We start from the raw sequence: 57671 nt of genomic DNA, 5'->3' as shown, positions 1-57671 counted from the left end.
CCCGGCCGCTTCCTCGACGCGAGGACCCCCTCACCGACCTCCAAGTTCGAACCGTTCCTGGAGAGCTCACGGCTTGAAGTGGTGGGTACCACCAAGCGCGGCGTGACCGGGACCCGGATCCGGTATTGGGCCGACCGCCAGATCTTCACCCCCGACGCGAAATTCTCCTACGAAGAGCTCCAGGCGCGCGCACGGCAAACCTCCTTCCTGGTCCCCGGACTGCGGATCACTTTGCGCGACGAACGTCGACTGGCCGGCACCGCAGCCGAGGCCGGACCGTTGGAGGAGCTTTTCCAGCACGACGGCGGGATCTCCGAATTCACCACCTTCCTCGCCGCGGACAGCGCGGTCACCGACGTCTGGCGCCTGCACGGCTCCGGACGGTTCAAGGAATCGGTCCCAGTAATCGGCGAGAACGGGCACAGCGAGATCGCCGAGGTGGAACGCGACTGCGAGGTGGACATCGCCCTGCGCTGGGGGATCGGCTACGACACCACGGTGAAGAGCTTCGTGAACATCATTGCCACCCCCAAGGGCGGTACCCATCAAAGCGGCTTCGAACAGTCTCTTCTGAAGTCCTTCCGCAAGGTGATCGAGGCGAACTCCCGGAAACTGAAGGCGGGAAGCGACAAGATCGAGAAGGACGACGTGTTCGCTGGCCTCACCGCGGTCCTGACGGTGCGGCTCGCCGAACCGCAGTTCGAGGGCCAGACCAAGGAAATCCTCGGCACCTCAGCGGTGCGGGCCATCGTGGCCAAGGTGGTGGAGAAGGAAATTCTCGCGAAGCTGAACTCGACGGCGCGGGGAGACAAAGCGCAAAGTGCCCTGCTGCTCGAGAAGGTAGTTGCCGAAATGAAGTCGCGAATTTCGGCTCGGGTGCATAAGGAGACCCAGCGCCGCAAGAACGCCCTGGAGACCTCGTCAATGCCGTCCAAGCTGGCCGACTGCCGGATTGACGACGTCGAGCGCTCCGAGCTGTTCATCGTTGAGGGTGACAGCGCGCTCGGCACCGCCAAACTTGCCCGCTCCTCCGACTATCAGGCGTTACTGCCTATCCGCGGGAAAATCCTCAACGTGCAGAAGGCATCGGTGGGCGATATGCTCGCCAACGTCGAGTGCGGCGCATTGATCCAGGTGGTGGGTGCCGGCTCCGGCCGCAGCTTTCAACTGGACGCGGCCCGCTACGGGAAGGTAATCCTGATGACCGACGCCGACGTCGACGGCGCCCACATCCGCACCCTCCTCCTCACCCTGTTTTTCCGGTACATGCGCCCGCTGGTGGACGCCGGCCGAGTGTACGCCGCTGTGCCGCCGCTGCACCGGGTGGAAGTGGTCAATCACGGGTCGAAAGCCAACGACACCATCTACACCTACTCTGAACAGGAACTGACCCGGCTGCTCGCCGAGCTGGAAAAGCAGGGCAAGCACTACAAGGAACCCATCCAGCGGTACAAGGGGCTGGGGGAGATGGACGCCGAACAATTGGCTGAGACCACGATGGATCCACGGCACCGCACGCTCCGGCGGGTGAGGATCCAGGAAGCCGAATCCGCCGAGCGGGTCTTCGACCTCCTGATGGGCAGCGATGTGGCTCCCCGCAAGGACTTCATTGTTGCCGGGGCCGCGTCACTGGACCGGGAGCGGATCGACGCCTGAATCGGCGATGGGTTACTTACTTCTCTCCTCCGTGAGAGCCGCTCAGGCGAAGTAGCAATCTATCGGCGACAGGTCAGGGGATCTATCATCACGATCGGACAAGGGCTGCAACGAGGTTCCGGTCGCCAGCCGGCGGTTATACGAACACGTGAATTCCGAAGGCCGAGTTTACGCCTGCTGTGGCGGGGCACCCGGTAGCGGTTGGGCTACCTTCACCGAGGGTCCAGGACCCAATCATCCGCCCTATGTCGGAACTGTTAGAAGGTGGTCCCCGTCGGCAGAGACTCCTTATGCAGGCCCGCTTTACGGACGGAGTCTGTGAGTTTCCAAGATTTCTCAAAGGCCCCGATACCACTGTGTCTGTAAGGAACGCAGAGTCGATGAATGGTGATGCTCCGTGGTAATTCGGTGAGGGGAGGCCAGCAGTGTTTGAATTGTTCCCGGCGACGGGTCTTGCGCATCGAGGAGTGCAGAATTATCCGAGGCTGTTTGTTCTGATTGCCAGGTATCGGGATCTGGACATTGACTCCGCAGCGCAGCTTCATCTCGTTTCGGCTCAGATAACCGCGCAGCTCTCGACGAACAGTGACGCTGTGTCCGGTTCGGTCATTCTGTCCACTTGCAACCGCTTTGAGATTTACTGTGAAGTCGGAGACGCCAGGAACGTAGAGAGCGCATACCTTGATGCCCTCGCAGCTGTTAGCCACTGCTCCGGATTATCGACAGTCAGATTAGCTGCATTGTTTGTGCCGCGTTGGGGGCCGTCCGTCGTGGAGCACCTGTTCGGGGTTGCCGCAGGATTGCAGTCGATTGTTGCGGGCGAGCATGAAATTGCTGGTCAAGTTCGTCGCGCGCTGTTCACTGCGCAGCGAGCAGGTGCAACGAGCGGGCTTTTGATTCGCCTTTTCGAGGCGGCTTCCAGGATTGCGAAGGAAGTAGGCGCGCGGACCACCCTTAGCGACTCCAGCAGATCCATTGCCGCTGTCGCCTTGGACTTGGTCACCGCAGGCCCCTACTTTCCTATGCTGGCCGATGCGTCAGTCATTGTCTTCGGCACCGGCGCCTACGCAAGTAAAGTCTTGACTATCCTTCAGAACAGAGGATGTTCGGACGTCTCGGTGTTTTCGCGGTCAGGTCGAGCGGAGACTTTCGTTGCCAACAGGGGCGCTGATGCCACGGTAGTCACCTCGAACGATTTGGCTGTGGCCGTCGCTAGATCGGACCTCCTCATCGGGTGCAGTGGCATCGGAACGCGTTTCATCCAATCGGAGCTGGCATGTGATGCGCGTCCGACGCACCGTCCTCTCACGATCATCGATCTTGTCCCCAGCCGTGACTTTGAGCTGTTAGTGGCGGAACAGCCGGGCGTTACATTCATCAGTCTTGAGTCAGTCCGCAGGGCTGCTCCTACGGCGGATGCGGAGGCGTTGGTCCAGGCTCGGGGTCTTGTTCAACAGGCTGTACAGCGCTTCGAGGAGCAAGAGCGGAGTCGGGTCGCGGATGTGGCCATCATTGCTCTGCGCCAGCATGTCCAGGGGATTCTCGACCAGGAAATGGAACGCGTGACGCGCCAGCACAGTTCTGTCGCGACGGCTGAGCAGACCAACGCCGCGTTGCGGCGGATGGTCCGGCAGTTCCTCCATGTGCCGACCCTTCGCGCCCGGGAACTTGCGGCAGCTGGCCGCGAGGACGAATTTCGGATGGCACTAGATGTTCTTTTCGCAATCAGGGGCACAGGGGTGAACGGCGAGGGACATCTTGGTAGCGGACGGACTACTACTGAGCCATATGCGTTGAAGGAACGCAAGCCAGTGAAAGGAACCTGCGGTCGTGTGGCCGGTGCATGCCCCCGGTTCTGTGTACTCGACCTTAATGAGGCGGTCGGTCAAAACCGCAGCGAGAAAGACTTGGAAGGGCTGGCAACAGAGCTCGCCGCAGACTGTCGCATGCCAAGTTCATAAGGGCGCAGATGCGGGATGGTCTGGCCGGTAATATCCGCGGGCGATCACTGATGCGTTCTGGTTAGTCTCCAGGTTGTTGTTGGCGCGGTCCTACCCAGCGGGTCCTTTGAGAACATGATCGGGTTGCTGGTCAGTATTTCCCGAAAGGTACAGACCTGTCCGAGGATGTCGTTGACGATGTGTGACTAAACGTCGAGGGAGATTCACCACTTCTCCACTGCAGATCACCACCATAGATCAGTCAACGACCGGCATCCGACCCCACTGCGAGGGTAGGTGTTTCCGAGCGGCCACATCAGGTGGGTTGACGAGACTAGTTTCGTCTTACCGGGTAGCATGTGCTGATGCCTTCGCCTAAAACTGCATTGAGTAAATCACGCCAAACTGCGGTTGCCGTCGCGTACCGCACCGAGACCGGCATTCGGGACCAGCTGGCGCGTCGGGCGACCCGCGGAGGTTGGACACCTGCGATCATTCCGTATTCCGGCTACGCCAGTGGGGGATATGCCCGGGTGCTGGGTCGGGTGGTTCTCGCACCAGCATCGGTCAACCCCGCTCAGCGCCGTGGCATTTCGGGATGGCGGCGCCTCCTCACCTTGGAAAGCCCCGGAACCAAGGTGTCGATTGAACTCGGCGGCACCACAACGGTGGTCACCAGCGACGAAGCCGGCATCATCGACGCGCGGTTGAAGTTAGATACCCCACTCGAGCCCGGTACTGCCACCGCTCTGCTCTCCTCGGAAGGACGCGACCAGGTCCCGGCGGACGTCCACGTCGTGACCCCGGAACCATCCCGAGGGGTCGTCTGCGACATCGATGACACCGCATGGGTGACCGGGATATCCCATCCAGCTCGAGCTGCCTGGCGAACCCTACGCGGGTCAAGCTCCACCCGGCAGATGGTGCCCGGCATGGCTCGTCTACTTCAAACCGCCGTGGAGGATCAGAACGGTCCGGGGGTCGTGTATTTGAGCAACGGTCCGTGGAATTTCGTAGGCCCGGTAACGCGGTTTCTGAATAAAAACCACTTCCCGGCTGGTGCTGTCTTGATGACCGATTGGGGGATTACCCCACACCGGTGGTTCCGGGACGGCCAGGAACACAAGTCGTCATCCCTTGCCCGTTTGCTGGAAGACCTACCAAACATCACATGGGTACTCGTGGGCGACGACGGCGAACACGACCCGAACCTCTACCAGGACCTCGCCAGAAAGCATCCCGATCGCATCGCCGCGATCGCCCTACGCAAGGTCCAGCCATCAGGGCAAACGGGGCAGGACGGAAAGTCAGAGACCGTAAACGGAGTACCCGTTCTCCGGGGCGCAGACGGCGACATCTTACTACCGCTCCTCCGCGATGCACTCAGCAATCACCCGATCAGCGACTGATCAATGGAAGAATACTCGCTGAACGTCCAACCAGCACCAGACAGGACGACCACCCCGACGCGCGCGGGAGTAGAGTCTACTTTTGCGAAGCTACCTGAACTGTTAGTTCCGTTCGATAATGTCCAGCAAGGTGCGGATACTTTTGAACCTGTCGGCCGTAAACAGCCGATCAGCTTCAGAGTGGATGCTGTCGGGTCTGGGCCTGCGGCAGGCCGTTTTGCTGCGCATGAGCGGTCATGCTCAGTGAGGCCGCGCTGCAGGTGGGCAGCTGTGTAGGGCGAGATGAGTGCGACCCTGGCAGGTCCCTAACCCAGCACCCAGGGTGCGATCAGCAGCAGCGTGGGAGCCCCCAGGAGCAGGCCCGAGGTGCCAAGAGCCGTAGCCTGCTGCAGCATCGACAGCGAGGGCTGCGGGGCGAGCAGCCGCTGGACCCGGATGACTGTTGCCCCGGTGTCCTGGCCGCCTGGCGCGCCGGGGTTCAGAGCGACGGCCGCTACCGAGTCCTCGGGCGGGCAGGCGGCGTACGGATCGGGCAGGGACGCTGACGCAACAATGGCGATGGCGCGGGCCAGCACGGGTTCGCTGACCCGCTTCACCGCTTCATCATCGGCGAGCATCTCAATCAGCTCGTTGACCGCACGCTGCGCTAACTGGGAGGTGGGTAGCCACGGCAGCGCGGCACGCCAGGCGGCGAACGCCCAGAGGAGCAAATGATGCCGCTGATGCAGGTGGGCCCGCTCATGCACGAGGACCGCGTCGAGTTCGGCGGCCGTCAGCAGATCTAGCAGCCCGTCGGAGAGGACCGTCACCGAGCGGGCACCCCCGGGGAGGCAATATGCCACCGGGGTGGGGTGGCTGATCACCAGCGTTGCTGGTCGGTTCGCTGCGGGTGAGCTGAGCAGGTTCAGCATGTCGCGGTGCCGTTTACGCTGCCCCCGGATTTTGGCGTAGGTGAGCAGGAGAGTGAAGATCAGGTGCGCGCCCAACAGGCCGGCAGCACTCAGGGCGAAAACATGCAGCAGACCGAGGGAGGCGGCCGACTGGTTCGCGAACACCATGTCGGCGAGCTGGCCGAGTGCCTCCACCAGACTGTCCCCGAGGGGGTCGAGCCCCCACACGAGCATCGCGCCGATCATGGACAGGCCACCGGCCAATGCGATCGCCTGCCACAGGATCATGGCAGTGAACGGTGACCGGGAGGGCCACTTGGCCCGCGACAATGCAACAGGCGCAGGCCAGGCGAGGACGATGGCGAGCCCGGCCAAAAAATGGGCGGCCCAAAACATCCGCTTAGCTGCCGAGCAGTCTACGCAGAGCCTGTGCCTCGCTGTCGGAAACGCTGCCAATAAACCGTGCCAGCACGGCTTCCCGGTCTGGAGCGGTGACGAGGACTTCGTGCATCAGTTCGGCCGTGTGCTCCTCACGGCTGGTAATCGCGCGGTAACGGTGCGGGCGGGTTTCCCGTTCACGCTCCACGAGCCCCTTCTTCTCCAGCCTGGACAGCACAGTGAGCACTGTTGTCACGGCAAGTTCCTTGCCCGCTGCCTCATCGGTGGCCAGCGCCAACAGATCGCGTAAGGCGTTGGCGGTCAGAGCCCCGGGGGTGCCCCACAGCAAATCCATAACTGTGCGTTCAAGTTCTCCGAGGGTGGCCATGCACGTCCTTCATTGCGGGTGTGGATTACAACTCCAAATCTACTCCTTTTCCCGGCAAGGTTCTACATGCGGTAGAACAGGTGGCCGGGTTCTGTGCGGGTGGTTCAGCGCCCGGCAGTGCTTTACGCTTTTGCCATGACCACGTCAGTGTCGGAGTTCTTTCCCATCGGAACGCCGCTCCAGTGGCGTCCCATCACACTGGACGACATCGGTGCGTGGCAGGACTTGCTCCTCCGCATGGCCGAGGAGGACATGCCGGACTGGGTGGAAGAGCGAGCCGACCTCGAACAGATCCTTGAGTCGTCGAAGACAGACCCGGTGAAGGACACGCTCCTGGGGGTCGACGAGGGCGGGGTGCCCCGAGCCGTGGGTGCGATTCAGCTGAACCCTGGCTCCACCGTGATCCACAGCATGGGTGGGGTGGATCCCGCCTGGCGGGGCAAAGGCATCGGTGCGGCCCTCTACGGCTGGCAGGTCGGCCGGGCCCGGCGTCGTCTAGACGACGCCGACGACGGCAACGTGGCAGGCGTTCTCCGCACCTACGCTGCCGAGAGGGTGCCGTCGCAGCTCGCGCTGCTGGAGGCAACTGGGAACACGGTGGTCAGGTACTTCACGGAAATGACCCGGTCGTTGCAGACCGACATCCCGGACGTCGGGATCGCCCCGGGTCTAAAAATCGTGACCTTCACCGACCGACTCTCCGACGCCGTCCGGCTGGCCCACAACGAGGCGTTCCAGGACCACTGGGGGAGCGAGCCGCGCGACCAGGAGTCGTGGCAGTTCACCGTGACCCACCCCGAGTTCAGGCCCGAGTGGAGCCTGGTCGTGGTGGACGAGCCCACGGGTGAGGTCGCCGCGTACCAGCTGGCCAGCTTCGATCCGGCGTCCAGGGAACTGCTAGGCCACACTGAGGGCTACACCGATCTGCTGGGTGTGCGGCGGAACTGGCGGGGCCTCCGCCTCGCCCCGGCCCTGCTGGCCGAGGCAATGCGACGGTTCAAGGCCGACGGGATCGAGCACGCCGGGCTAGGCGTGGACACCGAAAACCCGTCGGGCGCCCTCGGCCTGTACGAGCGGCTCGGCTACGAGCCGACCCACCGCGTGAGGGTTTACGAACTGCCCATCAAGGTTTGACTCCCCGCCGAAGGGTCACACTGGGCTGGGTCCAATGGCGTCCACCGACTGGCTCAGGGTCACCCCGGATCCGTCCCGCCGCCCATGCTCGGTGGGCAGCGCCCGGGAAACGCCGGTCGCCGATGCTGCCTTCGCGGGGCCGTGACCGGCCCAGGCGAGCAGCAATCCGTCTTCATCCTTGAGGAACCGGTGCGCACGGACCCCAGCGGTGGCCCTGCCCTTGACGGGATACTCGGCGAAGTCGGTCACCTTCACCGACCCGGGCGAGGTGCCCGGTAGCGCGCCACTCGCTGCGGCGATCGTGACGACGACGGCGGCCGCATCTTCGGCGCTGACGGCACCGAAGTGGATGACCGTGTCGGCTGAGCCGAGCTTGATCCCCGCCATACCCCCTGCGGTGCGCCCCTGTGGCCGGACCGCCGAGGCAGGAAACCGGAGCAGCTGGGCCTGGGCGGTGATGAAGACCAGTTCGTCCTGGTCACCAGCCACCGCCAGACCCACCACCTTGTCTTTCGGTTTCAGGGAAATGATCTCCCATTCGTCCCGGTTGAGCGGGTACTCGGGGGCAACCCGCTTGACGACCCCCTGCGCGCTGCCCAGGGCGACCACCGCATCGAGTGGGGCCAACCCCACCAAAGTTTCGCCGGGAACCAGGGTCATGAACTCCTGTGCCGGCACACCGCCGGCCAGATTGGGGATCCCCGCGGTCGGCGCCAGGGCGGGCATGTCCATCACCTGAAGGCGCAGCATCCGCCCGGCCGATGTGACAGCCCCCACCTCGGCCCGGGCTGTCGAGCGGATCACGGAGCGGAAGACGTCATGCTTGACGCGCTGCCCGCCCTCGCCGAACTCCTCCTGGGAGGACGTGCGGGCCAGCTGACCCGAGGTCGAGAGGATTACCCAGCAGGGGTCATCGGCGATCTCCAGGGGCAGCGGCGCAACCTTCCCTCCGGGGGTGACTGCGGCTGGCATGACGGTGCCCTTCAGCGGAGCGCTGGATTCGGACGCCAGCAGCACAGTGCGTCGCGGGGTAGCGAACTTTGCCCCCACCTCCGCAAGTTCCTCGGACAGGAGGGCTCGCAGGCGCTCCTCGGACCCGAGCAGCTCCTCGAGGAGGGCAATCTCCCGGCGCAGCTCCTCCTGCTCCTTTTCCAATTCGATCCGCGAATATTTGGTCAGCTGACGCAGGCGCAGCTCGAGAATGTAGTTGGCCTGCAGCTCGCTCAGATCATAGATCGACATCAACCGTTCCCGGGCCTGCGCCGACTCGTCCGAGGAGCGGATGATCTGAATGACCTCATCGATATCCACTATCGCGATCAGGAGGCCCTCGACCAGGTGCAACCGGTCCTTCTTCCGGCCCAGCCGGTAGCCGGTGCGCCGGCGGACCACCGAAAGCCGGTGCTTGATGTACACCTGGAGCAACTCCACCAGACCGAGTGTCCGCGGCTGCCCGTCAACGAGCGTCACATTGTTGATCCCGAAGGAGTCCTCCATCGGGGTGTACCGGTACAGCTGGGCAAGGACGGCGTTGGGATTGAACCCATTCTTTAACTCGATCACCAGGCGCAGCCCGTGACGGCGATCCGTCAGGTCGACAATGTCGGAGATGCCCTGCAGCTTCTTGGACGTGACCGCGTCCTTGATTTTCTCGATGATCTTTTCCGGCCCCACCGTGTAGGGCAGCTCGGTCACCACCAGCCCGGTGCGCCGGGCGGAAAGCTGCTCGATCCCCACCGTGGCGCGGGTCTTGAAGGACCCCCTGCCGGTGGCGTAGGCGTCGCGGACCCCCTCGAGCCCCACAATCTTGCCCCCACTGGGAAGATCGGGCCCGGGGATGAAGCGCATCACGTCATCCAGCCCGGCGTCGGGATTGGCGATCAGGTGCCTGGCCGCCGCGATCACTTCGCCAAGATTGTGGGGGGCCATGTTGGTGGCCATCCCGACGGCGATGCCGGTCGCGCCGTTGACCAACAGGTTCGGGAAGGCTGCCGGGAGCACTTCCGGCTGCATGAGCTGGTTGTCATAGTTGGGGACGAAGTCCACCACGTCTTCGTCGAGGTGATCAGTCATCGTGAGGGCAGCAGCGGCGAGGCGTGCCTCGGTGTAGCGGGGGGCTGCCGGGCCGTCGTCGAGCGACCCGAAGTTACCATGGCCGTCGATCAGGGGGAGGCGCAGGGAGAAGTCCTGCGCCATGCGGACCATTGCATCGTAGATTGCTGCATCACCGTGCGGGTGGAGCTTGCCCATCACTTCGCCCACGACGCGGGCGGACTTCACATGGCCCCGGTCGGGACGCAAGCCCATATCGGTCATCATGTACAGGATGCGCCGTTGCACGGGCTTGAGCCCATCCCGCGCGTCCGGTAGGGCCCGGGAGTAGATCACCGAATAGGCGTACTCCAGGAAAGAGCCTTCCATTTCGGAAGTGACGTCAATGTCGATGATGTTCTCGGTGTAGTCCACCGGGGCTGCTGTGCTGTGGCGCCTGGCCATGATCGGGTGGTCCTCGGGTTGTGAAAGGGGTCTGCTGCCAAGGGTAATGACGCGGGCGCCGAACGCCCACTAGGCTGAGTCTATGGCGGCTGGCGGACATTACCCGGAATATTGGGAGGCCGACGTCGTGTTGCGGGACGGTGCCACGGCGCATTTGAGGCCCATATCACCGGATGATGCGGCGGCTGTGCAGCACTTTCACATGCAACAGTCCGAAAACTCCATCTATCTGCGGTTCTTTACCTACAAGTCGTCGCTGAGCAGCAAAGAACTCAAACGGTTCACCGAGGTGGATCACCAGGACCGGGTAGCGTTCGTCATCACCCGTGGGTCCGACATTCTGGGCATCGGGCGGTACGACCGCCTCGATGACCCTGCCGAGGCCGAGGTAGCCTTCAACGTTTCCGACGCGCACCAGGGCAGGGGGCTCGGCTCCATCCTGCTTGAGCACCTCGCCGCAGCCGCGCGGGAGAACGGCATCAGCAGGTTCTCTGCCGAGGTGCTGCCGGAGAACCGGAAGATGATCACCGTCTTCGCCGAGGCTGGCTACGAAGTCCAGCGACGGTTCGACGACGGCGTGGTGATGCTCCAATTCAACATCGACCCCACCGACAAGTCCCGCGCCGTGATGGAATCCCGCGAACACCGCGCCGAGGCACGCAGCGTCGCCGACCTGCTCTCGCCGTCGTCGGTGGCGGTCATCGGAGCCAGCCGCGAGTGGGGGACCGTGGGGTACTCCTTTCTCGAACACATCATCGACGCTGGCTATACCGGCGACGTCTATGCGGTGAACCCCGAAGCTTTCGAACTGGCCGGGATGATCTCCTTCGCCTCCATCGCCGAGGTGCCCGGGCCCGTCGACCTGGCCGTGATCGCCGTCCCCTACGATCAGGTAGCCGCAGTGGTTGACCAGTGCGGGGCGGCCGGCGTGAAGGGCCTGCTGGTGGCCACCGCCGGTTTCGCCGACGACGGCGCTGACGGGTTGGCGCGCCAGCGGACCCTGGTGCACCGGGCCAGGGCCTACGGCATGCGGGTGGTGGGACCGGCGTCGCTGGGCCTGGTCAACACGCACCCCGACGTCCGCCTCAATGCGTCGATGGCCCCCGCTCTGCCCGCAGCCGGCACCCTGGGCCTGTTCAGCCAGTCCGCGGCCATCGGTGTCCTCCTCTACGCCGCAGCCGGGCGGAGAGGACTGGGGCTCAGTTCCTTTGTCTCGGCCGGCAACCGGGCAGATATCTCGGGCAACGACGCCATGCAGTACTGGGAGGACGACCCGTCTACCCGGGCCGTCGGGCTGTACCTGGAGTCGGTCGGTAACCCACGCAAGTTCTCCCGGATTGCCCGCCGGCTCTCCAAAACCAAACCGGTGATCGTGGCGAAGTCCGACGTGATGGGCCTTCAGTTGCCGCCCGGCCACGCGGTACGCACCACCCAGGCGCCCGCCGGCGCCCTCGACGCGATGCTCCGGCAATCGGGGGTGATCCGGGTGGAGACCACCGCGCAGCTCGTTGACATCGCCCAGATTCTGGTCAGCCAGCCGCTCCCGGCCGGCCCGGGTCTCGCGGTCTTCAGCAACTCGCTCGCCCTCGGCAAGGTGGTGGCCGACGCCGCCGCAGCCCAGGCGCTGGACGTGCAGCGGTTGGTCACCGACCTTGACCTGGACACCGGCCAATCCATCGCCCTGCCCGCCCTGCATCACGCTGTCCTGGAGGCGTTGGCTGACGACGAGGTGCACTCGGCCGTCGTCGCACTGCTTCCCGCGCCGGGGCTGACCGTCGATGCGATTGCCGACTGTCTCAGGGAGTGCGCCGAGACGGCGCATAAGCCTGTGGTGGCGTCCTTCGCCGGCATCCTTGACCCGGCCGTGCAATCCGACGGCCTGCTGGCCGCCCCCACCGGCCCACCAGTGGCTCGGGCCGACCAGGAATCGCTGCCGAGCCAGCGGGGGTTGCCGTGTTACGCCGGACCCGGGGCAGCAGTCGCCGCCCTGGGCGCGGTGGTAACCTATGCCCGCTGGCGTTCCCGGGACAACGGCGGGTTCCATGAACCGTTGGACATCGACCCGGACGCGGCGGCGGCGGTGCTGCATCGGGCCCTGGCCCGGGTCGACGGCGACGGTCTTACCCGGCTGGATCCTACCGAAGCTGCTGCCCTGTTGGGCCACTATGGTGTCGGGCTCCTGCCAGCCGTCCGGTTCACCACCGCTGACGAGGCGGTGGCAGCGGCGGACCAGCTCGGTTGGCCGGTGGTCATCAAAACCGTCGACGAACACCTCAGGCACCGCCTCGATCTGGGCGGGGTCAGGCTGAACATCGAGGACGCCGGGTCGCTCCGCCAGAATATAGCCCAGATGGAGAAAGTGCTGGCGCCCTTCGGCGTCAGGGGCATGGAAGTGCAGTCCATGGCGCCCTCCGGCCAGGCCTGCACACTCCGCGCTATCGAGGATCCGCTGCTGGGGCCGGTGCTCTCGTTCGGGCTGGCGGGCGACGCCGTCGACCTCCTCGACGACTGGGCCCACAGCATCCCCCCGCTGTCGACCGTGGACATTGCCGACCTGGTGCGGGCCCCGCGGGCCGCACGCAAGCTGTTCGGGTATCACGGACTGCCTGCCACGAACATTGCGGCGATCGAAAACCTGATCGGCAGGGTCGCAGCGCTAAAGGACAGGCACCCGGAAATTGCCTTGCTCGAATTCAATCCGGTGCTGGTCTCGGCAGCCGGGCTAGTCATCCTCAGCACGAACATTCTGGTGGGTAACCCGCAGCGGCGCACCGATAGTGCCCGCCGCGCCATGCGGGATTGACCGCTGGGAGGGCGACGGTGCCGGTGACCAGCGGCGCGCCTCGCACCTCCCCGGGTTAGGCAGTGGGTGCCCGGGTGGGGGAAACTGAAGGTATGACATCGCTTTCCGCTGAACGCCGCAGCCTCGACGCCTCCCTGGAACGGGCCGGTTTCTACCCGCGCCTGGTCGCGGACACGGTGCACGACGCCCTGGACGGTCGGGAACCGCTCTCCCATGTGGTGCACCTGGAAACCCACTTCGAACGCAACGAAGTGCACCGTCACATCACGGTCCTGGTTCTCACCGAGGACATGCTGGTGATCACCCACGTCGACGACCAGCAGTTGGATGAGGACGGGCAGCAGATGATGGCCCAGGTCTCCACCGAATCGGTGCCGGTCAGCCAGATCCGCTCAGTGGTGCTCAGCTACCTTTACGCCCAGCCACAGGACTACAAGCCCTCCGACCAGGCACGCGAGCTCACCCTTGCCATCGCCTGGTCCGGCGGCCAGCGCCTTGACATGGGCCCAGCAGGGTGTAGCGACCCACAGTGTGACGCCGACCACGGGTATACCGGCTCCATTTCCCAGGAGGACATTGTGCTACGCGTCAGCGCGGAGGCCGACGGCATGCAGGCAGTCCAGAACGCCAAATCCTTCGCCCGGGCCCTCCGGAAGGTCAACACCGCCAACCCGGTCACCCCGGCAGCCGCCAGCACTGCCCCCCCTGCGCCCCGCAGGCAGCCAGGCCTTGGCGCCCGCTTCAGCCGCACCCACCACCAGAGCTAGCCGTTGGTGGAACACGCTACCGGACACCGGGACGCCCTCCCGGCGGCGCCCGCCTATGGCCGCAGCACCATCGCAGAGGTCTTTACCAGCGCGGCAGCCGCGCTGGGGCTCAACTCGGCGGCGGGGCCCTTCAGTAACGCGCTGGGCCTCCCCGCAGCAGCACGGGTCTGCGTGGTCGTAGTCGACGGACTCGGCTCTACCCTGTTGAAAAAACGCGGCGGGCACGCCCCGTTCCTGCGCCAGCACCTGGACAGTTCGCGGACCCTCGGATCCGCCTTCCCCTCGACTACCGCCGCGTCCCTGGGAAGCCTCGGGACGGGGCTCGCGCCGGGCAAGCACGGACTGGTTGGCTACGACGTCCTGGACCCCGACCAGAACAAGGTGGTCAACATGCTGGGCGGCTGGGACGCGGGGGTAGACCCGCTGCGGTGGCAACCATACCCCTCGGTCTTTGAACAGGCCGCCGGTCAGGTCCCGGTGGTCACCGTGTCCCTGCCCAAATTCGCCAATTCGGCAATGACCAGGGCAGCGCTGAGGGGCAGCAGCTACGTCGCCGCGGGCACCCTTCAGGCCCGGGTCCGCGCCGCCTACGAACAACTCGCCGCATCCGAGCGATCTTTGGTGTACCTCTACCTGAACGAGATGGATAAGGCGGGTCACCGGTATGGCTGCGGTTCGGCCGAGTGGGGAAACCAGCTGGAGGACGTCGACGCGGCCGTCAAAACGCTGGCCTCCCGCGTACCCTCCGACACCCTGCTCATCCTCACCGCCGACCACGGAATGGTCGACGTCGACGAGGCGCACCGCTACGACTTCTCCACCGAACCGGCGCTGATCGACGGTGTGGCGCACACCGCCGGCGAACCTCGGATGCTGCACCTGTACCTTGAACCTGACTTCTCCGTCCAAGGCCGTGAGCGGCTCCTCAAAGCCTGGCAGGGCGCTTACGGCCAGTTCGCCTGGATCTTCACCCGCGATCAGGCGGTCGCCGCTGGCTTGTTCGGTCAGGTCGATCAGCGGGTCCTGCCTCGCATCGGTGACCTGATGGTCGCGGCGCGGGAACCTATCGCGCTCTACGACCGGCGCCGTACCTCCGCATCGGCGATGGAGGTGATCGGCCAACATGGCTCGCTCACACGCGCCGAACGGGACGTGCCGCTGCTAACCCTGAACCGTCCCGGTGGGAAGGGGGCTCGTGGCTGAACTGATCTTCTTCTCCGGTACCATGGACTGCGGCAAATCGACGCTCGCTCTACAAATGGACCACAACCATCGCGCCCGCGGCCGGGCTGGGCTGCTCTTCAGCTCCCACGACCGTGCGGGGGAGGCGATGATCTCCAGTCGGCTCGGATTACAGACCGGCGCTGTTGAAGTGACTGACGCGACCGACTTCTGGGCTGAAATTGTCAGGCGGCGTACCGCCGCCGAACGGGTGGACTACCTGATCTGCGACGAGGCCCAGTTCTACACGGGTGAGCACATCGATCAACTAGCCCGCATCGTCGACGAGATGGATGTCGATGTTTTCGCGTTCGGGATCACTTCAGACTTCAGGACCAAGCTGTTCCCGGGGTCCCAGCGGCTGATTGAACTTGCCGACCGGGTACAGGTCCTCCAGGTGGAGGCGCTCTGCTGGTGCGGCCGTCGAGCGACCCACAATGCGCGGACCATCGACGGGGTGATGGTGGTCGAGGGTGATCAGGTGGTGGTCGGAGACGTGGAACTGCAAATGACGCCACGGGATCCCCTGCAACCTGAGCTGCCGATCATCGAAGGTGTGGCCGATGCTGTCCCCCACACCCCGGTTACCGGGTATGAGACGCTATGCCGACGCCATCACACCCGCCGGGTCACTCTCAGCACCGCGACGGCAATGCAAAGCAGCGAGATCCTGCTCCCGTTCTCCAGCTAGCCGGGTCAGGTGCCCGAGCGGCCCGAAAAACTAGTCGCTCTTGGTGCCGAACACGATTTCATCCCAGCTCGGAACGCTCGACCGCTTCGGGCGGATCTTACGGTCAGCCGGTTCCTCGGCAGGCTTGGGCGAACTGTCGGGTGCAGCAGGACGATCCTGTGCCGTTCCCCGATCCTGTGCCGTTTCTTCCGGGCCAGCAGCCTGCCGGGCTGGGCGGTTGGGCCGGGCGAAGATGCTGATCTCCCGTGTGTCGGTGCCCACCGAATCGAACAATCGCGGAGATCCGTCGCTATACGCAGATCCGTCGCTATACGCAGATCCGTCGCTGTACGCTGATCCGTCAGTGTAGGTCGCTGCGCCGTGAATACCGGGGCGGTGACCGTCGGACTCGGCCTTGTCGGCTACCGCTGGCGCCAGGCTGAGGCCGGCAAACCGACGCGGTTCCCCGTCATCGGCGCCCTGATCACCAGTGTTTTCTTCGCCGGTGTTCTGCTGAGCGGTGTTCTCATGTGCAGTGCTCTCATGTGCAGTGGCGGGAGATTCCAACCCCGGTTCGGTACCCTCGGACGGGCGGGGGTGCGCGGCAGGAATACTGCCCTTGGCGAGCAGGTGAGCCAAGGCGTCATCGCCGTCCTCGTCCACCCCGAGACGCTGTCCGCGCCGCGACCGGAGCACATCCAGCAAATTGTCGGATGCTTCTTCCTCGGGTGCTGCGTCTGCGGTTTTCTGGGCTTCGAAGTCAAACACATGATCGGCGACGGCGCTGAGCCGCCGGGAGGGCAGGGGACCGTCCAACGGTTCCAGTTCGCTGAGCAGCTGAGCCCACCGGTTGGTATTGAGGACCGTTTTCCGGCTCGGATTGAACGTCCACTGGGCCGGGGGTTCCTCGCCGACAGTGACCCGGGTGTCAGCTGCCAGGTCAAACCGTGCCACGACGTTCCACAGTCCATCGGGGCGACGCCAGGCATCCCATTCCACTGCGTTGGGGTCCACACCGTATGCCTGCAACCGGTGGGCGACCATGTCGCCGAGCTGTGCGGGATGGTCGCCGAAGGCGGAGCGGTTGCCGTCGTGGGACGGGAGGGGTGACGACACTTCTACCCGCTGCGCCAGGATGGCCATGTAGTCACGCTCAGCGCGCACCGGGCTCTCGTAGCGGAGCACCTGGGCCAGATCCTGTCCCGACTCGTCGACAATGTCCTGGGCGGTCGCGCCGCTACGGATCCGTGACTGAATGTCGCGGGGTGAGAGCGGAACGACTGGTTTGCCGGCTGGTGGGGGCGGGGTGGTGATCTTCTGGTGGTCCATGGGGCGGGAGACCGCCATACGCAGCGCCTCGTTGATCGGCAGGCTGAAGTTGGAGCCGTCCTCGCCGTTCAGGAGCAGGTGTCCACCATCCTCGCGAACACCTACCAGCCGTAGTTCCTGCATGAAAATCCTCCGAGCCGACATTGCTTCCTTACCGTGAAACTCTGCCACCTGTTCGCCGACATGCCTACTACACCAGTGGTGTGGCGCGGAACTTTTGGCCACTATTGGGGTTAAAAGTGGATCGTTCAGCGGGAATCTGTTGCGGACGGGCACAAAAAGCCGCCTGCCAGCGTTGGACTCGACGTTGGGCAGACCCGAGTCCAGAAACTTCAGAACACCGGAGAGTGAACATCTAGCTATGGCGACCGATTACGACACGCCACGAACCACCGACGACGCCGCCGGCGAGGAATCAATCGGGGAGTTGGAAGTCCATCGTGCCGACCAGCAGTCCCCGGTTGTTGACGAGGATGAACTCGAGGCCGCCGATTCGTTTGAACTGCCCGGAGCCGACCTGTCCGCCGAGGACGTCCAGGTCCGGATCCTCCCGGCGCAGGCCGACGAGTTCACCTGCGCCTCCTGTTTCCTGGTGCGCCACCGGTCACAGATTGCCAGGCATCTTGGCGAACTGGCCTATTGCAGCGACTGCGAGGGCTGACCGCCTGATCGCTCGGCCGGTCAGTTGGCGAGGGCTGCCAGCAGTTCCTGAGGACGCCGGGTAGATGTCAGCCAATAAGGGGTGGAGTCCTCGGGATCGGTGATCGCGACCCGCACCACTGGAGAGACCCAGCCGCGGATGCACAGGTAGGCGGTTGCATTGAGTAGCGGTCCTCGCTGCGCGGTGGCGTCGTCGCCGGTGTGCGCTGACGCTTCCCCCAGGAAGCGGCGTTCGATCGTAGCGCGCCCCACCGTGAAATGGGTTGCCGAGACGATAATCCGTGGGGTGGACAGCACGAGTAAAGATCCGAGGACAAGGGCGACGACGGTAGCCGCAATGTATCCGGTGGTCAGGTTGATCGGGGCAAACGTGACCACTGACGCTCCAGCCGCGCCTGCGGCCACCAACCAAATCCAGGGTGCTGGCCACAACCGTTCCTCGTAGAGTGCCGTGCCGACCGATGATCCTGACGTGGGTGTTGACATACCCTAACCATCCCAGATTTCCCTGCCCACTTCATCCCCGCGCTGCGATACCCGGCACCCGGTCGTCGCTCAGGTTTTCGCGCTACAGTGAAGGCCTAACCCGAATCATCGAGGCAGCTGGAGTATGAACGTGCTGGACCCACAGCGGACACTTCCCGTGCAGATCACACTGCTCGACGGCGACATGGCGGCGCCCGAATACGCGCAGCCGGGCGACGCTGGGGCCGACCTCAGGACCCGCATCGACTTTCGGCTGGCACCTGGTGAGCGGGCGCTGGTGCCCACCGGTGTGGCCATTGCCTTGCCTGACGGCTACGTGGGGTTAATCCATCCGCGGTCGGGACTGGCAACGAAGCACGGGGTGACTGTGGTGAACGCTCCCGGCACGATCGACGCTGGTTATCGTGGCGAAATTGCAGTCACTCTGCTGAATACCGACCACACCGAATCCCTCACCTTTAAGCGGGGGGACCGGATTGCCCAGCTCCTGATCCAGCGGGTTGAACACGCGGTATTCACCGTGGTGAAGGAACTTCCCGAATCGGTCCGCGGCAGGGCGGGCTTCGGTTCTACCGGAGGTTACAGCGTCGACGCTGCAGCCCATCCGACCCACGCATAACCCCAAGGATAAACAGATCGGGACCCCTTCCGGGGGCTCCCATATACCCAAGGAAAGGAACCCAATCATGGTTTTTGGGCGCCTGAAGAAGAAGCAACCACCCCTCCCGGCGGAAGACGCCACGGCCGCTGATGCGCCGGTCGAGGCACCCGCGCAGGGTTCACCAACCGATAAGGGTTCACCAGCCGACGCGCTCACCCCACCGGAGCTGGCCGGATCCGTCGAATCGGTAGAGGCCGATGTAGCCGAGTCAGCCGTAGCAGCCGACGACGCCCGCGCGCCCGCTGATCCTGGCGAGCCAGTTGACGCCGCCGAGCCCGCTGCCGGCGTCGTCGTCTCCCGCGATAACGGCCCGTTCGACCTTTCGGAAAAGGCTTCGGAGGCCGGCTACATTGACCTCGGTGCACTGCGCATCGGTGCCGCCGAAGGCCTTCAGCTCCGCCTCGAGGTGGAGGAAAAGACCAAGCGGGTCATCGCTGTCACCCTGGACCTCAACGGATCGAACCTGCAACTGCAGGCGTTCGCTGCACCCCGGACGGACGGTCTCTGGGATGAGATTCGTTCCCAGATTGGCGACTCGGTCGGTTCGCAGGGCGGAACGGTCCAGGACCGGGTTGGTGCGTTTGGCACTGAGTTGGTCGCCCACCTGCCGGCTCAGACGCCCGAGGGCCAGCCGGGCTTCAGGGTGGCCCGCTTCGTGGGAGTGGACGGCCCACGCTGGTTCCTCCGCGGAGTGATTGGCGGACCAGCAGCGATCAACCGAGAGGCGGCCGCGCCGATCGAGGAGCTGTTCCGCAACGTGGTGGTAGTCAGGGGAGATCACCCGCTTCCGCCACGCGAACTGCTGCAGCTGCGCCTGCCCAAGGAGACGGCGACGGCGCCACCAGCCGAGCCCGCCCAGCAGACCCCCGATCTCACTGATCCGTTAAAACGCGGGCCCGAGATCACCCACATTGGCTGACCGTCCTGGGCTGGATAGCCCGGGCGGACGCCGCCCTGCAGCGACCGTCGCGAAGCTCCCCACCCGGGGACGCGCGCGGGCGCGTGGGTTCATTTCACGGATCACCATCCTGCCGGTCAGCTCGGCACCGCAGTTCGCGGCGGTGGTTTCGGACGACGACCCACCAGCAACGGCCGGGGCCGACCGCCGGGACAACCCAACCCGCCGTCAATCAGCCCAGGTACGCCTGGTCTGGATCGGACAACGTCGGGTTCCCGGGATTGAAGCGGGAGCCCAGATCGCGTTCGAAGGAATGGTCAGCCCCGTCGACGGGATGCCCACGATCTACAATCCGCGTTACGAAATTATTGGCCGTCCGGAGGCACAGCAGTGAGCACCCCCCAACCACCTAACACCCCGCCCGAGGATGATCCAGCACGCCGTCAGGCGCCTACAGCAGCGGAGCTGGCCGGACAGTATGCCGCCCGGTCGGGGATGCGGCGCACCGACGACGGGAAGATCGATGTGCTCCAGTCGATCGGGGGTGTTCGCGGCCTCGCGGAGAGCATCCTGCCTGGGCTGATCTTCACAGTCATCTTCACCATCAACCAGGATCTACAGAGCTCCCTGATCGCCGCCCTCGCGGTGGCAGCGGTCTTCTCAATCATTCGCCTGGTCTCGCGGAGCCCGCTGACCCAGGCACTCTCAGGACTGATCGGCGTCGCTATCTGCGCCTTCGTGGCCGGCCGCACAGGCAACGCCGAGGACTTCTTCGTTCCTGGGTTCTTCACCAACGGCGCCTACATCATCGCCATGGTGATTTCCATTGCAGCCCGCTGGCCAATCGCCGGGCTGCTGTTCGGGTTCATCAGGGGTGAAGGCGTCGACTGGCGCAAAGATCCGCGGCGGGTCAAGGCCTATACCATTGCCACCTGGATCATCATCACCGTCCTCGGCCTGCGGCTCGCGGTGCAGATGCCGCTGTACTTTGCCGAGAATTTCGTGGCGCTCGGCACGACAAGGCTGATCATGGGGCTTCCCCTTTACGCACTCGGCCTCTGGCTTGCCTGGCTGGTGTCCCGTCCGGTCACGAAACCGGTGGAACCTGGAACGCAAGAACCTGGAACGCTGGAATCCGGGACGCAGAAACCCGGCTAGGCAAGGCCCGGCGCGTCTATCGGCGCGCCGTCGTCGGGTGCGTCAGGATCACCGGTCACTGCGAGCAGGACGCTGCGCAGCGCATCCTCGGCGGCGATCGCGGCGATCAGGAACAGCTCGTCGCCGGGCTCGACGACGTCGTCCGGGCTCGGCGTGATTGACGCGTCATCGCGTAGGATCGCCACCACAGTACAGTCCTCCGGCAGGATCAACGAGCCGAGGGTTCGGCCCACCAGGGGGGACTCCTGGGGAACAGTGAATTCGACAATCGAGGTGACGCCACTCTGCAGGGTGAGCAACCGCACCAGGTCGCCAATCTCCACTGCCTCTTCCACCAGGGCAGTCATCAGGCGGGGCGTGTTGACGGCGACATCGACGCCCCACGAGTCGTCGAACATCCAGTCGTTTTTCGGGTTGTTGACCCGGCCGACGGTCCGACCCACACCGAATTCGCTTTTGGCGAGCAGCGACACCACCAGGTTCACCTTGTCATCGCCGGTGGCGGACACCACCACGTCGGCTTCATCCAGCCGGGCGTCCTTCAGGGTGGTCAACTCGCAGGCGTCGCCGATCAGCCACTTGGCGCCTTTGAGCCCGCTGCGGCCAATCACCTCGGGTTTTTCGTCAATCAGCAGAATCTCATGGTTATTGGACAGCAGCTCCTTGGCGATCGACGATCCGACGCTCCCCGCGCCCGCAATGACTACTCTCACTCCGATTCCTCCACTGGTTTCTTGGTCAGGATGCGCCCGATTTCGTCGGTGGCGTCGGTTTTCATCATGGCGTGCACAATGTCGCCTTCCTGGTAGCTGGTCTCCGAGGTGGGCAGCGTGCCCTCACCGAACCGGGTGAGGTAGGCGATGCGGATCCCCGAGGCTGCCTCAATGTCAGCCAGGGAGCGGCCCAGCCAGCCATCGTGCAGGGCCAATTCGCCGAGGATCAGGCGCCCCGATGTTTCCCTGAAGTCTCCGTTGATGCTCTGCTCCGGGAGGATCCGGCGCAGCACCTGATCGGCGCTCCAGCGGACTGCTGCGACGGTGGGAATGCCGAGCCGCTGATAGATTTCGGCGCGGCCGGGATCATAGATCCGGGCCACCACGTGCGGCACATGGAACGTCTCCCGGGCTACCCGGGTGGCGAGGATGTTGGAGTTGTCGCCGCTGGACACCGCGGCGAAGGCGTAGGCGTTTTCAATGTCGGCGTTCTTCAGGGTGTCCCGGTCAAAACCGACGCCAGTGACCTTCCTACCGCCGAAGGATCCCCTGAGCCGGCGGAAGGCACGGTCATCCTGATCGATGATGGCCACGGTGTGCCCTGACTCATCCAACGTGTGGGCAAGACTGACGCCCACCCTGCCACACCCCATGATTACAAAATGCGCCACCCGTGCCACCTGCCGTTCGAACCGAATTGTCAACGCGGCCCTCTTTGGGAGCCTTGCATCCGCTGCACCCAGCCTAATGGAGTTGCGCGAGCTGAAACGCGCTAGTCTGTGGGCTGTGCTGACTTTCTTTGAAGCCGTCAAGCGGGTGCTGGTGGGCAAACCGTTCCGCAACGACCGGCTGCGGCATCAGACCTTGCCCAAGCGGATCGCGATGCCGGTGTTCTCTGCGAATGCCCTCTCCTCGGTGGCGTACGCACCCGACGAAATCCTGCTGACCCTGGCCCTGGCAGGCCTTGCAGCAGTATCTGTGTCGCCGTGGGTGGGGTTGGCCGTTCTGGTGGTGTTGCTCGTGGTGATTGCCTCCTACCGGCAGGCGGTCCACGCCTACCCCTCGGGTGGTGGAGACTACGAGATTGCCCGGCGTAACCTCGGCAGCACGGCGGGCCTCACTGTGGCCTCGGCGCTGATGGTCGACTACGTGTTGACGGTGGCTGTTTCGGTCTCGGCCGCAGCCCACTACCTGATTGCCCTGGCGCCGGGACTGGCTGGTGGGCAGACAGCGATGGCGGTGGCCGGCGTCGTCGTTCTCGTCCTCCTGAACCTGCGCGGCGTGACCCGGAACGCTCTGGCCCTGGCCATCCCCACCTACGTCTTCCTCGCAGCGATCCTCGGCATGTGCGCTGTTGGCATCATTCAGCGGCTCACGGGCACACTGGGTGAGGCGCCCAGCGCCAGGTTTGAAATCATCCCCGATCCAGCCCTCGATGCGGGCCTCGTGGGGCTGGCGGGGGCGCTGTTGATCCTGAGGGCCTTCTCGGCCGGCGCAGCAGCCCTAACCGGTGTCGAGGTTCCGAGCGCCAACGTACCCAGTTTTCAGGCCCCGCGCAGCCGCAACGCCGCTTCCACCCTGTTGATCCTTGGAGTGACTGCCGGCGCCATGACGGCCGGGGTGATCTACCTTGCCAACGCGGCGAAGGTTCATGTGGTGCAGAACCCGCAGGAACAGCTGCGGCTGGACGGCAATCCCGTGTCGGCCGACTACATCCAAAACCCCGTGGTCAGCCAGCTGGCGCGCACCATTTTCAGCGACGCGGCGCTCCCGTTCATCCTGGTGGTCGGCGCTACGGCACTGATCCTGGTGTTGGCGGGCCACGCCGCGTTCAACGGATTCCCCGTGCTCGCGTCGATCCTGGCCAAGGACGGCTATCTGCCGCGCCAGCTGCGGACCCGCGGCGACCGGTTGACCTTCAGCAACGGCATCCTCGCGCTGGGTGCCGGCGCCATTCTGCTGATCGTGGTCTTTGGCGCCGATGTCACGCAGCTGGTTCAGCTCTATATTGTCGGCGTGTTCGTGTCGTTCACGGCGAGCCAGGCGGCGCTCATCAAACACTGGACCCGCGAACTACGCAGCACCGCCGACAAAAAGCGCAGGTGGCGGATGAAGAAGTCCCGCTCCATCAACACCATCGGATTCGTGTTGACCGCTGCGGTACTGGTGGTGGTGTTGGTCACCAAGTTCGAATACGGAGCCTGGGTGGCGGTGCTGGCCATGATGGTGCTTTTCGCCGTGATGCACGGCATCAAGCGGCACTACGACCAGGTGGCCCGCGAACTGGCCCTTGACGACTCCACCTTCTCCCGTGCCCTGCCGTCCCGCGTACATGCAGTGATCCTGGTGTCGCACGTCCGCAAGCCCGTCCTGCGGGCGCTGGCGTTCGCCCGCGCGTCGCGGCCCTCCAAACTGGACGCGATTGTGGTCGATGTTGATCCCGAAGAAACGGAGCGGACGCTGCGTGACTGGGAACGGCACGAGATCCCGGTGCCGATCACCGTCCTCGCGTCACCCTACCGGGACACGATCATGCCCATCATGGAGTACATCGGCAGCATCCGTAGTGACTCGCCCCGCGACCTGATCGTCGTCTACATTCCCGAATACGTGGTGGGACGGTGGTGGGAGCAACTGGTCCACAACCAGACAGCACTTCGCATCAAAACCCGGCTGCACTTCGAGCCGGGGGTTATGGTGGCAAGTGTCCCGTGGCAGCTCGCATCATCCGACGCCGCACGAAAATTCCAGGATCTACAGTGACCCCTCAGGAGCTACGACATCGCAGGACCAGCAGTGACCATTGAGCCGTCAGCCACCCTCGACCTGAACATCGGACCGGTCGCCCACGGCGGCCATTGCGTTGCCCGACATGAGGGCAGGGTCATCTTCGTCCGCCACGCCTTGCCCGGCGAAACGGTGCGGGTCAGGCTGACCGAGCACGACGACGGCGCGAGCTTCTGGCGCGCGGATGTGATCGAGGTGCTGGAAGCTTCGGAGCACCGGGTCAACCATCCGTGGGCCCTGGCCGATGCGCTGCTGGCGGCCCACCGTGGTGCCGCGCCGGTGGGCGGTGCCGAGTTCGGCCACATTGCCCTTCCCCTCCAGCGGCAACTCAAGGGAACGGTCTTCAGCGAACAACTCAAGCGGCTGGCCGGAATTGACCGGCACATCGAGGTCGAAGCCGTCCCGGATGAAACACCCGATGGCCTGCGGTGGCGCACCAGGGCAAGCTTCGCCGTGGCGCCCGACGGTCACCTTGCCATGCACGCACACCGGTCCGACGAGCTGATCCCCGTCGCCGAGATGCCGCTTGCTGTTGACGCGATTAACGAGCTGCAGCTGTGGACCGTCAACTTCACCGGAATCCAGCGGGTGGAAGTAGCAGTCGGCTCGGCTGGGGGCCCACCCCTGGTGCTATTGGTGCCCGCTCCCGGCGCGCGGCGGAAACAGACCGCCGCGGTGATTCACCAACTCGACGGGCCGTCGGTGGCGCTGTGGGATCCGGAAAAGGGGACTGTGGAGCGGGTCCGCGGCAGGACCTGGCTGGCCGAGACCGTCGGATCGCAGACCTACCGGATCACCGGTGACGGTTTCTGGCAGGTCCACCGGGGTGCGCCAGCACTCCTCATGAACGCGGTGCTGGATGGCCTGGCCATCCAGCCGGGGGAGCGCGCTGCCGACCTGTACTCGGGCGCAGGGCTGTTCACTGCGCCGATCGCCGACGCGGTGGGGGACACCGGCAGTGTGCTGGCCGTTGAGGGTTCCTCCGGCGCGTCCCGCGACGCGAAACGGAACCTGCACGGCCGGTCCCAGGTCGAGATTGTGCAGGGAAGGGTCGATCGGGTGCTCAACGAGCGGAAACCGGACCTCGACGTCGTCGTGCTGGACCCGCCGCGCGCCGGCGCCGGTCAGGCGGCCATCACCGAGGTCATCGCCGCCGGTCCGCGGGCTGTCGGGTATGTGTCCTGCGACCCGGCGTCGTTCTCCCGCGACGTGGGCTACTTCCAGCAGGCGGGCTGGGAGCTGGACACGTTGCGTGTGTTTGAGCTGTACCCGCACACCCACCACATGGAGTCCTTCGCCGTGCTCCGCCCGGGACGGGGATCGGAAACGCCCAACGGCTAGGATGACAATGCAGGGGAGAGGAGTCCAGCGGTGAGTACTATCGACAGCTTCGGTTCCAGGGGTGTGCTGAAGGTCGCCGGAACCGAGTACGAGATCTTCCGGCTGAGCGCGGTCGACGGCGCCCAAAGCCTTCCTTTCAGCCTCAAGGTGTTGCTCGAGAATCTGCTGCGCACCGAGGATGGTGCCAACATTACCGCCGGGCAGGTCAGCGCCCTGGCCGGCTGGGACGCAGACGCCCAGCCCAACACCGAGATCCAGTTCACGCCCGCCCGCGTCATCATGCAGGACTTCACCGGCGTGCCCTGCGTGGTGGACCTGGCGACCATGCGTGAAGCGGTCAAGGACCTCGGCGGTGACCCGAACCGGGTCAACCCCCTGGCACCAGCGGAACTGGTTATCGACCATTCGGTGCAGATCGATGTGTTCGGTAGCGCCGACGCGATCGAACGCAACATGGACCTGGAGTACCAGCGCAACGGTGAACGGTACCAGTTCCTTCGTTGGGGTCAGACTGCCTTCAACGACTTGAAGGTGGTGCCACCCGGAACCGGGATCGTCCATCAGGTGAACCTCGAATACCTGGCCCGGATCGTGATGACCCGCGGGCTCACCACGGGGGACATCACGGGGGGTAATACTGTCCTGCAGGCCTACCCCGACACGTGTGTCGGCACCGACTCGCACACCACGATGGTCAATGGCCTGGGCGTGCTCGGCTGGGGTGTGGGCGGTATCGAGGCGGAGGCGGCCATGCTGGGCCAGCCGGTGTCGATGCTCATCCCTCGCGTGGTGGGCTTCAAACTGGCCGGCTCCATTCCGGCGGGTGCCACCGCCACCGACGTCGTCCTCACCATCACCGAGATGCTGCGCAAGCATGGGGTGGTCGGCAAATTCGTCGAGTTCTACGGCGAGGGCGTCGCGGCCGTGCCGTTGGCTAATCGGGCGACCATCGGCAACATGAGCCCCGAATTCGGTTCCACCGCCGCAATGTTCCCGATCGACGACGTCACCCTCGAGTATCTGCGGCTCACGGGCCGGTCGGCGCAGAGCGTTGCCCTGGTCGAGGCCTACGCCAGGGAACAGGGCCTCTGGCACGACCCGGCACGGGAGATCCGCTTCTCCGAGCACCTCGAACTAGACCTTTCCACGGTGGTGCCGTCGATCGCCGGACCGAAGCGGCCCCAGGACCGTATCGACCTCACCGACGCCAAGAAACAGTTCCGCAGGGACATCCACAACTACGTCAGCTCGGTGGGTGACGTGGCACTGGACGAGGCCCTGGAGGAGTCGTTTCCGGCCTCCGACGTCCCGGCGATGACGTCGACGCTGCGGCACGCCGGGGGGCCGGGTGCCACCGGTCGACCTTCGACGCCGGTCCCGGTCACCATGTCCGATGGGCGGACATTCGAGCTGGACCACGGGGCGGTTACCATCGCATCGATCACCTCGTGCACCAACACCTCGAACCCCTCGGTGATGCTCGCCGCGGCCCTCTTGGCCCGCAACGCAGTGAACCGCGGGCTCGCCTCCAAACCGTGGGTCAAGACGTCCGTTGCCCCCGGGTCAAAGGTGGTCACCGACTACTACGACAGATCCGGGCTCACTCCCTACCTCGAGAAGCTCGGGTTTTTCGTGGTGGGGTACGGCTGCGCCACGTGCATCGGAAATTCGGGGCCACTGGAACCGGAAATTGCCGCGGCGATCCAGGATAACGACCTGTCCGTGGCAGCAGTGCTCTCCGGGAACCGCAACTTTGAGGGCAGGATCAACCCTGACGTGAAAATGAACTACCTCGCGTCGCCGCCGCTGGTGATCGCCTACGCTTTGGCGGGCACAATGGACTTCAACTTCGAGTCGGATCCGTTGGGCCGCGACGACGACGGCGTTGACGTCTTTCTGCGCGACATCTGGCCCAGCCCGGTCGAGGTCCAGCTCACCATTGACTCGTCCATTGACGAGGCGATGTTCGCCGCAGGGTATGAGGGAGTGTTCGACGGCGATCACCGGTGGAAAGCCCTGGATACTCCCGAGGGTGACACGTTCGCCTGGAATGAGAACTCCACCTATGTGCGTAAGCCGCCGTACTTCGAGGGGATGAAGGCCGCGCCGAATCCGGTGACCGACATTTCGGGAGCGCGGGTGCTTGCCAGGCTGGGAGACTCGGTGACCACCGATCACATCAGCCCGGCCGGCTCGTTCAGGTCGGACAGCCCGGCCGGACGCTACCTGCTGGAACACGGAGTGGCGCGGAAGGATTTCAACTCGTACGGGTCCCGTCGCGGGAACCACGAGGTGATGATCCGAGGAACCTTCGCCAATATCCGGCTGCGCAACACCCTGCTGCAGGGGGTGGAAGGCGGATTCACCCGAGACTTCACCCAGACCGGCGGCCCGCAAGCCTACATGTACGATGCCGCGGTCAACTACGAGGCGGCCGGTGTTCCATTGGTGATCCTCGCTGGAAAGGAGTACGGCTCCGGTTCGTCCCGGGACTGGGCGGCGAAGGGCACCGCTCTGCTCGGCGTCCGCGCCGTGATCGCCGAGAGCTACGAGCGGATCCACCGCTCCAACCTGATCGGAATGGGAGTGCTGCCGCTGCAGTTCCCGGTGGGGGAAAGCGCCGCGACCTTGGGCCTCACCGGCACCGAGACATACGCCGTCGACGGCGTGACGGTCCTCAACGAGGGCAGCACCCCAGCGACCGTGAGGGTCAGCGCCGTACCGGAGGAGGGCGGCGACATCATCACCTTCGATGCGGTGCTGCGCATCGACACCCCGGGTGAAGCGGAGTACTACCGCAACGGCGGTATTCTTCACTACGTGCTCCGACAGCTCACAGCGATCGAGCGCCTCTGACCGTCAACCCGCGTTAGAGTTAATGACCCGCAGGTGTACGTCCGGCGGGAATGACCAACGCAAGGAGGCTCCGATGGGACTCTTGGAAACCATCCGCCACCCTCAGGACCTCAGCCGGCTGACCGCCGACCAGCTGGTCCGTCTGGCAGCGGAGATCCGTGACTTCCTCATCACGAATGTGTCCCGCACCGGTGGCCACCTCGGCCCCAACCTGGGGGTCGTCGAGCTCACCCTCGGCATTCACCGGATCTTCGATTCCCCCCGTGATGCAGTGATCTTCGACACGGGCCACCAGTCCTACGTGCATAAACTGCTGACCGGACGGCAGGACTTCAGCACCCTCCGTCAACAGGGCGGCCTCTCCGGCTACCCCTCACGCGCCGAATCCGAACACGACGTCGTGGAAAGCTCCCATGCGTCCTCCTCCCTGTCCTGGGCCGACGGGATTTCACGCGCCCGGGTGATCGCCGGTGAAGGTGACCGCTACACGGTGGTGCTGGTGGGCGACGGCGCCCTGACCGGCGGAATGGCCTGGGAAGCGATCAACAACATTGCGGCCGACAAACGACGTCGCGTAGTGATTGTTGTCAACGACAACGGCCGGTCCTACGCGCCGACCATCGGGGGTGTGGCCGACTACCTGGCTTCCCTGCGACCAACCCTTGACACCGTCCGCACCCACCGCGTCTATGAAGGGACCCTCGACTGGTCCAAACGGCGCCTCCAGAACGGTGGCCCGCTCGGCCGCTTCACCTACAAGAGCCTGCACGCCACGAAAAAAGGCATCAAGGACTGGTGGGCCCCCCAGGGTCTGTTCGAAGACCTTGGCATGAAGTACATCGGACCCATCAATGGCCACGATATGGCTGCCGTAGAGCATGCCCTGCACCAGGCGCGCAACTACGAGGGACCGGTGATCGTCCATGCGATCACGGAGAAGGGCTACGGCTACGCGCCGGCCCGGGCCCACGACGCCGACCAGTTCCATGCCGTCGGTATCATCGACCCCGAAACCGGACAACCGGTTGGCGCGGCCGGACCGCAGTCCTGGACCAGCGTGTTCGCCGACGAAATTGCTGCCATCGCCGACGAGCGCAAGGACATCGTCGGCATCACCGGCGCCATGCTGATCCCTGTGGGGCTGCACAAGTTTGCCGAAAAGTACCCTGAACGGGTGTTCGACGTCGGCATCGCCGAACAGCACGCGCTCACCAGCGCTGCGGGGATGGCCTTCGGCGGGCTGCACCCGGTGGTGGCATTGTACGCCACGTTCCTGGGCCGAGGATTTGACCAGCTCCTGATGGACGTCGCCCTCCACAAGGCGGGGGTCACCGTGGTGCTGGACCGCTCGGGTGTCACCGGCCCCGACGGTGCGAGCCACCACGGGATGTGGGACATGGCAATGCTGCAGATCATTCCCGGGCTGCATCTGGCAGCACCTCGTGACGCCACCAGGCTCCGCGAGGAACTCAGGGAGGCTGTTGCCATCGGCGACGCGCCGAGCGTCGTACGGTATTCGAAAGGCGCTGTCGGCGCTGAGGTGCAGGCGATTGAACGGCTCGACGACGGCGTTGAGGTGCTAGCCCGCAGGCCCTCCGGTTCGAGCAACAACGACGTCCTCATCGTCAGTATCGGCGCGATGAGCGAACTGGCTCTGGATGTTTCCAACCGGTTGGGCGCACAGGGGATCAGCTCGACGGTGATCGATCCGCGCTGGGTGCTGCCGGTCCGTCGATCAGTAATCACCATGGCAGCCGAACACCGGATTGTGATCGTGATCGAGGACGGGGTGCGCGCTGGCGGTGTCGGATCACGGATCCGGCAGGAGATGCGTGCCGTCGGGGTGGACACCGCGCTCAACGAGGTGGGACTGCCCGTGGAGTTCCTTGACCACGGCACGCGAACCGAAGTGTTGGAACGGGTTGGGTTGACCGCGCGGAAAGTAGCCCAGGACGTCGTCGAGCAGGTACTGGGCACCAGGGTGCCCGTCGCCCGTCCGCTCCCCGGGCTCACTTCACCAGTGACCGGGCAGTTACCCACGCTCTGACAGGCTCGGCTGACCAGGCAATGAAGTGCCCGGGAGCGCAAAAACGCTGTCCGCGAAAGCAGGGCGTCAGAAACAGTCTGTGAGACAATGAACGTGGCTGGCAGGGGAACCACATTCCCCGGCCGGTCCAGTGACAGGCTTCCGGCTGTGCTGGCGACGCTTCTGCGTGCATCGTGAAAACATCCTGACGGGTGGGATGCCGAGAATCCGCTGTGCAGGCCAACCGCTGGGAAAGCAGCGGATAGGGAAAAGCGCCACTGGTCTTCGAGTGATGCCGCACCCCACGGATGGTGCGACCTCGAAGCTCACTAGACGACTTCCGGTGGACGCGAGGCGCCAAGGCCCGCCGACAACCGACATACTGCCCCCGGGGGCGTCGGAATGTGGCCGACGCCGCAGGGGCTGGAGCAAAACACCATATGGATAATCAGCAGAACACCACGGACCAGATCCCCACGGACCAGAACCCCACGGACCAGATTCAGGACTCCGCGCAGGAGCAGCTCGACGTCCCAGTGACCAAGGCAGCCCGGACCCGCCGCAAAAAGGCAGAGCCTGCGGCGGGCAAAGCAGAGCCTGCGGCGGGCGCCAGCGGCGAGTCAGCGACCACTGAAGCACCAGAGCCAGCTGCAGCGCCGAAGCGGCGTGCGACGCGCAGCCGCAAGGTTGCTACCAGCGACGTCGTGCTCCCCGAGGCACCGTCCGCGCCGTCCGCCGGTGCTGGCGAGATGAACGCTGACGCTGCTGCTACCGCTGGTGACGCTCCGGCTATCATTACCGACGCTCCGGCGACCACTCCCGACGCTGGCGCGGTCGCCGAACCCGTCGCCGAGAAGGCGGTGATGGCCCCAGCCCGCCGCCGCGCGCCCCGGAAGGCCAGCAGCCCCTCCGGAGCACCCGCTGCCGTCGAACCCACCGTCGAGAAAGCGCTGGCCCCCGTCGCCCAGGCGGCCGACGTCGTCGCCACCGAAGCCACCGATGTTCCGCCGGCCGACGTCGCACCGGCACCAGTGAAAAAAATTACCCGCCGCCGGTCGACGGCCGCGCAGAAGCAGGTGCCGGTTCCCGAGGAAACTGCTCCCGCAGCAGTTGAAGGTCAGGACGCCCCCGTGGAAGCGCAGGCCGACCCGGCACCGATCGATGCGGCCCAGGTTGAGGCGGCCGAGACTGCCAAGGAGGCGGCCCCCGTTTCACCGGCGCCCGTTTTCCCGGCCCCCGTGTCCTCGGCAGCCGACCCGTTCGCCATCCCCGCGTCACTGTTTCACGCACCCGACCTGACAGTTGCTCCGACCCCGGTCAGGGAAGCTGACGCCGCCGCGGCGTCCGACGCCGAAGATGATGACGACGACGATAGTGACACCGAGCCCGGAGGGCGCCGCCGTCGTCGTAATCGCCGCAGCCGGGGTAAGAGCCGTAGCGACCAGGACACACCCAGCGACGAGGCCGGCCCAGCCGACGAGGCCAGCCCGGACGGCGACAGCGATGACGGTGTGACGTCGCGTCGTCGTCGGAGGCGTCGCCGTGGAGATCAGGACCTTGAACTGACCGGCGGTCAGGACGACGATCCCCCCAACACGGTGACCCGGGTCCGGGCACCCCGGCAGGTGCAGGAAGCCGCACCCTCCAACAAAGTCACCAGCGTCAAGGGATCCACCCGGCTGGAGGCCAAGAAGCAGCGTCGCCGCGAGTCCCGCGATACCGGGCGCCGCCGCCAGGTCATCACCGAAGCCGAGTTCCTGGCGCGTCGCGAATCGGTGGACCGGCAAATGATCGTCCGCCAGCGCGATGACAGGATCCAGATTGCTGTCCTCGAGGACGGGTTGCTTGCTGAGCACTTCGTGTCCAAGACGCAGCAGGATTCGCTGATCGGCAACGTGTACCTGGGCAAGGTCCAGAACGTGCTGCCCAGCATGGAAGCAGCGTTCGTTGATATTGGCCGCGGCCGCAACGCGGTCCTGTACGCCGGTGAGGTCAACTGGGATGCGTCACGCCTCGATGGGCAGCCACGCCGCATCGAACTGGCGTTGAAGTCCGGCGACACCGTCCTGGTGCAGGTCACCAAGGATCCGGTGGGCCACAAGGGCGCCCGTCTGACCAGCCAGATTTCCCTCCCCGGACGCTACCTCGTGTACGTGCCGGGTGGCTCCATGACCGGGATTTCCCGGAAGCTGCCGGATGTGGAACGCAACCGGCTCAAGCGCATCCTTAAAGACCGTCTGCCCGAGAACGCTGGCGTGATCGTCCGCACCGCAGCGGAGGGCGCCAGCGAGGAAGAGCTGACCCACGACATCAACCGGCTGCGGTCACAGTGGGAGACCATTGAGGCCAAGTCGGGCTCCACCAAGTCACTGGCTCCGGAGCTGTTGTACGGGGAGCCGGACCTGACCATCAAGGTGGTCCGTGACGTCTTCAACGAAGACTTCTCCAAACTCATCGTCTCCGGTGAGGAAGCCTGGGACACCATCGAGGCCTACGTCATGTACGTGGCCCCCGATCTGGTGGGCCGCCTGGAGAAATGGACCGGCAATGAGGACATTTTCTTCGCCAGCCGGATCGATGAGCAAATCCACAAGGCCCTCGACCGGAAGGTCTTCCTGCCCTCCGGCGGGTCGCTCGTCATTGACCGCACCGAGGCTATGACCGTGGTTGACGTCAATACCGGCAAGTTCACCGGTAGCGGCGGAAACCTCGAAGAAACCGTCACCAAGAACAACCTGGAAGCCGCAGAGGAAGTGGTCCGCCAGCTCCGGCTGCGGGACATCGGTGGCATCATCGTCATTGACTTCATCGATATGGTCCTTGAAGCCAACCGGGATCTCGTCCTGCGTCGGATGGTTGAATGTCTTGGCCGGGACCGCACTAAGCACCAGGTTGCCGAGGTGACCTCCCTGGGTCTGGTCCAGATGACCAGGAAGCGGATGGGCACCGGGCTCCTGGAGGTCTTTGGCGAGAACTGTGAGCACTGTGATGGACGCGGCGTCGTTACACATGACGAGCCGGTGGAACATAAGCGGCACGTCGTTGCCCCCGATAACCACCAGCAGCACCTCCGCCAGGAGAAGGTATCCCGCAGTGAACGCAAGCGCAATCGGAGCCGGCCCAGTTCGCCGGCCGACGACGAGCAGCAGACACCCGAGGTGCCACAGGACGATGCCGAGCGCCAGACCCGCGCCGAGGCGGCTAGGGTGGCGCTTGCGAGCATCGCCGCGGCTACCCACGCAGCGCATGAGGCCGAGGGACTCCCCGCGGCCCACAATGCCGCGGAAGTGGTGCTGACAATCAACGGGGAGACCGTCAGCCTGCCCCGCGCGGAGAGCAGCGACGCCGAAGTGCTGGGGGCGGGCCGGTTGACCCTCGACAGCCTCACCCAGGCGTTCGACCGGAAGCCTGCGACAGCTGATTCCGCTTCCGAACCGGCGGTCGAATCGGCGGTGGACTCGGTTGGTGAACCGACGCCTGCGCCCGAGCCAGCTCCCCGCAGCCCGCGGCGTAACCGGCGCAGGGCCGCCAGCAGCGCCCAGGGGACCGCTGCAACCTCGGTTATCGAACGGAAGCAGGCAGACCAGGACGGGGTAGCCGAGCACCCGGCGGCACGGTTTGTTGCGACAGCCCAGGCTGAGCCCCGCACGGTGGTGCCCGCAAGGGATGAGCCGATGATCCTCGGGGTAGGGGTTCCCGCGTCCGAGTTGTAGACGCAGGTCCGGTCCGGCGGTGGACTGCGACTCGCCCACACCCTGGGTGATTTGCAGGAACCCGCCGAACTGGCGTAATCTAGATCCTCGGTGCGTTCGCCTTCTAACCGGTCATCCGGGGCGTCGATGCACAGCGTCAGCGGTAGGACCAACTAGTGTGGTTTGCCGGTGTAAGTACGCACACCAGTAGTTTTCCAAGCAGAGTTGTCGAGAGAAGTGAGTTCCCAAGTGGTGTACGCGATTGTCCGCGCAGGCGGCCGCCAAGAAAAGGTTTCCGTGGGAGACCTCGTAACCCTTGACCGCGTCACCGGTAAGGCCGGCAGCAGCTTTCAGCTGCCCGCCCTCCTTCTGGTCGACGGCGACAAGGTAACCTCAGCAGCAGACGACCTGGCAAAGGTTGCTGTCACTGCCGAGATTATTGAGAATCTTCGTGGACCGAAGATTGTCATTCAGAAGTTCAAGAACAAGACCGGCTACAAGAAGCGCCAGGGTCACCGTTCTGAACTGACCCGCGTCAAGATCACAGGCATCAAGTAACCTCTTCGTTCTTTATCAAAAGGTAGGCAAAGCAGATGGCACATAAGAAGGGTGCGAGTTCCACTCGCAACGGTCGCGATTCAAACGCCCAGTACCTTGGCGTCAAGCGGTTCGGTGGACAGGTTGTCAAGGCTGGCGAAATCATTGTTCGCCAGCGTGGCACCCACTTCCACCCCGGCGCTGGCGTTGGCCGCGGCGGAGACGACACGCTGTTTGCACTGGAGGCAGGCTCGGTGGAGTTCGGTAGCCGCCGTGGACGTCGCGTCGTCAACATCGTCGGCGCGGTCGCAGAGTAGTTCCTGCGCACCAGGCATTGGCAGTGAGGTGGGGTGAGCCGATCCGGCTCGCCCCACTTTCTTTTTAAGCCGGGATAGACTCGGCATCAATTCGCAATTTACGAAGGAGATCAACGTGGCAAGCTTCGTTGACCGGGTGGTTCTGCATGTGTCGGGCGGGACCGGCGGTCATGGCTGCGTTTCCGTCAAGCGTGAAAAGTTCAAGCCGTTGGGTGGCCCCGACGGCGGTAATGGCGGCGACGGCGGCAGCATCATTCTCCGCGTCGACTCCCAAACCACCACCCTCCTCGACTACCACCATGCACCCCACCGCCACGCCACCAACGGCGGCAACGGTATGGGCGACTGGCGCGGCGGCAAGCAGGGAGAAACCCTCATCCTCCCGATGCCAGACGGCACAGTCATCAAAACCAGGGACGGCGAAGTACTCGCCGACCTGGTCGGCGAAGGCGCCGAGTTCATCGCCGCTTCAGGCGGCCAGGGCGGTCTCGGAAACTCGTCGCTGTCCTCCCAGAAACGCAAGGCACCCGGGTTCGCACTACTGGGCATCCCGGGTGACGCCCGGGATATCGTCCTTGAGCTGAAGTCGATCGCGGACATTGCCCTGGTCGGCTTCCCGTCCGCCGGCAAATCCAGCCTCGTCGCCGCGATGTCAGCGGCACGCCCCAAGATTGCCGACTACCCGTTCACTACGCTGGTACCGAACCTCGGCGTCGTCGAGTCCGGCGATGTGCGCTACACCATCGCCGACGTGCCGGGCCTCATCGAGGGTGCCAGCGAAGGCAAGGGTCTGGGCCACAACTTCCTGCGTCACGTCGAGCGCTGCGCTGCGCTGGTGCACGTCCTTGACTGCGCCACCCTGGAGTCCGACCGGAACCCGCTGCACGACCTCGATATCATCGAGCGCGAACTGGAAAAGTACGCGGTCGACATGAGCTTCGCCGGCCCGGACGGCGACGTCGTACCCTTGAATCAGCGGCCCAAGCTGATCGCCCTGAACAAGGTCGATGTGCCTGACGGCAAGGATATGGCGTCCTTCGTCCGTCCCGAGCTCGAGGCGCGCGGATACCGAGTGTTCGAGGTGTCGGCGTCCAGCCACGAAGGGCTGCGGCAGCTCGGCTTCGCGATGGGCGAGATCGTCACCGCCGCCCGCGCAGCGCTGAAGGCAACACCACCGAAGATCACACCGCCGATCCTCCGGCCCCGGGCCGTCAACTCCCGCGGGTTCATCATCCGCAACGAGGAGAAGAACCTCCTGCCACTGTTCCGGATTATCGGCGAGAAGCCGGTGCGCTGGGTCAAGCAGACCGACTTCAACAACGACGAGGCCGTGGGCTACCTGGCCGACCGGCTCGCGAAGCTCGGCGTCGAGGAACAGCTCTTCAAGAGCGGTGCCAAGCCGGGTGACACCGTCGTCATTGGTGAGGGCGACGGAGTCGTCTTCGACTGGGAGCCGACCATGATGGGTGGTGCCGAACTGCTCGCATCACCGCGTGGCACCGACATCCGTCTGGCCGAGTTTGTGCGACCGACCCGCGACGAAAAACGCGAGGATCATCAGGAACGCAAGGACGCCCGGGCCGCGGCACGCCTCGATTTGGAGATAGAGCGTAAGGCCGGAATCTGGACCGAATCGGTCAACTACAAGACGCGGACCTCCCCTGGAACCACCATCGAGACCTCGCAGGCCGTGCCCGAAGGCGAGTCAGCACCCGCCGACCAGCAAAACGACGAACCGGCACCCGCGCACGATAGCGAAGAAACCGGACGCTGAGGGTGACGACGACGTCAAAGCGCGCGCTGAAGACTCGGTCCGGCCTCGCGAAAGCGAAGCGGATTGTCGTCAAGGTGGGCTCGTCGTCGCTCACCTCCATCTCCGGCGGGCTCTCCGAGGAAGCCCTGGTGGGCCTGTCCGATGTACTCGCTGCACGCCGGAACGAGGGCACCGAAGTCATTCTGGTTTCCAGCGGCGCCATTGCTGCCGGGCTGGCGCCGCTCGGCCTGAAACGGCGGCCAAATCAGCTGTCATCCCAGCAGGCTGCGGCAAGCGTCGGTCAGGGCCTCCTGATGGCGAGATACACTGCCGCCTTCGGCGCGCACGGGGTCACCGTCAGCCAGGTGCTACTCACCGCAGAGGACCTGATTCGTCGGGGTCACTACGCCAACGCGCACCGGGCCATGGAACGGCTACTGAACTTCGGTGTGGTGCCCATCGTCAATGAGAACGACACGGTTGCCAGCCACGAAATCAGGTTCGGGGACAACGATCGCCTGGCCGCGCTGGTGGCGCACCTGGTGAAAGCCGACGCCTTGGTGCTGTTGTCCGACGTCGATTCCCTGTACGACGGCCCGCCGAAAGACGGCGCCCAGCGGATCCCAGAGGTCCGCGGACCGGAGGACCTCGAGGGTGTGGAAATTGGCCGGACAGGCAAGGCGGGGGTCGGTACTGGGGGCATGGTCACCAAGGTGGAGGCGGCGACGATTGCCGCCAGTTCCGGGATCCCCGCCCTGGTCACCTCAACCGACAATGCCGCTGCAGCGCTGGCGGGCGCCGACGTCGGCACCTGGTTCAGCACCAGCGGCCGCCGGCAGCCTATCCGCCTGTTGTGGCTTGCGCACCTTGCCGACATTCGGGGCACCCTCACACTCGATGATGGCGCGGCGAAAGCAGTCGGGGAGCGCAGGCGGTCACTGCTCCCCGCGGGAATCGTCTCGGTCGGTGGCGACTTCGAAGCCGGCGATCCGGTAGCCATGGTGGACGTCGGCGGGCATGTCGTCGCCCACGGTCTGGTCAACTACAGCTCATTCGAACTGCCCAGGATGCTCGGCCGGACGACTCGCGAGCTGTCCAAAGAGCTCGGCCGCGAATACGAGCGCTCAGTGGTTCACGTGAACGACCTTGTGGTGCTTCGTTAGACTAGGCGCATGACATCAGTGACCGAACAGCAGACCGATGTAACAGCCGCTGTCCACGCCATTGCCGACCGCTCACGCGAAGCGGCGCGGCTGGTGGCCGCAGCCAACCGGGCAGCCAAGGACCGGGCACTTCTCGCCATCGGTGCGGATCTCGTGGCCAACAGTTCGATGGTTCTGGCAGCCAACGCTCTTGACGTTGAAGCCGGGCTGGCCAACGGCACGTCGAAGGCGTTGTTGGACCGGCTGAGTCTCACCGAGGACCGGATTGCCGGGCTCGCCGAAGCGCTGCAGAATCTGGCAGGGCTTCCCGATCCAGTGGGCTCCCTGGAACGGGGGCAGACGCTGCCCAACGGGGTCCGGATGCGCCAGGTCCATGTGCCGCTGGGCGTCGTCGCGGCCATCTATGAGGCGCGGCCCAATGTGACAGTCGACATTGCAGGCCTGGCCCTGAAGAGCGGCAACGCGGTGATCCTGCGCGGTGGAAGCGCCGCAGCCCACACCAACTCGGCGTTGGTGGACCTGATCCGGGAGGCCTTGGTCCGTTCGGGTCTTCCCGCCGATGCTGTGCAAAGCGTCGATCAGTACGGACGCGAGGGTGCCACTGTGTTGATGACGGCGCGCGGCCGGGTGGATGTCCTGATTCCCCGTGGCGGGCGCGACCTCATCCAGACGGTAGTCACCAATTCGTCGGTGCCCGTGATTGAAACCGGCGAAGGGAACGTTCACATTTTCGTTGACCAAAGCGCCGATCAGGCGATGGCCGTCGACATCCTGCTGAACGCCAAGACTCAGCGCCCCAGTGTCTGCAACACGGTGGAAACCCTTCTCGTCCACAGTGACTCCAGCGCCACTGCTGACGTGTTGCGGGCCTTGGCCGGTGCCGGGGTTCGGCTGCACGTCGACCAGCGGACCCTTGACAGCCTGCCCGACGGCGTCGAAGCAGACCTCGCCACCGACGACGATTGGGCCCGCGAATACATGGACCTCGACCTCGCAGTCGCCACCGTGGACTCTCTGGACGAGGCCATCGGCCATATCAGGCGGTGGACGTCGGGGCACACCGAAGCGATCATCACCAATGATCTGGGTAACGCGGAGCGGTTCATTGCCGGCATTGACTCGGCGGCAGTGATTGTCAATGCCTCCACTCGTTTCACTGACGGCGCCGAGTTGGGTTTGGGCGCCGAGGTGGGGATTTCGACGCAGAAAATGCATGCACGCGGTCCGATGGGACTGCGCGAGCTGACCACGACCAAATGGATTCTTCAGGGTGATGGTCAGGTCCGGTCCTAGGGCCACGCCACGAAGCGCGTAACATGGGAGGGAACCTAATCGCCGGCTGGTGTTGACCGGCTAACCAGCACCTCAAATTTCAAGGGGAGAATATATGCTTTCTCAGCTTCTCACTGCCACGCTCCTAGCCAGCGAGACTGGCGGGGAACACACGGTCGTCGAACTGCCGATGGACCCGGTGCTGTATGGGGCACTCATCATGAGTGCACTGGTGGCCCTGATGTTCGTGACGCTGGCCTTTTCCAGCCTGGGCAACCGCCACGAGGCCGTTGAGGAGCATGCCGATCCGCACAAGCAGCACCCCAACAAGCACGACCACGGCGAATCCTCACACCGCTGAACGCGGCAGTGGGGAAGGACCTAAGTCACACGACGTGAATCCAGCTGACAGAGCACACCCGGACGGGAGTCCGTGGCGTTTGGGCGTCATGGGCGGAACGTTCGACCCGATCCATCACGGTCACCTGGTGGCCGCGAGCGAAGTCGCCGCGGTGTTCAACCTTGATGAAGTGGTGTTCGTCCCCACCGGGCAGCCTTGGCAGAAGGCGGACCGTGAGGTCAGCGCCGCCGAGCACCGGTACCTGATGACTGTGGTGGCAACGGCATCGAACCCACGCTTCACCGTCAGCCGGGTAGACATCGACCGTCCCGGTCCTACCTACACCATCGACACACTGCGCGATCTCAAGGCGGCTCGGCCCGAGGCTGAGCTGTTCTTCATTACCGGCGCCGACGCCATGGCCCAGATCCTGTCCTGGAAGAACGCTGACGAATTGTGGTCTTTGGCCCACTTCATCGGAGTCACCCGCCCGGGCCACGAACTTGATGGGCGTGGCCGGGACGTGAGCCTTCTGGAGGTTCCGGCGATGGCGATCTCATCGACAGACTGTCGGCGACGGGTCGCCCTCAACGACCCTGTTTGGTATCTTGTGCCCGACGGCGTGGTGCAGTACATCGCCAAGCACGAGCTTTACCGCGACGCGGCCGGAACCACTAGGCCACACGATGTACACAACGACCTGAAATCTACTACTGGGTGAGAAAGCAATGAGTGACAGCAACGAATCCGCACACAGCCGGAAGTCCCATCGGCATACCCGCGGGACGAATGCTGACGAACAGACACTGGAGCCACAGGCCGGTGAGCTGGTGAACAGCAGGCTCGTGCATACCGATCTGGTTGCTACCGAACGGCGTAGCCGCCGCGCTGCAGATGCCCCGGTGGACGCTCAAACCGTACACCCGGGAGAACGGGTCTCCCAGGCCCGTGCCCGGGACCGTGAGGCGTTGCGGGCATATCGTGCACTGGCAGAGCAGCGCCCCAGCCCCGAGCAGACGGTCGAGCCGTTCCGCCGCCAACGCCGCGGCCAGGAGGGCACCACCGCAACGCAGAGCCATCAGGCGCTGCCGCGCACCCCCGACGCCGAGTCTGCGCCTGAGGTCGACCGCCCGGCTGCCGGGCTGGGACCCGTGCGGGAAGGAGGCAGGAGGGACCGTCGTCGTCGGCCAGACGACCCAGCAACCGACACCGGCGGGCTTGTCACTGAGCCGACCGGGCAGGAAGGGGTGCTGGACGATCGGCAAACCGCACCTGACCTCGACCAGATGAGCATCGGGCAGGCGCTGGCCGCCCGGCAGGCCATTGTCCGCCAGGCACAGGCGCAGGTCGTCAAGATGGCAGCGGGCCGGGAGGATGATCCGTTCACGGTCGACCTGGAGATCCTGGCACAGCAGAAAGCGCTGGCCGAGCGCGCCGCCGTGCTGAACAGCCGTGCACAGAAGATGCAGCAGCTTTCGCAGGCAAATGAACAGCGGAAGCCGAGCGTCAACGATCCCACCACTGCTCACAATCTACCGATTGTCTCGCCGAAGGAATTCATCCGCGTGCCGGGGTTTCCCCACTCGGCGCCGAAGGCAGCAGCGACGTCGGCGGCGGTTCCCATCGGAGCACGGACAGCGCATGGGCTCGAACCACTCGACGCCATGACGGCGGGGCTGGCGCGGGTCAAACGCCTGCAGCTAGTGCAGTATTCCATTGTCAGTCTGGGCGCTCTGGCGCTCGTCACCGGGATCATGATGATTGCCGGTGTCCTCAATTGAACTTGACGACTGACCACACACAAGGAGATCAGTGAGCGCTAACGAAACGTCCATCGCGATTGCCCGGGCGGCTGCACATGCAGCGTCGGAGAAAATCGGTCAGGACATTGTTGCTATTGACGTCAGCGAACGGCTGGCAATTACCGACGTCTTCCTGGTTGCTTCGGCATCCAGCGAACGGCAGGTCAACTCGATCGTGGACGGCATCGAGGAGGAACTGTCCAAACAGGGGCTGAAGCCGGTCCGGCGTGAAGGACGCAGCGAGGGCCGGTGGGTCCTCCTGGATTACCTGGACGTGGTAATTCACGTCCAGCACGAGGAGGACCGCGTCTTTTACGCGCTGGAACGTCTCTGGGGCGATTGCCCGGTCATCGACCTGCAGCTTGAAACCACGCCTGCTGCTCCTGCCGACGTTGCTACTGCTACTGCCGCCGCCGAGTGAGGGTTGCCGCCGCTGATTCCACCGGCGTGCGGAGGATCATTTTCTGGCGGCACGGGCGGACCGAGTGGAATGCGCGTGGCCTGTTTCAGGGCCAGGAGGACATTCCCCTCGACGAGGTTGGCCGGCAGCAGGCACGAGAGGCTGCCGCCGAGCTGTCGCATCTTGCGCCGGCTCGGCTCCTTTCCTCGGACCTGCTGCGTGCGGCTGACACCGCAACTGAGCTGGCATCGCTGACGGGGTTGGCTGTGCAGTTGGATGCCCGGGTCCGGGAAACTCATGCGGGGGAGTGGCAGGGGCTGTCTTTCGAGGATATTGCCGCACGGTTCCCCGATGATCAGGAAGCCTGGCATGGTGGCGATCCAGAGGCGCGGGCCGGCGGGGTGGAGAGCCGTGTTGACGTGGGGCGCCGGATGGCCGAGGGCACGCTCGACGCCGTATCCGGCCTTGCGGCTGGCGAGACGTTGGTGGTGGCGAGCCATGGTGGTGCGATCCGTGCCGGGCTGGCAGCGCTGATGGGATTGCCCCCTCAGCTGTGGTCCTCGCTGTCTGGTGTCTCCAACTGTCACTGGTCGGTCCTTGAGGAGTTGGGCGGTGGGGCCAAAGCGCTGCCCAGGTGGCAGTTGACCGAGCACAATGTGGGTCTGGCGTCGATGCCTTCCACCCCGTTGGAGGGCTAGTCTCCGCTCCGACGCCGCCGGATTCTGGCCGATTTTGCAGGGGGCGGATTGTTGACTAAACTGAACAAGTTGCTCCGGCCGTTTCGGCGGGGTGGCACCAAGGAATTGGGGCTATGGCGCAGCTGGTAGCGCACCTGCATGGCATGCAGGGGGTCAGGGGTTCGAATCCCCTTAGCTCCACCAAAGATCCGCTAGAACAAAGGGAAGTAGCCCGGTTCTAGCGGATTTTCTTTTGCCCGAAAGGTGGTCTTCCCCCCGCTTTCCCCCCGTTTTGGGGATGGAAACACGGGACAATGCGGGAAGTCACGAGGTAGTTTTGGAGCGACATAAGGCTTAGACCTCTGACATTTGCCACGAGTCGATAAGGGCCACTGAGTGTCCGGTTGTACACACATGCCCGTAAGCATGTTCGTCTGGCTCGCCTCCAAGTCAGTGGACCCATGGGGGCTTACAAGCGGTATCACCCGCCGCGCGTAAGTAGTTGACCGTCACTTATATCCGACGAGGGAAGACTGCGGATCTAGCATAAGTGGAGACTGAAATTAGCCCCTGGTGATCGCCCTCGACCGATCGCCGGTGCGGGTCCTTTGGATGCGTGTCGTCCACGGCGTTGAGGCTGCAATGAGGCAACCTTGAGAACACAAACGAGTTTGAGAAAGGACGGGTCGTGCCTGACAGCCGCCATAAGTACCTCTACGAGCGTCTGGGCGACCACGACTTTCAACAGCTTGTCGGCGCGCTCCTCACCATACGGTTCCCAGATTTCGTCCCGATGCCGCTACGGCAAGCTGACGGCGGCCGTGATGGAGTCGACCCAACCAGAAGACTTGTCTATCAGGTGAAGTGGTCCGTGACAGGCCAGGAGAAGAACCCGGTCTCATGGCTCGACGCTGAGATTGCTAGGGAATCAGACAAGATCAAGCGCTTCGCCGCAGAAGGAACGCGACGGTACGTTCTCGTCACCAATGTACCCAGCACTGGCACGCGAGAGACGGGAACGTTTGACAAACTCAACGCCAAGCTCGACGAGTACTCAAAAGAGTTTGGGCTGCAAATGTCATGCATCTGGCGTGAGGCGCTCAACCCGATGGTCGACTCGGCGCCGACTGAGACCAAGTGGGCCTACGCAGACATGCTCGCTGGCTGGGATCTGGTCCGCTACCTGATCAGCGAGCAAGCTGACGCGGCGAAGGACTCAGGGCTCCGAGATTTGATACGCAAGGTCACGGCTGCACAATGGGGCGAAGACGAGCGCATTAAATTCAGCCAGGTCGAGCTGGATCGGGAACATCTTGCTGAGCTATTCGTGGATGTCCCGGCAGACAGGGTTCGGGTGCCTCGACGTTTGGCATTGGCGGCGTCGAGCACCACCCGCCTCGGTGGGGCGGCCGCATACATTGCAGGAAAGTCCCCGTACCCGTTCACGCTCGTGCTCGGAGCTCCAGGCCAGGGGAAGTCAACCCTGAGCCAGTTCATCTGCCAGGCATTCCGAATCGCCTTCGTCCCTGGGCAGACGGCATCGGCAAGCGGCTTACCCGAGATCAAGGACCCGCGTTTTCCCATTCGGTTCGACCTCGGCGATTACGCCGCATGGATACAGGGCTATGACGTCTTCGACAAGTCGGATACCGCACAGGCAAGGAAGGGCAAGCGGCGATCAGCCGCGAAGGCCACGATCGAATCGTTCCTGGCCGAATTGATGACACACAACAGCGGTCGCGACATCGTAACTTCGATTGAGGTCCAAGAACTGTTCGAACGTGTACCTAGCCTGATCGTGCTCGACGGTCTCGATGAGGTAGGAAACGCCCCTGACAGGAAACGGATTGTCAAGGAAATCGATCTTTTCTGCGCACGCGGAAAGTCTTACGCCGTCGAACCCAAGGTCATAGTCACCACGCGACCCAACTCTGCTGGCCTCGAGGAACCGAACCCCGACATCTTTGAGGTTATCTCGTTGGGCCCCCTTGATGCAGCCTTGCGCGACGAGTACCTACGTAAGTGGTGCGTCGTTCACAACGTCCGCGGCAACGACAGCCGCACGCTCCGTCGGAACTTCACGGAGAAGACACGCGAGCCCTACATCGGTGAACTTGCGGGAAACCCGATGCAGCTCACGATCCTCCTCTTCCTGCTGCGCCAACACGGAGACGCAACGCCAAGTCAGCGCACCGAACTCTACGACGCCTATATGAATCTCCTCCTTGCGAGAGAGGCCAACAAGCATCCTGAGTCCATCCGAAAGCACCGGGCAGATCTCATGGAGATTGTTCCGTTCCTCGGCTGGTATCTCCAGTCGCGTGCCGAGGAAGACGGTCACAGCGGACGTATGGCCGACGACGAAGTAGAAGCCGCCATGAAACACTTCCAGCGGACGTATGGCAAGCCCGAAGATGTCGTCGATGAGTTGTTCGAAGCCGCAACAGATCGCCTCTGGGCGCTGACAAGCAAGGAAGAGGGAACGTTCGAATTTGAAGTGCTGTCGCTTCGTGAGTACTTTACCGCTCGCTACCTTTACCGTTATGCGGGTGAAGGTGACCATCGCTTCGACCGAACAATTGTGTTCCGTGAGCTGCTGAGACGCCCCTACTGGCTCAACACTGTTCGTTTTTACGGTGGCAATGCAACAGGCTCTGACATCTACGTGCTTGAAGCAGGCATCAAGCATGAGCTCAACGACAATTTATCCAAACATGTGCGGGTCGCTGCCTGGAGTCTCGTTTCAGATGGAGTCTTCAACAGCCGGCCACAAGAAGCTGCCACCGTCGTGGACGCGCTCACTGACGATCACGGAAGTCGCTTACTTCTCGAAGCCTTTGATGGCAAGGAGATCACACCTTTGCCGGAGACAAGCCATGCCAACCTGGCTTGGAAGCGACTCACGGCAGCCATATGCGCGAACCCCGATGACCCGCAGAGTCTCGTTCGCGTGCGCATCCTTCGGGAACTGCTGGGTCTCAAAAGTGAGTTTTCCTCTTGGTGGGCGAGTTGCCTGAACGATGCACTCGGGACAAGCAGCGAGACTGCGTGGCTCAACATAGGGGCAGGCTGCGAAGTAACAACCACAGGAAACGTCGACATCCCAGCCCTGTCCGCTGAGGATGGTCAACACGCGCAACTGATCCTCAACACTGGCCTTGTCCCCGCAGCAAGTAGCCCGCTGGAAAATCAGCTCATTCGTGCAGTACTCGATGGGCAGTGCTCGGAAACCATGTCTGTACGCTCGGAACCTGCTCAGATCGCCGTCGCCCTAAGTCCCGCCGAGTTCTATATGTTCGGATCGGACTCACGAACATCCCGGCCATCCGCATCTTCATCCGATCGACGGTCGCAAGCGATACAACAACTCCGAAAATCGGGCTCTCCCTTTACCGAGATCGCAGGGCTTCGTCGCTTTAGGAAAGGGGAGAAGGGCAGCACTTTCCCCTGGGCGAACGCGTCAACAGCACTGCTTCAACACGTAGGACGATGCTGGCTAGTATCAGAAATCGCCCTGATCGGCGCCGCATCACCTCTGCGCAACGGCTACACGGTCGCTTCGGGGACCGTAGCCTTAGGCTCTGCGAGCCACCCAGCGACACTCATCGCACAAACTCGACTGAACAGAGCCAACGCGCACTGGTGGTGTGAGCGGCTTGCTGCGTGTGACGATGATCTGGCGCGGGCTGAATGGGCTCTTGCCCTGTGGTCTGTGGCTGAGGGGCATGTGATTGATGAGCTCCGTGGCCAGCTGGCGCAGGCTGTCGAGCAGATCTCTCCACGGCTCCAACGTGCTCTGAAATTTGCCGCCCAACGAATGGTGGAGGCGGGGTTCCTCAGCCAGCGAATCGTCCCGGGTGCTGTTGGGGGAAAGCTGCCAGAGTTGTTCGCGAACCGCCATCTGTCGTCATCATCGTCCCCGGTGATGGTGTCCGAGCCCCAACGCATCGTTGAACGCAACCCAAAGCCGCTAGCCTCGGTCGCCCGTCGGGCGAAGTGGCTCAAGGTAGACCAGATTGCGATATACCGCTGACAGCGCCCCCACACTCTTTCCGACATCGCCGGTGGTGGAACGGCCGGCAATGTCGGCGTGTCATTTGTCTTCGAGCGGTGCTTAGAGGTCCTTGATGCATTCGTGTGCCAGGGTTCCGCGTTTGAAGTGCAGCTCACGTTCGATCGGCATGCCGTAGTTGCCGCGGACCGCTTCGATCTCCGGCAGGTGGAAGTCGCCCCATTCACCCATGCCGAAGCCCAGATCGGCGTAACCCCAGGCGTTCTTCGTCTTGGGGTCGTACTCGGCGACGTACCAGTCCATGTTGCCCTGGAAGTAGTGGGCCTGCATCTTGATCTCCGCCAGGAGAGTCTCTTGGTTGGTGCCAATAGCGGGCCACCTGTCCATGTCGCGGACGCCTGGGTAGAAGTTGTGACCGCGAAGACGCCGCTGGGTCTCGGCAGGGCGGGGGAGTGGGGCGTCGGCGGCCGGCTCGAGTGGCGAATAGTCGATCGCAGGGGCTTGGAGCTGGATGTCGGGCTCACCGTGGGAGGTGGCAGAGAACTGTCCACCGACGGGGATGCCTCGTGGCTGGCGTGCTGGATTCTCGGTCATACCATCTGGTGTGCGGCAGCGGGCCCCAGCGCCCAGCCATGCGAACAGGTCAGGATTGCACGCAATCTCAGTGGCTCTATCGCCGCTGTGGTCAGGCACGTAGGGTCAGACGATGAGGGAAAACACGACACCGCTGTCCGGCGCATTCTTCAAGATGGTGATCGCCGGAGGATTTACGGGGGCCGCAATCGTGCTCGTGCTCGCTGTAGAGGGGTGGCTCAGTCCGTCCCCACTGCCGGGTTCAGTTTCCGGGTGGGCGCCAGTGTTCGGATTCTTCATGGGCCTGGTGATCGCAGCGTCGGCGGCTGCGTTGGCCATCGGATTACACGCCCTGGCTGCTGCCAAAGCTCCCAAGCTTCGCGTACTGGCGGCGGCCGTCGGTGGTGCCGCCGGCCCGGTAGCTGCGGTCAGTCTGGTCATGGGGGTATCTCCGGTTGACGCACCCGTGGCGGCGATCGGGTGGGCACTGTTATTGCCGACCGCATCCCTTGCCGCCGTCTACTTCACGAGACCGCTCCGGGAATCGGCACAGCAAACGGCGGCCCTAGATAGCGCTCAGGCATAGGCAGACTCCAGCTAATCCCAGGTGCTTTTGAGGATGAACCCTGCGATGCCTTGTTCCTCGACGAAGGCCATGTCCTCAGCCGACATCTTCGCGGTAGACATCACCTGGCGGACGGTGGCACCATCCAAGGTGGCACCACCATGGACAAGCTGCAGAACCGCCACGTTCAGTGGGTGGAGAACGTTGTAGGCCCGGGAATGCACGCTGACCCCATCGAGGCGCAGGGTCTTGCGGTGTTCTTCCCAGCCGTCGGTGTCCCGGTAGTCCTCCATGTAGCGGACCCGCAGTGCTTCCTCTTCGATGGCCTTTGAATCGCGCTGGATCCGGTCCAGATAGGTCCGAACCAGTTCACGCCGTTTACGGAGCGCCCCGTTGTGGATGTCCACGGCGTCGCAGAACTCCAGCAGCTTGGCCAGCTCGTCAGGGTATTCACGCACCACCCTCGGGTCATGGGATTGACCGTCGAAGATCAGCCCCCAGGGGCGGCTGGTGGCTTCGCGGTCATCGAAAGACTTGGTATACCACCGGCTCTCCACGGCAACCGCTACGCCATCCTCATTGCCCGAACGGGTCCTGACCGCTCCGGGGGCGTCCTTCACCCAGAAGGCGGTGAACTTCAGGTAGCTGCGTTCCATGTCCTCTGCTGTGGCTTTGGCGAGTTGCTCTTCCGCCAACTCGGGGGAGTGGACCCAGACGACGATGCGCTTGGCTTCCGCGTCGAAAGTCACAGCGACGATGGACGCCTTCGGGCGCAGGGTCCGCGGCTCGTTCAGGTACCGCTGGTAGCCGGTGGTGTGGCAGAGGGTCGATACCCGGGATTCTAAAGACCCGATCAGCTCATCCGTTTCGGCGTCGGTCAGGAACTCGCGCGGGTTCGTTGAGGTCTCCCACTGCGCCCAGTCATCAGCGGTGTACAGGGGCGTGGTTTTAGCCGCGCGGTTGCCCGGCAGGGTCCACTCGGCACCGGCACCGACCTTCCCGGTTTTCGTGATCGAGTATTCGACCACCCAGACGTCCTCGCGGAAGCCCTGGTCCTTGCCATATTTGAGCGGCTGACGGCTGAACGCCAGGTAGGTGCCGCTGGGCCGGCGGCCGATGAGCAGCAGGTCATCCCCGACGAGGTCCTTCATCTTCGAGAGGGCGACCGCATCCCGGCCAGCGTTGACATTCGCTTTCCCGGCGTGGCGGATCGTGAACTCTTTGATGATCGCTGCGGCCGCTTTCGCTTCGGCGGCAGGGTCTTCACCCTTGACCAGGGGGCGGTGCCATTTGTTGCCGAGCTTCCACCAGTCGACGACCGCGCGGATCCCGGCTTCGGCATCTGTCGCGGTGATCTGCAGGTCTCCGGCCACCTGGGCTGCCAGGTAGGCGATGAACGGGGCCTCGGCGGCCTGCTCCTGTTCCTTGATGAGGATGGCCTGCTTCAGGATCGCGAACATGTCCGTATAGGCGTGGCGTTCTGTTCGGGCTTCGAGGTAGCCGCGCATGGTGGGAATGTCGACCAGATCGATGGGGACTATGAACCGGTCGTGAGCGTAGACGTAGGCGGAGGCGCGCGTCTTGGCGGGTCCGTATTCATGGCCGGACCAGATGTTGTCGGTGCGCGCGTACTTGAAGATGAACCGGTCACCTTCGCGGCGTTCAATCTGGTGGATGACCTTTGAGGAGGGGAAGGAAGCGTCCTTGGGCTTGATTCGGGCGTGGTATCTGTAGCCTCGCCAGTGCTCGTAGGTGTCGCTGCGGAAGTCGTCAAGACCGAACATTCCGATGAACCGCATGCCGGGGCGCAGCTGAGAGTTCAGCTCAGCTAGCCAAGCGTAGAACGGCTTCCTGTTACTGGTCAGGGTCCACTCACCGTCGGCGAGCATGACCGTATGGCCCTTTGCATAGGATTCCGGGTGCAGAAAGGAGACGTTCTCGGGCAGAGGATCGAAGAGCTTGGTCCGGTCGATGAGCCCCTGCAGGATCAGTGCCACCTTCATGAAATGACGCTGCCGGGCGCCCTGGTTCTTCTCGGCGTGCAGCCATTCGCGTGACCCCGGGACCAGGTCAACCTCGACTTTGCGTCCGAGGGCATGGTCGTAACGGGTGGTGCGGAACAGGCCGGTGAACTCGTCGCGGGTCGGGACGAGGTTCGCTCCGACGTCGAACTCTGTGTCCATCCGGCTGATCTGGTCACCGTTGCGAATTATCCAATAGGTGTGCTGATTTTCGCGGTTGCGCATCGCGTTGGCCCACGGGTCCTTGTAGTCCTTGCCGCGGCGGCGGGGGACCAGTGCGACGACGCCGCGCTGTTCGGGGATGATCTGGTTCAGGTGCGCGTCATCAGCCAGGAGCCACTCGTCGAACTTCTCGACGTCCATGTGGTCGATGCCTGCATCGTCGCCGCCGTCGCCGACCAGGATGGCGGTCTCCTCATCCATGGACAGAACCATCTGGCGGATGGTGATCGGGGTATTCAAAGGGGCTTGCTTGCCGCCGCGAAGCCTCAGAATGTACTCGTCCTGACCCAGGTACAGGCCCACTGTCTGGATGACTTCGCCGAGTTGTTTCTGCCGTTCCTCAAGCGGGGCCATCATCTGCTTCATGGCGACCATCTGCCGCTCATATTCGGCCCTCAAGGCATTCGCTGTGGCAGCCATTTCGCGCTGCAGGCGGAGGACCTCGACCCGCTGGTCTGCGGCCGCTGCCTTCACGGACTGGGCTGGGACGATCCCTATGCCAGTCGAGGTGGGCACGAGCGCCTGGGTGCTGGGCGCGTCAAGGTCTTCAAGACGCCGAGCTTCGGCGGCAAGCTCGATGGCTCGCTGCTGGAGCTGCTCGAAGGTGCTGGGCTCTGAAGGCTGAGTAGACATGGACCCCATGTGTACGGAGGACTGGCCGGAGCTCACCAGGAGCTCACCTGAGCGCGCAGGAAGCTTCTAGGCGGCTGCCGGCAGTCCCAGGATCTGCGAGACCGCTGAGCGCCATTCACGGGGGTCTGTGAGCCGGTGCGGGGTGTCGATGTGGGAGTTGTAATCCTGGTGGAACATCAGGTGCTGCCAGGTCGGGGTGTGGGCTCCCGAAATTCTTGGTTTGTCATCCACGAGCACGTCTCCCCGGACAACGGTCTTGTCATGAGTGAGGATCAATTTGTTGACCCACTTCGGGCCCAGCAGCCGCTCAATGTCGGCGAGCTTGCCCGGGACACAGCCGGGGTTGGTCCACGTCGGGGTGGAGACAATGAAGTTCTCGTAGCCTTCCGCCTCGCTTTCCAGCATGGCTTCGATCATGCCCTCGATGGGGTCCAGATTGTCGTACAGACGAGGGTCGTTCAGCGAGGCCATGATCGTGTCGTGGTCGGCGCCTTCCACCCAGAAGTAGTCGAAACCGACGCGGGTGCCCTTGGGGACGACGGGGAAGTTGGAGTCCAAGCTCAGCAGGATTTCGGTGTGGCGGTCATCCCACACGACGAAAGTGCCGTCCATGTCCCAGAGGATTGTCGGCTGGGGCCCGTTCACGAAAGTTCTCATAAAAACCATGTGTACGGCATAGCACCGACATTTCGACGCGGGCTATTTCGCTTGTTGCTTGCTCGCTGGCTGAAACTGCGAGCAGCAGCTGAATCCATTGGCCATTCAATATCCGGGCAGGTATAAGGGCAAGTGTGAGGGTGCGCGCAGTTAGTGAGCTGTTCACCATTGTGGAACGCCCTCGGGCGTGCGCGAAGCAGCTTCGTGAGGGGTACCCGGCATGGTGCTGCGGTGCATTAGTGGGCGGATCAGCCTTTTGTCACTGTGGGCTTGTCTCGGTTGATTGTTCAGGCACTACTTCTGGCGGCCACGCCGCCGGTCTGACGTTGTCCGGCTTCATCTTTGGATCTGTGTCCCAATCGAACGTTGGAGGCGGGTCCCATTGTTTTGGATTCATGAAAGTGACCAAATCTGAGCCGAAATCGACAAACTTGAAGTCTGCTATGCCGGCGAAGTGGGCTCCGTCGAACGAGGTGTTGCCGCTGGTGAAGTGGGCTCCGTCGAAAAAAGTGTTGCCGCTGGTGAAGTGGGCACCTTCGAACCAGGTGTTCTGGCTGGCGAAGTGGGCCCGGTAGAAGTTGGTGCTATCGCCGGAGAAGTGGGTTCCATGGAGCGAGGTGCTTTCGCCGGAGAAATGGGCTTTATCGAACCAGGTGTCTTTGCCGGTGAAGTGGGCTTTATCGAACCAGGTGTCTCGGCTGGTGAAGTGGGCTCCGGAAAACCAGGTGTTGTAGCCGGTGAAGTGGGCTCCGGAGAAGTTGGTGCTTTCGCCGGAGAAGTGGGTTCCATGGAACGAGGTGTTTTCGCCGGTGAAGTGGGCTTCGCGGAACGAGGTGCTACCGGTGAAGCGGGCTTCGCGGAACGAGGTGCTACCGGTGAAGTGGGCTTCGTAGAATACGGCATCCTCAAACACCACGCCATGAAAATCGAAGTTGCAGTATGACCATGAAAAGTCGGCAGTCGTTCGCAAATGGGCCGAAATGACCTCGATGATAGTCTGCCTGACCACGCGGTCGTTCTGCCGGTAGCTGTGATGCTCCTCGATTTCTGGTCGCAACTCGCCGGACGGTCGACGGATGATGAGCTGATGTTGGTGGTTGGCTCCGGTTTCCGGAGAGTAGGGAAGCCGCAAATAGCCGCACAGAACGTCGATGCACTGCTGTCGCTTGAGTCCGCGCACCTGGTCTGCCACGCCGGCCATCGCGTAGACGCCGGCCATCCGGACAGCTGGATCCGTGTGTCCAAGCTGCTGCGCGGCGGCTCCGAATTGCTCGACGAACCGCCCACTTTCCAGGTCCCGCTGCTTGCGATAGGCGACGACAAGGAAGACGACACCACCGACGCCGGCAACGATAGACAGGACAGTCCCAGTCAGATCAGCAGGCTGGACTTGATCGGTACCTACGTCGAGGATCCGCGTAAGGACGAAGGCAGCTGCGATGGCTATGACCAGCGCAGCTGCCAAACCGATGAGCACGGAAAGAAAAAGGGATAACCGCAGTGCCCATTTTCTGGCTGCTGCGCTCTGCGGTCTTAAGATGCTGAAGGTTTTGGTCAGTGTGAACCGCTCGTATGCATTACGGAGTTTGCTCATGCTTGGCCCCTCATCGCCCACCCAGTACCACTCATCCAAGCGAGGAGGTCTGATCCTCACGGCCGCTTCACTGGATCATATGTGCCTAGGTGAGCTGATGGAGTGCTTTAGACCGAGATTCTGTCGGTCAGCCTCAAGCTGGGGGAACGGGTTGCGCATCGAGGAACTGCTCGATGGCTTCAAGGGTGGACGCTGCCGTGGTGATGAAGGTCGGCGGGTTGGCTTCCAGCAGCAGCGCCATTTCGAGCTGCACACGGGCTTCGGCGACGTCGGCGCGGAACTGTCCCTCCCAGGTGTCCACGGCGCCCACGTCCTGCGTGGTCAGGACCAGGGAGGGGAAGGTTTTGGCGATAGCGGAAGCGACGGACGAAATCTTGGGGGAAATGATGATGAGGTCGATGGCGGTCGCTTTCAAATCCCGACGGCAGGCATCAGCCAAATGCAGCGCGATGATCGGCCGCGGAGTATCGGGCGCCATGCTCTGGAGGGTTTCCAGCGTTTCAAGCGCTTCTTGCGGGGTTGAACCGCGGTAGCTCGTGTTGAGGGCTCGTTCAGCCATCACAGATCCTTCAGTTGGAGGTGGTTATCACTCATGTGTACGGGCGGGCCGCTAAAGCTAACCGGATCAGCTGACCGGGACCGCTGGGGCATCCCGTTCAATGCACCAACATTTGCGTACCGGTCGGGCCGTGAGGCGTCCCAGACGCTCCACCGCTGCTAAGAGTTCGGGGAAGATTCCGGACATGATCCTCATCAGTGAACGCCCCGCAGAGGTCGCTGACCGTGCCGTACCCGGTCATTGGGAGGGTGATTTAGTGCTCGGTTCGAACTGCCGGTCAGCTATTGCCACCCTCGTCGAACGCCAGACACGATTCGCGATGCTCATCCATTTACCGGGGGATCACAGCGCGATCACCGTCAGGGATGGTTTGCTGGCCGCCATCAAGACCCTGCCGGCGCACCTGGCCAGATCGCTGACATGGGACCAAGGCACTGAGCTGGCTCAGCATCGCCAGATCACCATGGCCACGAAGATGGCGATCTACTTTTGCGACCCTCACTCGCCGTGGCAGCGCGGGTCCAACGAGAATCTCAATGGTTTGCTGCGCCAGTATTTCCCGAAGGGCACAGACCTTTCCGTCCACTCACCCCAGCGGTTGCTCGAGGTCGCGACCGAACTCAATGACCGGCCGCGTAAAACCCTCGGCGGAATCACCCCCGCATACGCCATGCAACAACTACTATTCGAACCAGAAACCCCTACCGTTGCGACGACCGCTTGAATACACCGATCCTTCTTCAAGACACCCAGTAACCCCTCCGGCGTGGTCAATCGACGGTATATTCGGGGGTGAGCAGGGAGGGGGCAATGTGAAGTTCAGGTTCTTCAAACGTGAGCAACCGATCAAAGTGGAAAACGTACCAGCCCACGGGCCCGGGATCCCGGATCATCATTGTGCGGCCTTTAGCGAGATCATTGCCCGTGCTCAGCAACTATTCGGTGCCGCGGTTGAAACCGGATCGCTCACGGTAGGGGCCGGCCACCTACCGTGGCTCACGGTGGGTGCCCTGTCCATCGTGGGTGAACAATGGATTGTGGTCGACGTCAAAAAGCATTCCGGCTCACTGCATCCCCTCAGATTGGAACTCGATTGGGAGGTCGGCGTGAAGGAAGCGATTGCGGTCCTTGAGGCGTACCAGTACCGCCAACGCCTCGCGCCAACTCCCGGCGATGTTCTAACTGCCAGGGTGATCGCACTGGTAGGTGATGCCGGCAACGTAGCCGTGTCTATGATCCAGGAAGAGTTCTCCCACGTCATCGCTGTGCGGCCTCACCGGGAAGGTTCCGTGCCATTCAACCTCAGCGTCACCACCGGCTTCGTGGTTGTCCTTGAGGGATCAGAACTTGGTTGGTGGACCTTTGGCGGGGACTACGACAATGATGGAACGAGCGAAGCCTTCGAAGTGGTGGGACACCTGGTCCTTCATGGCGGCACCATCCATAGCACTCGGCACAGTTCCGAACTGCTCGACTCAGATGGCATCACCGTAAGTGGACCCCATAGAGACGGTGTGCGGACGAGCGATACCCAAACCGTCGAGTACCTGCCCTATCGAGCGCAATAGATTTCCCGACCAATTGCCCTGCCCCCGTCAAGGATCGCTGAGTAGGACGATAGGACCGCCAACTGAAGCTGCAATTACCCGCCATTCCGGGTTAACAGTCACACCGAAATTGCGGTGTGTCTTGTCCCATGACCCGTGTCCAAATCTATATAGACCAAGCAACGTTGGCGATACGAACCTGCCTTGGCATTAGCTGTCTATGAACAGCGGTTTACCCACGGCCAGGAGTGGCCGCTTGAGGCCGCGTAAGCCGATCCTTCACCCCAACATACGGGCGGGCAAGACCATACGGGACCGCAAAAATCCAGTTCTTCGATAGAGCTTCGGAATCAATCCGGCGCGGCCGACGGAATAAAGCCGATAGCTAGATGTCCCAATCTGTCGAGAGACCCATAATTATTGCGATGATCCCGATAGCAATGACCGCGATGCCAAGAGCTACCACGAATCCCGGGCCAGGAACGTATCCTGTGGAATCGGTGCGCTGAGCCTGTTCCGCGTACCTTCGTTTGGCGTACGCCCCCGCCTTCGAGCGGAAAATAAGGATTGAGCTCCCGAGGATGAAAAATATGATGCCGAGGATAACGGCGGGTAAGAAGATAGGCATTGGATTCCTCGATCAGACGTGACGGTTACCAGTTGAGGTCTAGCAAGGACATGACGAGGCCGACAAGGCCCACGACTATCGCCCCTCCTCCGGTGACCAACATGTTCGTGGATGTTGAGTTTTTGGCAACGCGCTCCCCTGCTTTGCCAAAAGTTGCCCTCTGGGCGTCCGCATTGAGCCGGGCAAGAGATACTCGCTTGACGATGATCAGAATCCCCACAGCAATGAGGACAACACCGGCGATAAAGGCCGGCCAAAAAATGTTCACAATTATCTCGACTCTCGGGTAGGAGTTTCAAATGTAACCTACAGATGATTAGGTGAGCGGCACGAAGGTTTCCCATTCGGAGACGCCGCAAGAACCTCCACCGTAGACAACACTTATCCGCAACACAGCGAGCCGAATAGCCATAGTTATGAGATCTACAGGAACGTCCAGGGTCGCCCGTAAGCCGGTCCTCCATTGCGACACCGAATTCTGCAAATGTATGCGAGTGACTGCATAGTCCAGATTCGGGGGACGCTGGCGTTGCCGTGGTCCACAGTTCAATTGCTGTCGACTTCCGACCCATCTTTCACTCCAAAACCTTCTACTATGCGTGGTGGCTTTCGGAGAATTATAAATAACGGAATCAGGCACATGATTGCTAGTAGAACGTCACCGCCGCCCCAGGTGTCAGTTATCGCCGACCGAACGAATGCGAGACCGATCATGATGAGCACCGAGAATGAGGCGTAGAATCCCCACCTTCGGCGGTTGTTCCACCAAGTCGCGAACGTCCCTGGGTCGGCTTTTGACGCGCTTGCGGACAGCTCGACGTTAAGCTTTCGACCAGTCAAAGCAACCATGGTGGGGATCAAATATAAACCGGCCGCGGTGCTAATCGGTTGGAGACTGCCGCTCGCCAATGTGATGACTCCGGCAACGACTGGCACCCCAAGGAAGATGAGTGGTTTGACTAATTTCGGTTTGATCCTCACAACTTCTAAGCTTACGTGTAGGTCCACCCGTGTCCGAAAGCCGGATCCCTCTACAGGCGCGGCCCGTACACCGATCCCCCACCGCAACGGTTCAGGACGATTCGCACTGGCGGTTGCGTTCATTGCTGCCTACGGCAGGGCGGACGACGAATTAGAATCTCCAGATGGACCCTTTTGAAGTCGTCGTTGATGGAGAGTTGTTCCGAATTAGCGAGAGAAGTCAGCCAGGTGGGGCCCTCTCTTATGATTTTTCCTTGATCAATGGGCCGATGGATGGCACCTATGTTTTCACTGTTGGCCGGGTATCGGTCGGCTCAGGCGGGATCACATCCGACGCCGACGCCAACCTGACTGAGGACGAGTTGAGGGCCGAGGTGCGAGGGTTCGTGGAGTCGGTTTATGAACCGGGGGGAATAGCAGAAGAAGACTTCCCCGACCACATCTCAGCCCGACCTCGCCGCCTTCATGGGCGGTGAAGGATCGGCTTACGGTACGAATGCGTCCTCCGAAGATTGCAATCCGATCCCAAACCGGCCTCGCCCGAGGTAATCCGCTGACTAGCACCATACGCTTCGCAATATGAATTCCGATGAGAATCCCCGATCCAAGGTGCCTTGGGCTCTTCTCTGCGGGCTGGTCAATTTGTTGAACGCATTGAACTACGCGCTTCAGTCAGGGCAATGCACTGACTACATTCCTGAGTCTAGGGCAACGTCCACCTGCTCATTGGAACCAGCGATTGGTTGGCCGGGGAGTGTTCTCATGGCGATCGTCAGTCTCGTCGTGCTTGGGTACTGCATCAGTCGCTTGCTCCGACCATCCCGCGGACCGGTCGGCTAAGGGGCATTAGGGAAAGTTGGCTCCGTAGGCTCATCAATTCTGACCAATAAAGGGTTTGGGCGAGATGCGGGATCCGCGTAGTTTTACAGGACTTGCCGTTGCGTTGAAGGATGGTGAGTTCAGTCGGTCGTTGCAACACCCCTGTTGATGCGAGGTGTTGTGTATGTCATCGAAGAAGGAACGGATTGTTCAGGAGGCACGGTTCTGGGTATTGATGGC

General features: G+C 63.3%; 45 protein-coding genes, 1 tRNA gene and 1 pseudogene (1 of these 47 running past the window's edge). 34 read left to right on the top strand and 13 right to left on the bottom strand.

All coding sequences use genetic code 11. The features are described 5' to 3' along the window. The 3 genes from ACX80G_RS14365 to ACX80G_RS14355 all read left to right on the top strand — a co-directional run. On the top strand, positions 1–1656 hold the 3' portion of the coding sequence (locus ACX80G_RS14365; protein ID WP_459308420.1) for a DNA gyrase/topoisomerase IV subunit B. 453 nt of this gene lie to the left of the window's left edge; only the last 1656 of its 2109 coding nucleotides appear in the window; the start codon falls outside the window, past its left edge; its stop codon occupies positions 1654–1656. Between the two features lie 425 nt (positions 1657–2081). Continuing rightward, the gene (locus ACX80G_RS14360; protein ID WP_459308418.1) at positions 2082–3617 is read left to right on the top strand and encodes a glutamyl-tRNA reductase; all 1536 of its coding nucleotides are present in this window, start codon (positions 2082–2084) and stop codon (positions 3615–3617) included. 344 nt (positions 3618–3961) lie between these two features. Then, positions 3962–5005 (top strand): App1 family protein phosphatidate phosphatase, encoded by a 1044-nt coding sequence (locus ACX80G_RS14355; RefSeq protein WP_459308417.1) that lies wholly within the window; start codon positions 3962–3964, stop codon positions 5003–5005. 305 nt (positions 5006–5310) lie between these two features. Here ACX80G_RS14355 and ACX80G_RS14350 read toward each other — a convergent pair whose 3' ends face one another. Together ACX80G_RS14350 and ACX80G_RS14345 are read right to left on the bottom strand one after the other, a co-directional pair. Further along, the gene (locus ACX80G_RS14350; RefSeq protein WP_459308415.1) at positions 5311–6291 is read right to left on the bottom strand and encodes a M56 family metallopeptidase; all 981 of its coding nucleotides are present in this window, start codon (positions 6289–6291) and stop codon (positions 5311–5313) included. 4 nt (positions 6292–6295) lie between these two features. After that, the gene (locus ACX80G_RS14345; RefSeq protein WP_459308414.1) at positions 6296–6661 is read right to left on the bottom strand and encodes a BlaI/MecI/CopY family transcriptional regulator; all 366 of its coding nucleotides are present in this window, start codon (positions 6659–6661) and stop codon (positions 6296–6298) included. Positions 6662–6796: 135 nt separating this feature from the next. Between ACX80G_RS14345 and ACX80G_RS14340 the strand changes: the two genes are divergently transcribed. Further along, positions 6797–7795, top strand: coding sequence for a GNAT family N-acetyltransferase (locus ACX80G_RS14340; RefSeq protein WP_459308413.1), 999 nt, complete (start codon positions 6797–6799; stop codon positions 7793–7795). Positions 7796–7810: 15 nt separating this feature from the next. Here ACX80G_RS14340 and ACX80G_RS14335 read toward each other — a convergent pair whose 3' ends face one another. Further along, complete coding sequence (locus tag ACX80G_RS14335; RefSeq protein WP_459308411.1) at positions 7811–10291, bottom strand: DNA gyrase/topoisomerase IV subunit A; 2481 nt, start codon at positions 10289–10291, stop codon at positions 7811–7813. An 82-nt stretch (positions 10292–10373) separates the two neighbouring features. Here ACX80G_RS14335 and ACX80G_RS14330 point away from each other — a divergent pair, with 82 nt between their 5' ends. From ACX80G_RS14330 to ACX80G_RS14315, 4 genes are all read left to right on the top strand, one after another. Then, on the top strand, positions 10374–13094 hold the full coding sequence (locus ACX80G_RS14330) for a bifunctional acetate--CoA ligase family protein/GNAT family N-acetyltransferase (protein WP_459308410.1): 2721 nt from the start codon (positions 10374–10376) through the stop codon (positions 13092–13094). Between the two features lie 92 nt (positions 13095–13186). Then, positions 13187–13861: a DUF5998 family protein gene (locus tag ACX80G_RS14325; RefSeq protein ID WP_459308409.1), complete on the top strand. Its 675-nt coding sequence runs from the start codon at positions 13187–13189 to the stop codon at positions 13859–13861. Between the two features lie 6 nt (positions 13862–13867). After that, positions 13868–15064 (top strand): alkaline phosphatase family protein, encoded by a 1197-nt coding sequence (locus tag ACX80G_RS14320; RefSeq protein ID WP_459308408.1) that lies wholly within the window; start codon positions 13868–13870, stop codon positions 15062–15064. Continuing rightward, the gene (locus ACX80G_RS14315) at positions 15057–15773 is read left to right on the top strand and encodes a thymidine kinase (protein ID WP_459308407.1); all 717 of its coding nucleotides are present in this window, start codon (positions 15057–15059) and stop codon (positions 15771–15773) included. Before ACX80G_RS14320 ends, ACX80G_RS14315 begins: the two co-directional genes overlap by 8 nt. 30 nt (positions 15774–15803) lie before the next feature. Here the strand turns inward: ACX80G_RS14315 and sepH are convergent, their stop codons facing one another. Continuing rightward, positions 15804–17204: a septation protein SepH gene (gene sepH, locus ACX80G_RS14310; protein WP_459308406.1), complete on the bottom strand. Its 1401-nt coding sequence runs from the start codon at positions 17202–17204 to the stop codon at positions 15804–15806. Between the two features lie 238 nt (positions 17205–17442). Between sepH and ACX80G_RS14305 the strand changes: the two genes are divergently transcribed. Continuing rightward, complete coding sequence (locus tag ACX80G_RS14305) at positions 17443–17742, top strand: DUF4193 domain-containing protein (RefSeq protein ID WP_459308405.1); 300 nt, start codon at positions 17443–17445, stop codon at positions 17740–17742. 20 nt (positions 17743–17762) lie between these two features. Here ACX80G_RS14305 and ACX80G_RS14300 read toward each other — a convergent pair whose 3' ends face one another. After that, complete coding sequence (locus tag ACX80G_RS14300; protein WP_459308404.1) at positions 17763–18227, bottom strand: DUF3093 domain-containing protein; 465 nt, start codon at positions 18225–18227, stop codon at positions 17763–17765. Positions 18228–18351: 124 nt separating this feature from the next. On the opposite strand from ACX80G_RS14300, the gene dut reads away from it, so the two are divergent. From dut to ACX80G_RS14280, 4 genes are all read left to right on the top strand, one after another. Continuing rightward, on the top strand, positions 18352–18846 hold the full coding sequence (gene dut / locus ACX80G_RS14295; RefSeq protein ID WP_459308403.1) for a dUTP diphosphatase: 495 nt from the start codon (positions 18352–18354) through the stop codon (positions 18844–18846). Between the two features lie 67 nt (positions 18847–18913). Continuing rightward, complete coding sequence (locus ACX80G_RS14290) at positions 18914–19807, top strand: DUF3710 domain-containing protein (RefSeq protein ID WP_459308402.1); 894 nt, start codon at positions 18914–18916, stop codon at positions 19805–19807. Further along, on the top strand, positions 19800–20180 hold the full coding sequence (locus tag ACX80G_RS14285; RefSeq protein ID WP_459308401.1) for a single stranded DNA-binding domain-containing protein: 381 nt from the start codon (positions 19800–19802) through the stop codon (positions 20178–20180). The genes ACX80G_RS14290 and ACX80G_RS14285 overlap by 8 nt, the downstream gene beginning before the upstream one ends. Then, the gene (locus ACX80G_RS14280; RefSeq protein WP_459308400.1) at positions 20177–20944 is read left to right on the top strand and encodes a DUF3159 domain-containing protein; all 768 of its coding nucleotides are present in this window, start codon (positions 20177–20179) and stop codon (positions 20942–20944) included. The genes ACX80G_RS14285 and ACX80G_RS14280 overlap by 4 nt, the downstream gene beginning before the upstream one ends. Here the strand turns inward: ACX80G_RS14280 and ACX80G_RS14275 are convergent. Beyond that, positions 20941–21657 carry a potassium channel family protein gene (locus ACX80G_RS14275; protein ID WP_459308398.1) on the bottom strand — a complete coding sequence of 239 codons (717 nt, stop codon included), beginning with the start codon at positions 21655–21657 and terminating at the stop codon, positions 20941–20943. The two genes, ACX80G_RS14280 and ACX80G_RS14275, sit on opposite strands and share 4 nt — an antisense overlap. Then, entirely contained in the window at positions 21654–22328 is a 675-nt protein-coding gene (locus tag ACX80G_RS14270) for a potassium channel family protein (RefSeq protein ID WP_459308396.1), read from the bottom strand. The genes ACX80G_RS14275 and ACX80G_RS14270 overlap by 4 nt, the downstream gene beginning before the upstream one ends. A gap of 115 nt (positions 22329–22443) precedes the next feature. Between ACX80G_RS14270 and ACX80G_RS14265 the strand changes: the two genes are divergently transcribed. From ACX80G_RS14265 to ACX80G_RS14185, 17 genes are all read left to right on the top strand, one after another. Then, a complete protein-coding gene (locus tag ACX80G_RS14265) occupies positions 22444–24420 on the top strand; it encodes an APC family permease (protein ID WP_459308395.1) in 1977 nt (658 codons plus the stop codon). 33 nt (positions 24421–24453) lie between these two features. After that, positions 24454–25785: a class I SAM-dependent RNA methyltransferase gene (locus tag ACX80G_RS14260; protein WP_459308394.1), complete on the top strand. Its 1332-nt coding sequence runs from the start codon at positions 24454–24456 to the stop codon at positions 25783–25785. Positions 25786–25815: 30 nt separating this feature from the next. Beyond that, a complete protein-coding gene (gene acnA, locus ACX80G_RS14255; RefSeq protein ID WP_459308393.1) occupies positions 25816–28641 on the top strand; it encodes an aconitate hydratase AcnA in 2826 nt (941 codons plus the stop codon). 73 nt (positions 28642–28714) lie between these two features. Next, entirely contained in the window at positions 28715–30688 is a 1974-nt protein-coding gene (gene dxs / locus ACX80G_RS14250) for a 1-deoxy-D-xylulose-5-phosphate synthase (RefSeq protein WP_459308391.1), read from the top strand. Positions 30689–31107: 419 nt separating this feature from the next. Next, entirely contained in the window at positions 31108–34380 is a 3273-nt protein-coding gene (locus ACX80G_RS14245; RefSeq protein WP_459308389.1) for an Rne/Rng family ribonuclease, read from the top strand. 228 nt (positions 34381–34608) lie between these two features. Then, positions 34609–34917, top strand: a complete 309-nt coding sequence (gene rplU / locus ACX80G_RS14240; RefSeq protein ID WP_019482657.1) for a 50S ribosomal protein L21 — start codon at positions 34609–34611, stop codon at positions 34915–34917. 35 nt (positions 34918–34952) lie between these two features. Next, on the top strand, positions 34953–35213 hold the full coding sequence (rpmA, locus tag ACX80G_RS14235) for a 50S ribosomal protein L27 (RefSeq protein WP_081743419.1): 261 nt from the start codon (positions 34953–34955) through the stop codon (positions 35211–35213). 115 nt (positions 35214–35328) lie between these two features. Continuing rightward, positions 35329–36987: a GTPase ObgE gene (obgE, locus tag ACX80G_RS14230; RefSeq protein ID WP_459308387.1), complete on the top strand. Its 1659-nt coding sequence runs from the start codon at positions 35329–35331 to the stop codon at positions 36985–36987. A 2-nt stretch (positions 36988–36989) separates the two neighbouring features. Then, positions 36990–38129 carry a glutamate 5-kinase gene (gene proB, locus ACX80G_RS14225; RefSeq protein WP_459308386.1) on the top strand — a complete coding sequence of 380 codons (1140 nt, stop codon included), beginning with the start codon at positions 36990–36992 and terminating at the stop codon, positions 38127–38129. 9 nt (positions 38130–38138) lie between these two features. After that, positions 38139–39422, top strand: coding sequence for a glutamate-5-semialdehyde dehydrogenase (locus ACX80G_RS14220; RefSeq protein ID WP_459308384.1), 1284 nt, complete (start codon positions 38139–38141; stop codon positions 39420–39422). 94 nt (positions 39423–39516) lie between these two features. After that, on the top strand, positions 39517–39762 hold the full coding sequence (locus ACX80G_RS14215; protein ID WP_459308508.1) for a hypothetical protein: 246 nt from the start codon (positions 39517–39519) through the stop codon (positions 39760–39762). 34 nt (positions 39763–39796) lie between these two features. Continuing rightward, on the top strand, positions 39797–40462 hold the full coding sequence (gene nadD / locus ACX80G_RS14210) for a nicotinate-nucleotide adenylyltransferase (RefSeq protein ID WP_459308383.1): 666 nt from the start codon (positions 39797–39799) through the stop codon (positions 40460–40462). Positions 40463–40469: 7 nt separating this feature from the next. Continuing rightward, the gene (locus ACX80G_RS14205) at positions 40470–41522 is read left to right on the top strand and encodes a hypothetical protein (protein WP_459308382.1); all 1053 of its coding nucleotides are present in this window, start codon (positions 40470–40472) and stop codon (positions 41520–41522) included. Between the two features lie 31 nt (positions 41523–41553). Next, positions 41554–41964 (top strand): ribosome silencing factor, encoded by a 411-nt coding sequence (gene rsfS / locus ACX80G_RS14200; RefSeq protein WP_459308380.1) that lies wholly within the window; start codon positions 41554–41556, stop codon positions 41962–41964. Continuing rightward, the gene (locus ACX80G_RS14195) at positions 41961–42641 is read left to right on the top strand and encodes a histidine phosphatase family protein (RefSeq protein ID WP_459308378.1); all 681 of its coding nucleotides are present in this window, start codon (positions 41961–41963) and stop codon (positions 42639–42641) included. Before rsfS ends, ACX80G_RS14195 begins: the two co-directional genes overlap by 4 nt. Positions 42642–42748: 107 nt before the next feature. Beyond that, positions 42749–42824 (top strand) — tRNA-Ala (locus tag ACX80G_RS14190). A gap of 484 nt (positions 42825–43308) precedes the next feature. Next, a complete protein-coding gene (locus ACX80G_RS14185) occupies positions 43309–46653 on the top strand; it encodes an NACHT domain-containing protein (protein ID WP_459308377.1) in 3345 nt (1114 codons plus the stop codon). Between the two features lie 81 nt (positions 46654–46734). Here ACX80G_RS14185 and ACX80G_RS14180 read toward each other — a convergent pair whose 3' ends face one another. Next, positions 46735–47226 carry a DUF2958 domain-containing protein gene (locus ACX80G_RS14180; protein ID WP_459308376.1) on the bottom strand — a complete coding sequence of 164 codons (492 nt, stop codon included), beginning with the start codon at positions 47224–47226 and terminating at the stop codon, positions 46735–46737. A 112-nt stretch (positions 47227–47338) separates the two neighbouring features. On the opposite strand from ACX80G_RS14180, the gene ACX80G_RS14175 reads away from it, so the two are divergent. Next, positions 47339–47791: a hypothetical protein gene (locus ACX80G_RS14175; protein ID WP_459308374.1), complete on the top strand. Its 453-nt coding sequence runs from the start codon at positions 47339–47341 to the stop codon at positions 47789–47791. 11 nt (positions 47792–47802) lie between these two features. Here the strand turns inward: ACX80G_RS14175 and ACX80G_RS14170 are convergent, their stop codons facing one another. The 4 genes from ACX80G_RS14170 to ACX80G_RS14155 all read right to left on the bottom strand — a co-directional run bounded on the left by ACX80G_RS14170 (position 47803) and on the right by ACX80G_RS14155 (position 53456). Continuing rightward, positions 47803–50646, bottom strand: coding sequence for a hypothetical protein (locus ACX80G_RS14170; RefSeq protein ID WP_459308373.1), 2844 nt, complete (start codon positions 50644–50646; stop codon positions 47803–47805). 66 nt (positions 50647–50712) lie between these two features. After that, positions 50713–51303: a 5' nucleotidase, NT5C type gene (locus ACX80G_RS14165; RefSeq protein WP_459308372.1), complete on the bottom strand. Its 591-nt coding sequence runs from the start codon at positions 51301–51303 to the stop codon at positions 50713–50715. Between the two features lie 259 nt (positions 51304–51562). Then, the gene (locus tag ACX80G_RS14160; protein ID WP_459308370.1) at positions 51563–52897 is read right to left on the bottom strand and encodes a pentapeptide repeat-containing protein; all 1335 of its coding nucleotides are present in this window, start codon (positions 52895–52897) and stop codon (positions 51563–51565) included. A gap of 133 nt (positions 52898–53030) precedes the next feature. Further along, positions 53031–53456, bottom strand: a complete 426-nt coding sequence (locus ACX80G_RS14155) for a hypothetical protein (RefSeq protein ID WP_459308369.1) — start codon at positions 53454–53456, stop codon at positions 53031–53033. Between the two features lie 76 nt (positions 53457–53532). Here ACX80G_RS14155 and ACX80G_RS14150 point away from each other — a divergent pair. Both ACX80G_RS14150 and ACX80G_RS14145 read left to right on the top strand, forming a co-directional pair. Further along, a pseudogene (locus ACX80G_RS14150) lies at positions 53533–54180 on the top strand (IS30 family transposase); the annotation flags it as partial. An 88-nt stretch (positions 54181–54268) separates the two neighbouring features. Continuing rightward, positions 54269–55024 carry a hypothetical protein gene (locus ACX80G_RS14145; RefSeq protein WP_459308368.1) on the top strand — a complete coding sequence of 252 codons (756 nt, stop codon included), beginning with the start codon at positions 54269–54271 and terminating at the stop codon, positions 55022–55024. A gap of 364 nt (positions 55025–55388) precedes the next feature. On the opposite strand, the gene ACX80G_RS14140 is transcribed toward ACX80G_RS14145, so the two are convergent. Beyond that, on the bottom strand, positions 55389–55631 hold the full coding sequence (locus ACX80G_RS14140) for a hypothetical protein (RefSeq protein WP_459308367.1): 243 nt from the start codon (positions 55629–55631) through the stop codon (positions 55389–55391). A 1145-nt stretch (positions 55632–56776) separates the two neighbouring features. On the opposite strand from ACX80G_RS14140, the gene ACX80G_RS14135 reads away from it, so the two are divergent. Then, positions 56777–57088 carry a hypothetical protein gene (locus ACX80G_RS14135; protein WP_459308366.1) on the top strand — a complete coding sequence of 104 codons (312 nt, stop codon included), beginning with the start codon at positions 56777–56779 and terminating at the stop codon, positions 57086–57088. Positions 57089–57671: the final 583 nt, after the last annotated feature.

This window comes from Arthrobacter glycogeni, from assembly GCF_054510815.1.
The sequence above is the reverse complement of the archived record's forward strand: the minus strand, read 5'-3'. Positions and strand labels throughout refer to the sequence as shown.

Coding starts and splice junctions, on each gene's coding strand:
- ACX80G_RS14305 (WP_459308405.1), top strand. CDS start 17,443: ATGGCGACCGATTACGACACGCCACGAACCACCGACGACGCCGCCGGC.
- ACX80G_RS14220 (WP_459308384.1), top strand. CDS start 38,139: ATGACATCAGTGACCGAACAGCAGACCGATGTAACAGCCGCTGTCCAC.
- ACX80G_RS14325 (WP_459308409.1), top strand. CDS start 13,187: ATGACATCGCTTTCCGCTGAACGCCGCAGCCTCGACGCCTCCCTGGAA.
- ACX80G_RS14180 (WP_459308376.1), bottom strand. CDS start 47,226: ATGACCGAGAATCCAGCACGCCAGCCACGAGGCATCCCCGTCGGTGGA.
- ACX80G_RS14290 (WP_459308402.1), top strand. CDS start 18,914: ATGGTTTTTGGGCGCCTGAAGAAGAAGCAACCACCCCTCCCGGCGGAA.
- ACX80G_RS14345 (WP_459308414.1), bottom strand. CDS start 6,661: ATGGCCACCCTCGGAGAACTTGAACGCACAGTTATGGATTTGCTGTGG.
- ACX80G_RS14330 (WP_459308410.1), top strand. CDS start 10,374: ATGGCGGCTGGCGGACATTACCCGGAATATTGGGAGGCCGACGTCGTG.
- ACX80G_RS14350 (WP_459308415.1), bottom strand. CDS start 6,291: ATGTTTTGGGCCGCCCATTTTTTGGCCGGGCTCGCCATCGTCCTCGCC.
- ACX80G_RS14300 (WP_459308404.1), bottom strand. CDS start 18,227: ATGTCAACACCCACGTCAGGATCATCGGTCGGCACGGCACTCTACGAG.
- ACX80G_RS14215 (WP_459308508.1), top strand. CDS start 39,517: ATGCTTTCTCAGCTTCTCACTGCCACGCTCCTAGCCAGCGAGACTGGC.
- ACX80G_RS14155 (WP_459308369.1), bottom strand. CDS start 53,456: ATGGCTGAACGAGCCCTCAACACGAGCTACCGCGGTTCAACCCCGCAA.
- rpmA (WP_081743419.1), top strand. CDS start 34,953: ATGGCACATAAGAAGGGTGCGAGTTCCACTCGCAACGGTCGCGATTCA.
- dut (WP_459308403.1), top strand. CDS start 18,352: ATGAACGTGCTGGACCCACAGCGGACACTTCCCGTGCAGATCACACTG.
- sepH (WP_459308406.1), bottom strand. CDS start 17,204: ATGCAGGAACTACGGCTGGTAGGTGTTCGCGAGGATGGTGGACACCTG.
- ACX80G_RS14175 (WP_459308374.1), top strand. CDS start 47,339: ATGAGGGAAAACACGACACCGCTGTCCGGCGCATTCTTCAAGATGGTG.
- ACX80G_RS14355 (WP_459308417.1), top strand. CDS start 3,962: ATGCCTTCGCCTAAAACTGCATTGAGTAAATCACGCCAAACTGCGGTT.
- ACX80G_RS14335 (WP_459308411.1), bottom strand. CDS start 10,291: ATGGCCAGGCGCCACAGCACAGCAGCCCCGGTGGACTACACCGAGAAC.
- ACX80G_RS14170 (WP_459308373.1), bottom strand. CDS start 50,646: ATGTCTACTCAGCCTTCAGAGCCCAGCACCTTCGAGCAGCTCCAGCAG.
- ACX80G_RS14205 (WP_459308382.1), top strand. CDS start 40,470: ATGAGTGACAGCAACGAATCCGCACACAGCCGGAAGTCCCATCGGCAT.
- dxs (WP_459308391.1), top strand. CDS start 28,715: ATGGGACTCTTGGAAACCATCCGCCACCCTCAGGACCTCAGCCGGCTG.
- ACX80G_RS14140 (WP_459308367.1), bottom strand. CDS start 55,631: ATGCCTATCTTCTTACCCGCCGTTATCCTCGGCATCATATTTTTCATC.
- ACX80G_RS14135 (WP_459308366.1), top strand. CDS start 56,777: ATGGACCCTTTTGAAGTCGTCGTTGATGGAGAGTTGTTCCGAATTAGC.
- ACX80G_RS14245 (WP_459308389.1), top strand. CDS start 31,108: ATGGATAATCAGCAGAACACCACGGACCAGATCCCCACGGACCAGAAC.
- ACX80G_RS14340 (WP_459308413.1), top strand. CDS start 6,797: ATGACCACGTCAGTGTCGGAGTTCTTTCCCATCGGAACGCCGCTCCAG.
- ACX80G_RS14160 (WP_459308370.1), bottom strand. CDS start 52,897: ATGAGCAAACTCCGTAATGCATACGAGCGGTTCACACTGACCAAAACC.
- ACX80G_RS14165 (WP_459308372.1), bottom strand. CDS start 51,303: ATGAGAACTTTCGTGAACGGGCCCCAGCCGACAATCCTCTGGGACATG.